51 protein-coding genes, 1 pseudogene and 1 riboswitch (1 of these 53 running past the window's edge) are annotated in these 56,408 nt (G+C 63.5%); of the genes and pseudogenes, 30 read left to right on the top strand and 22 right to left on the bottom strand.

All coding sequences use genetic code 11. The features are described from left to right. Both D3I60_RS03725 and D3I60_RS03720 read left to right on the top strand, forming a co-directional pair. Positions 1-1,357: the 3' portion of an aldehyde dehydrogenase family protein gene (locus D3I60_RS03725; RefSeq protein ID WP_262774804.1), read on the top strand. Its footprint begins 86 nt before the window's first position; only the last 1,357 of its 1,443 coding nucleotides appear in the window; its start codon lies off the left edge, out of view; the stop codon is at positions 1,355-1,357. Between the two features lie 25 nt (positions 1,358-1,382). Beyond that, complete coding sequence (locus D3I60_RS03720) at positions 1,383-2,276, top strand: DMT family transporter (protein ID WP_262774803.1); 894 nt, start codon at positions 1,383-1,385, stop codon at positions 2,274-2,276. A 12-nt stretch (positions 2,277-2,288) separates the two neighbouring features. On the opposite strand, the gene D3I60_RS03715 is transcribed toward D3I60_RS03720, so the two are convergent. Further along, positions 2,289-3,266 carry a universal stress protein gene (locus D3I60_RS03715; protein ID WP_262774802.1) on the bottom strand — a complete coding sequence of 326 codons (978 nt, stop codon included), beginning with the start codon at positions 3,264-3,266 and terminating at the stop codon, positions 2,289-2,291. A gap of 188 nt (positions 3,267-3,454) precedes the next feature. Here D3I60_RS03715 and D3I60_RS03710 point away from each other — a divergent pair, with 188 nt between their 5' ends. From D3I60_RS03710 to purM, 3 genes are read left to right on the top strand one after another with little or no spacing between them, the layout of a single operon-like run. Beyond that, positions 3,455-3,973, top strand: a complete 519-nt coding sequence (locus D3I60_RS03710) for a hypothetical protein (RefSeq protein WP_262774801.1) — start codon at positions 3,455-3,457, stop codon at positions 3,971-3,973. A gap of 44 nt (positions 3,974-4,017) precedes the next feature. Next, complete coding sequence (gene purF, locus D3I60_RS03705; RefSeq protein WP_262774800.1) at positions 4,018-5,499, top strand: amidophosphoribosyltransferase; 1,482 nt, start codon at positions 4,018-4,020, stop codon at positions 5,497-5,499. A gap of 1 nt (position 5,500) precedes the next feature. Further along, on the top strand, positions 5,501-6,598 hold the full coding sequence (gene purM / locus D3I60_RS03700; RefSeq protein ID WP_262774799.1) for a phosphoribosylformylglycinamidine cyclo-ligase: 1,098 nt from the start codon (positions 5,501-5,503) through the stop codon (positions 6,596-6,598). 405 nt (positions 6,599-7,003) lie between these two features. On the opposite strand, the gene D3I60_RS03695 is transcribed toward purM, so the two are convergent. After that, the gene (locus D3I60_RS03695) at positions 7,004-7,213 is read right to left on the bottom strand and encodes a DUF3073 domain-containing protein (RefSeq protein ID WP_139470410.1); all 210 of its coding nucleotides are present in this window, start codon (positions 7,211-7,213) and stop codon (positions 7,004-7,006) included. 127 nt (positions 7,214-7,340) lie between these two features. Here D3I60_RS03695 and D3I60_RS03690 point away from each other — a divergent pair, with 127 nt between their 5' ends. The 3 genes from D3I60_RS03690 (at position 7,341) to D3I60_RS03680 (ending at position 9,751) form a co-directional block, all read left to right on the top strand. Further along, positions 7,341-8,156, top strand: a complete 816-nt coding sequence (locus D3I60_RS03690; protein WP_262774798.1) for a hypothetical protein — start codon at positions 7,341-7,343, stop codon at positions 8,154-8,156. A 129-nt stretch (positions 8,157-8,285) separates the two neighbouring features. Next, positions 8,286-8,870 carry a hypothetical protein gene (locus D3I60_RS03685; RefSeq protein ID WP_262774797.1) on the top strand — a complete coding sequence of 195 codons (585 nt, stop codon included), beginning with the start codon at positions 8,286-8,288 and terminating at the stop codon, positions 8,868-8,870. Then, on the top strand, positions 8,867-9,751 hold the full coding sequence (locus tag D3I60_RS03680) for a hypothetical protein (RefSeq protein WP_262774796.1): 885 nt from the start codon (positions 8,867-8,869) through the stop codon (positions 9,749-9,751). The genes D3I60_RS03685 and D3I60_RS03680 overlap by 4 nt, the downstream gene beginning before the upstream one ends. On the opposite strand, the gene D3I60_RS03675 is transcribed toward D3I60_RS03680, so the two are convergent. Next, positions 9,748-10,653, bottom strand: a complete 906-nt coding sequence (locus tag D3I60_RS03675) for a LysR family transcriptional regulator (RefSeq protein ID WP_262774795.1) — start codon at positions 10,651-10,653, stop codon at positions 9,748-9,750. The genes D3I60_RS03680 and D3I60_RS03675 overlap by 4 nt on opposite strands. 72 nt (positions 10,654-10,725) lie before the next feature. On the opposite strand from D3I60_RS03675, the gene D3I60_RS03670 reads away from it, so the two are divergent. From D3I60_RS03670 to D3I60_RS03660, 3 genes are read left to right on the top strand one after another with little or no spacing between them, the layout of a single operon-like run. Beyond that, a complete protein-coding gene (locus D3I60_RS03670) occupies positions 10,726-11,688 on the top strand; it encodes an EamA family transporter (protein WP_262774794.1) in 963 nt (320 codons plus the stop codon). Positions 11,689-11,712: 24 nt separating this feature from the next. Beyond that, a complete protein-coding gene (locus D3I60_RS03665) occupies positions 11,713-11,934 on the top strand; it encodes a hypothetical protein (protein ID WP_262774793.1) in 222 nt (73 codons plus the stop codon). Positions 11,935-11,943: 9 nt separating this feature from the next. Next, on the top strand, positions 11,944-13,026 hold the full coding sequence (locus D3I60_RS03660) for a hypothetical protein (protein WP_262774792.1): 1,083 nt from the start codon (positions 11,944-11,946) through the stop codon (positions 13,024-13,026). Between the two features lie 24 nt (positions 13,027-13,050). Here the strand turns inward: D3I60_RS03660 and D3I60_RS03655 are convergent, their stop codons facing one another. Beyond that, positions 13,051-13,932 carry a LysR family transcriptional regulator gene (locus D3I60_RS03655; RefSeq protein ID WP_101596509.1) on the bottom strand — a complete coding sequence of 294 codons (882 nt, stop codon included), beginning with the start codon at positions 13,930-13,932 and terminating at the stop codon, positions 13,051-13,053. A 93-nt stretch (positions 13,933-14,025) separates the two neighbouring features. On the opposite strand from D3I60_RS03655, the gene D3I60_RS03650 reads away from it, so the two are divergent. Next, positions 14,026-14,961, top strand: coding sequence for a DMT family transporter (locus D3I60_RS03650; protein WP_262774791.1), 936 nt, complete (start codon positions 14,026-14,028; stop codon positions 14,959-14,961). A gap of 1 nt (position 14,962) precedes the next feature. On the opposite strand, the gene D3I60_RS03645 is transcribed toward D3I60_RS03650, so the two are convergent. The 4 genes from D3I60_RS03645 to D3I60_RS03630 all read right to left on the bottom strand — a co-directional run bounded on the left by D3I60_RS03645 (position 14,963) and on the right by D3I60_RS03630 (position 19,027). After that, entirely contained in the window at positions 14,963-16,444 is a 1,482-nt protein-coding gene (locus D3I60_RS03645; protein WP_262774790.1) for a phytoene desaturase family protein, read from the bottom strand. Positions 16,445-16,508: 64 nt separating this feature from the next. Then, on the bottom strand, positions 16,509-17,198 hold the full coding sequence (locus D3I60_RS03640; protein ID WP_262774789.1) for a TenA family protein: 690 nt from the start codon (positions 17,196-17,198) through the stop codon (positions 16,509-16,511). Beyond that, positions 17,193-17,299, bottom strand: a riboswitch (TPP riboswitch). It overlaps the preceding gene by 6 nt. A gap of 28 nt (positions 17,300-17,327) precedes the next feature. Beyond that, positions 17,328-18,008 (bottom strand): uridine kinase, encoded by a 681-nt coding sequence (locus tag D3I60_RS03635; RefSeq protein WP_262774788.1) that lies wholly within the window; start codon positions 18,006-18,008, stop codon positions 17,328-17,330. Then, entirely contained in the window at positions 18,002-19,027 is a 1,026-nt protein-coding gene (locus tag D3I60_RS03630) for an ATP-grasp domain-containing protein (RefSeq protein WP_262774787.1), read from the bottom strand. Before D3I60_RS03630 ends, D3I60_RS03635 begins: the two co-directional genes overlap by 7 nt. Before the next feature lie 128 nt (positions 19,028-19,155). Here D3I60_RS03630 and D3I60_RS03625 point away from each other — a divergent pair, with 128 nt between their 5' ends. From D3I60_RS03625 to D3I60_RS03610, 4 genes are all read left to right on the top strand, one after another. Continuing rightward, entirely contained in the window at positions 19,156-19,518 is a 363-nt protein-coding gene (locus D3I60_RS03625) for a VOC family protein (RefSeq protein ID WP_139907015.1), read from the top strand. A 47-nt stretch (positions 19,519-19,565) separates the two neighbouring features. Beyond that, positions 19,566-20,153 (top strand): HutD family protein, encoded by a 588-nt coding sequence (locus D3I60_RS03620; protein WP_262774786.1) that lies wholly within the window; start codon positions 19,566-19,568, stop codon positions 20,151-20,153. Between the two features lie 171 nt (positions 20,154-20,324). After that, on the top strand, positions 20,325-21,680 hold the full coding sequence (locus D3I60_RS03615) for a hypothetical protein (RefSeq protein ID WP_262774785.1): 1,356 nt from the start codon (positions 20,325-20,327) through the stop codon (positions 21,678-21,680). A 235-nt stretch (positions 21,681-21,915) separates the two neighbouring features. Continuing rightward, positions 21,916-23,394 (top strand): catalase, encoded by a 1,479-nt coding sequence (locus D3I60_RS03610; RefSeq protein WP_262774784.1) that lies wholly within the window; start codon positions 21,916-21,918, stop codon positions 23,392-23,394. A gap of 115 nt (positions 23,395-23,509) precedes the next feature. On the opposite strand, the gene D3I60_RS03605 is transcribed toward D3I60_RS03610, so the two are convergent. Further along, complete coding sequence (locus D3I60_RS03605; RefSeq protein ID WP_262774783.1) at positions 23,510-25,177, bottom strand: amino acid permease; 1,668 nt, start codon at positions 25,175-25,177, stop codon at positions 23,510-23,512. Positions 25,178-25,529: 352 nt separating this feature from the next. Between D3I60_RS03605 and D3I60_RS03600 the strand changes: the two genes are divergently transcribed. Genes D3I60_RS03600 through D3I60_RS03580 form a run of 5 tightly spaced genes read left to right on the top strand, consistent with a single transcriptional unit; the run spans position 25,530 to position 30,654 of the window. After that, positions 25,530-26,894 (top strand): glutamine synthetase family protein, encoded by a 1,365-nt coding sequence (locus D3I60_RS03600; protein ID WP_262774782.1) that lies wholly within the window; start codon positions 25,530-25,532, stop codon positions 26,892-26,894. Beyond that, entirely contained in the window at positions 26,875-27,648 is a 774-nt protein-coding gene (locus tag D3I60_RS03595; RefSeq protein WP_262774781.1) for a gamma-glutamyl-gamma-aminobutyrate hydrolase family protein, read from the top strand. Before D3I60_RS03600 ends, D3I60_RS03595 begins: the two co-directional genes overlap by 20 nt. Then, entirely contained in the window at positions 27,645-28,997 is a 1,353-nt protein-coding gene (locus D3I60_RS03590; RefSeq protein ID WP_262774780.1) for an aldehyde dehydrogenase family protein, read from the top strand. The genes D3I60_RS03595 and D3I60_RS03590 overlap by 4 nt, the downstream gene beginning before the upstream one ends. A 55-nt stretch (positions 28,998-29,052) precedes the next feature. After that, on the top strand, positions 29,053-29,865 hold the full coding sequence (locus tag D3I60_RS03585; RefSeq protein WP_262774779.1) for a 3-oxoacyl-ACP reductase: 813 nt from the start codon (positions 29,053-29,055) through the stop codon (positions 29,863-29,865). A gap of 12 nt (positions 29,866-29,877) precedes the next feature. Next, positions 29,878-30,654 (top strand): FadR/GntR family transcriptional regulator, encoded by a 777-nt coding sequence (locus D3I60_RS03580; protein ID WP_262774778.1) that lies wholly within the window; start codon positions 29,878-29,880, stop codon positions 30,652-30,654. Positions 30,655-30,723: 69 nt separating this feature from the next. On the opposite strand, the gene D3I60_RS03575 is transcribed toward D3I60_RS03580, so the two are convergent. Then, on the bottom strand, positions 30,724-32,658 hold the full coding sequence (locus D3I60_RS03575; protein ID WP_262774777.1) for an aconitate hydratase: 1,935 nt from the start codon (positions 32,656-32,658) through the stop codon (positions 30,724-30,726). A gap of 231 nt (positions 32,659-32,889) precedes the next feature. Between D3I60_RS03575 and D3I60_RS03570 the strand changes: the two genes are divergently transcribed. From D3I60_RS03570 to D3I60_RS03560, 3 genes are all read left to right on the top strand, one after another. Further along, positions 32,890-33,735, top strand: a complete 846-nt coding sequence (locus D3I60_RS03570) for a DNA-formamidopyrimidine glycosylase family protein (RefSeq protein ID WP_262774776.1) — start codon at positions 32,890-32,892, stop codon at positions 33,733-33,735. A 256-nt stretch (positions 33,736-33,991) separates the two neighbouring features. Continuing rightward, positions 33,992-34,654, top strand: coding sequence for an SDR family NAD(P)-dependent oxidoreductase (locus D3I60_RS03565; RefSeq protein ID WP_262774775.1), 663 nt, complete (start codon positions 33,992-33,994; stop codon positions 34,652-34,654). Further along, positions 34,566-35,531, top strand: a complete 966-nt coding sequence (locus D3I60_RS03560) for an aldo/keto reductase (RefSeq protein WP_262774774.1) — start codon at positions 34,566-34,568, stop codon at positions 35,529-35,531. Before D3I60_RS03565 ends, D3I60_RS03560 begins: the two co-directional genes overlap by 89 nt. A gap of 84 nt (positions 35,532-35,615) precedes the next feature. Here D3I60_RS03560 and D3I60_RS19315 read toward each other — a convergent pair. The 9 genes and pseudogenes from D3I60_RS19315 to D3I60_RS03520 form a co-directional block, all read right to left on the bottom strand. Continuing rightward, positions 35,616-35,996 (bottom strand): annotated as a pseudogene (locus tag D3I60_RS19315) (transposase); the annotation flags it as partial. 644 nt (positions 35,997-36,640) lie between these two features. Then, the gene (locus D3I60_RS03555) at positions 36,641-37,633 is read right to left on the bottom strand and encodes an AraC family transcriptional regulator (RefSeq protein WP_262774773.1); all 993 of its coding nucleotides are present in this window, start codon (positions 37,631-37,633) and stop codon (positions 36,641-36,643) included. A gap of 1 nt (position 37,634) precedes the next feature. After that, positions 37,635-38,141, bottom strand: coding sequence for a flavin reductase (locus tag D3I60_RS03550; protein ID WP_262774772.1), 507 nt, complete (start codon positions 38,139-38,141; stop codon positions 37,635-37,637). After that, on the bottom strand, positions 38,138-38,455 hold the full coding sequence (locus tag D3I60_RS03545) for an EthD family reductase (RefSeq protein ID WP_262774771.1): 318 nt from the start codon (positions 38,453-38,455) through the stop codon (positions 38,138-38,140). Before D3I60_RS03545 ends, D3I60_RS03550 begins: the two co-directional genes overlap by 4 nt. A gap of 34 nt (positions 38,456-38,489) precedes the next feature. Next, positions 38,490-39,716 carry a styrene monooxygenase/indole monooxygenase family protein gene (locus D3I60_RS03540; RefSeq protein ID WP_262774770.1) on the bottom strand — a complete coding sequence of 409 codons (1,227 nt, stop codon included), beginning with the start codon at positions 39,714-39,716 and terminating at the stop codon, positions 38,490-38,492. A gap of 181 nt (positions 39,717-39,897) precedes the next feature. Beyond that, entirely contained in the window at positions 39,898-40,614 is a 717-nt protein-coding gene (locus D3I60_RS03535) for an IclR family transcriptional regulator (RefSeq protein WP_262774769.1), read from the bottom strand. Between the two features lie 87 nt (positions 40,615-40,701). Next, positions 40,702-42,339 carry a GMC family oxidoreductase gene (locus D3I60_RS03530; RefSeq protein WP_262774768.1) on the bottom strand — a complete coding sequence of 546 codons (1,638 nt, stop codon included), beginning with the start codon at positions 42,337-42,339 and terminating at the stop codon, positions 40,702-40,704. A 121-nt stretch (positions 42,340-42,460) separates the two neighbouring features. Beyond that, complete coding sequence (locus D3I60_RS03525; protein ID WP_262774767.1) at positions 42,461-43,564, bottom strand: mandelate racemase/muconate lactonizing enzyme family protein; 1,104 nt, start codon at positions 43,562-43,564, stop codon at positions 42,461-42,463. Further along, positions 43,561-44,484 carry a LysR substrate-binding domain-containing protein gene (locus D3I60_RS03520; protein WP_262774766.1) on the bottom strand — a complete coding sequence of 308 codons (924 nt, stop codon included), beginning with the start codon at positions 44,482-44,484 and terminating at the stop codon, positions 43,561-43,563. The genes D3I60_RS03525 and D3I60_RS03520 overlap by 4 nt, the downstream gene beginning before the upstream one ends. A gap of 219 nt (positions 44,485-44,703) precedes the next feature. On the opposite strand from D3I60_RS03520, the gene D3I60_RS03515 reads away from it, so the two are divergent. Beyond that, on the top strand, positions 44,704-46,257 hold the full coding sequence (locus tag D3I60_RS03515) for an SLC13 family permease (protein ID WP_262774765.1): 1,554 nt from the start codon (positions 44,704-44,706) through the stop codon (positions 46,255-46,257). 84 nt (positions 46,258-46,341) lie between these two features. Next, positions 46,342-46,641: a muconolactone Delta-isomerase family protein gene (locus tag D3I60_RS03510; RefSeq protein WP_262774764.1), complete on the top strand. Its 300-nt coding sequence runs from the start codon at positions 46,342-46,344 to the stop codon at positions 46,639-46,641. Between the two features lie 20 nt (positions 46,642-46,661). On the opposite strand, the gene D3I60_RS03505 is transcribed toward D3I60_RS03510, so the two are convergent. Continuing rightward, positions 46,662-48,335 carry an amidohydrolase gene (locus D3I60_RS03505; RefSeq protein WP_262774763.1) on the bottom strand — a complete coding sequence of 558 codons (1,674 nt, stop codon included), beginning with the start codon at positions 48,333-48,335 and terminating at the stop codon, positions 46,662-46,664. Beyond that, on the bottom strand, positions 48,335-50,272 hold the full coding sequence (locus tag D3I60_RS03500; RefSeq protein WP_262774762.1) for a primary-amine oxidase: 1,938 nt from the start codon (positions 50,270-50,272) through the stop codon (positions 48,335-48,337). The genes D3I60_RS03505 and D3I60_RS03500 overlap by 1 nt, the downstream gene beginning before the upstream one ends. A gap of 98 nt (positions 50,273-50,370) precedes the next feature. Here D3I60_RS03500 and D3I60_RS03495 point away from each other — a divergent pair, with 98 nt between their 5' ends. The 4 genes from D3I60_RS03495 (at position 50,371) to D3I60_RS03480 (ending at position 55,311) form a co-directional block, all read left to right on the top strand. Then, positions 50,371-50,967 (top strand): TetR/AcrR family transcriptional regulator, encoded by a 597-nt coding sequence (locus D3I60_RS03495; protein ID WP_262774761.1) that lies wholly within the window; start codon positions 50,371-50,373, stop codon positions 50,965-50,967. A gap of 169 nt (positions 50,968-51,136) precedes the next feature. Beyond that, positions 51,137-52,099 carry a helix-turn-helix domain-containing protein gene (locus D3I60_RS03490; protein ID WP_262774760.1) on the top strand — a complete coding sequence of 321 codons (963 nt, stop codon included), beginning with the start codon at positions 51,137-51,139 and terminating at the stop codon, positions 52,097-52,099. A 292-nt stretch (positions 52,100-52,391) separates the two neighbouring features. Next, positions 52,392-53,783, top strand: coding sequence for an APC family permease (locus D3I60_RS03485; RefSeq protein ID WP_262774810.1), 1,392 nt, complete (start codon positions 52,392-52,394; stop codon positions 53,781-53,783). 124 nt (positions 53,784-53,907) lie between these two features. Then, on the top strand, positions 53,908-55,311 hold the full coding sequence (locus tag D3I60_RS03480; RefSeq protein WP_262774809.1) for an aldehyde dehydrogenase family protein: 1,404 nt from the start codon (positions 53,908-53,910) through the stop codon (positions 55,309-55,311). A gap of 51 nt (positions 55,312-55,362) precedes the next feature. Here the strand turns inward: D3I60_RS03480 and D3I60_RS03475 are convergent, their stop codons facing one another. Further along, complete coding sequence (locus tag D3I60_RS03475; protein WP_262774759.1) at positions 55,363-56,259, bottom strand: LysR family transcriptional regulator; 897 nt, start codon at positions 56,257-56,259, stop codon at positions 55,363-55,365. Between the last annotated feature and the right edge of the window lie 149 nt (positions 56,260-56,408).

Below are 56,408 nucleotides of genomic sequence, written 5' to 3'. Positions count from 1 at the left end.
CACCGGCGGCCAGCTCGGCGATATCGCCCGCGCCGGGGCCGATGAAGTCGACCGGGCAGTGAATGCTGCGGCGAAGGCACAGCAGGAATGGAAGCGCTCGAGCCCCGAGCAGCGCTCCCGCCTGCTCATCGCCACCGCGGCCGTCATCACCGCCAACCGCGACGATCTGGCCCGCATCGAATCCGAGGACACGGGCAAACCGCTCACCCAGGCCTATGCCGACGTCGACGTATGCGCCCGTTACTTCGAGTTCTACGGGCACACCATCGAGTCCTACTACGGTCACGCGATCCCGCTGGCTGAGGACATGCACGTCTACACGCGCCGGGAGCCCTTCGGCGTCACCGGGCACATCGTGGCCTGGAACTATCCGCTCCAGCTCATCGGCCGCGCCGCCGCCACCTCGCTGGCCACCGGCAACTGCGCCGTCGCCAAACCCGCGGACGAGACCCCGCGGTCGACCGTACGGCTGGCCGAACTCATCCACTCCGTCGGCTTCCCGGCCGGAGCCTTCAACGTCGTCACCGGTCTCGGCGCTGAGGCGGGAGCGGCGCTGAGCGCCCACCCCGGAGTCGCACATCTGGGCTTCGTCGGATCGACGCAGACCGGTTCGGCCATCGCCCACGCCGCCGCAGATCGGGTCGTGCCCACGGTCCTCGAACTCGGTGGGAAGTCCGCGAACATCGTCTTCCCCGACGCCGATATCGATGCGGCGATCCCGTCGCTGGTGCGATCCATCATCCAGAACGCCGGGCAGACCTGCTCGGCCGGGTCCCGGCTCATCGTCCACCGTGACATCCACGCCGAGGTGGTCGAGAAGATGGCCGCCGCCATGGCGGAGGTGACCATCGGCTACGGCCTCGACGACCCGATGCTCGGGCCGTTGATCTCGGCCAAGCAGCATGAGCGGGTGGACGGGTTCCTCTCTGAGGTCGATTCCGGGCAGATCGTCACCGGAGGCACACCGCCCGACGGGCTGGCCGACGACCTTGCGGCCGGGGCGTTCATCACCCCGACCATCGTCGATTCCGTCGACCCGGTGTCCCGGATCGCTCAGGAGGAGGTCTTCGGTCCCGTCGTCGTGACCCTGCCGTTCGCCGACGACGATGAGGCCGTGGCGCTGGCCAACGGCACCGACTACGGTCTGGTCTCGGCCCTGTGGACGCAGAACATCTCCCGCGCCCACCGACTGGCTGCCGAGGTCGACGCCGGTCAGATCTTCGTCAACACCTACGGTGCCGGCGGGGGAGTCGAACTGCCCTTCGGCGGGTTCAAGAAGTCCGGCTACGGACGCGAGAAATCCATCGAAGCCCTCGACGAATACACGCATACGAAGACCGTCGCCATCAAACTGTGACTGTGCCGAAGAGGGCGGTGAGCCGATGACCTTCTCGGTCCTCGGGCTCGTCCTCATCGCCTCCGTCGCCCACGCCGTATGGAACCTCGCCGCGAAGTCCGTCACCGGCAAGGGCTTTGCCTTCGTGCTCGCCTACCACGGGCTCTCGGCGATCCTGCTCGCTCCGCTGGCAATCGTCATCATCGCCACCGGAACGCAGTCGCTGAACTGGGGTCTGGTCGGTGCGGCGGCGCTGAGCGCTATCTTCCACATCGCCTACTCCGTGGCCCTGCAGTCCGGCTACGACCACGCCCCGCTCGGCGTCGTCTACCCGACGGCGCGCGGCACCGGGCCCGTGGTCACGATCATCATCGCGGTGGCCTTCCTCGGTGAGCGTCCCACCCTCGCCGAGGCGGCCGGAGCATTCACCGTCATCGCCGGGATCGCTGTCGTCACGATCCGTCCCCGCGGCGGGGACGGCCCCACCAGCAGCCACGGATTGCGCCGCGGGCTCGCCTGGGGCGGGCTGATCGGAGCATTCATCGCCTCCTACACGCTGTGGGACGACTTCGCCGTCAACCATGTCAGCGACTCCCCGCTGCTCTACTTCGCCGTCTCCGAAGCCTGCGTCGGGCTGATCATGACCGCGGGAGTCTTCGCGCTTCCCGGCGGGCGGGAGAAGCGCGCCGACTTCGGAGAGATCCTGACGAGCCACAAGCGCGCGCTGGTGACCGTGGCGATCCTCTCACCCCTGGCGTATGTGCTCGTCCTCTATGCGATGCAGCAGGCACCGGTGGCGCTCGTGGCCCCCGTACGGGAGACCTCGATCATCGTCGGAACCCTGCTGGCCTGGTGGTTCTTCGGGGAGAGGAACGTGGTGCTCAAACTCGCAGGCGCCCTCATCGTGGTCTTGGGTATCGGGCTCATCGCCCTCGGGTGAGAGGGCCGCGGTTCAGCGGCGGCGCCCGGGCTGACGGCGGTTGACCCGCACCACCCGCACCGGGCACACGGCGTGCGAGAGCACGCCCTGTGACGTCGACCCGAGGACGGTGGCGACGAACCCACCGCGGCCGCGGGAGCCGATGACCATGAGATCGGCGGTGTACGTGGCGGATACGAGCACCTCGGTGGCGGGAGCATCGAAGACCGAGTACCGCACCTCGAGATCTGGGAAGTCGCCCTTGAGGGAGTCGGCAGCGGCGGTGAAGGACTTCGCCGCTTCGTCGTACATCCGGATGAGGTGCTCCTCGCTGGGCATCCACTCGGGCGAGAGGATATGTGTGGCGGTGACCCCGACGAGGCGCAGCGGAACACCGTAGATCGCGGCCTGTGAGGCTGCGGCACGCAAGACCGGGGTGTCGGTCTCGAAGGGATCGACGGCGGCGACGACCTCCCCTGAGAAGTCGGGTCGGGTTCGTCGGTCCGCCTCGGCGGAGGGATCATCCGTCGTGCGGACGGGATCGTCGACGGGCAGGGGAGTCGTCGGCATGACCCGGGTCGGCCACGTGCTCGGGACGACGACGGTGGGGCACTGCGAGTGCGCGGGCATCGCCAGGGCCACGGACCCGAGGAGACGACCGGCGAACCCGCCGCGACCGCGGGCGCCGACGACGGCGAGGGCGGCGCTCTTCGAATGCTCGACCATGACCCCGGAGGCGTCACCGGGCGCGATCGTCGTCGACACGGGAACGCCGGCCTTGGTGACGGTGGCGGCGGCCGCCTCGGCGATGTCTTCGACGGTCTTCTTCACGGCGCTGTCGAAGTCGGCGGGGTAGACGATGTCGGCCTGGCTCATGTTGACGCCGGGGACGGTGTAGGCGGAGACGATGCGGATCTCGGAGGAGGTCTTCTGGGCATGCGTGATCGCCCACTGCAGGGCGCATTCGGCGTTGTCGGAACCGTCGATGCCGACGATGATCGTATGGGACATATCGGAACCTCTGTCTTCAGTGACCGTCAATCTGGTTGAGTCCAGCTTAGTTGTGCCCAGTTTATGGGAACTGGCATGGGACTGCCTGGGAGGAACCTCAGGCAGACTCGACTAGACTGTTCGGGACCTGTTGTTCCGGGACGATCCCGGCGTTTCATCGGCCTCAAGGCCACGTGTCCAAGGAGATCATGAAGGACCAGATCGACGTCTCCGTCCGTCGCAGCCCCAAGTACTCGGTGTTCATGGGCATCGGCGCGGTGCTCGGCATCGTCGCTGCGGGAATCCTCGCGGTCTTCGTCGACCCGGCCGATATGCCGATGGGCTACACGGTGGCCAAGGGACTGGGCCTGCTGCTGCTCGTCCTCGGGATCGGAGGACTGTTCCTCGGCGGACTCGTCGCGCTCATCCTGGACTGGAGGGGACGGAAGAAGTCGAAGGAGTTCCGGGTCGGTGCGCAGATCGACATGGTCGACGACCCGAAGGAGATCGCGCGCCGTCGCATCGCCGAAGCCCGCGGAGAGGACCCGGATGTCGGCGCTGTCGCGGGCGGGACCGCCTCGGCGAGCGAGGATGCCGCACCTGCGGCAGAGGACTCCGCACCTTCGGCAGCGGACTCCGCACTTTCGGCAGAGGAGGTTGAGCCCACTGCCGACGATGCGGACGAGGCGGGAACGGGTCGGGATACGGCCCCCGGTTCCACAGTCTGATCACCGGGACAGAGCGCCGTCGCGGGTATGAGACAATTTCACTCGTGGCAAGAGGAGACGGGCAGCTGACGCACGAAATCGACCCCCAGGACCGCGGACCGCAGGACGAATGCGGTGTGTTCGGAGTCTGGGCCCCCGGCGAGGAAACGGCCAAACTCACATACTTCGGGCTCTACGCACTGCAGCACCGCGGACAGGAGTCCGCGGGAATCGCTGCCAGCAACGGCAAGCAGATCCTCATCTACCGCGACATGGGCCTGGTCTCCCAGGTCTTCCATGAGCGCGATCTCGAGCTTCTGCAGGGCCATATCGCCGTCGGGCACACGCGGTATTCGACGACCGGATCACCGTCGTTCGAGAACGCTCAACCCACCCTGGGGCCGACTCCGTTCGGCACCGTGGCACTGGCGCACAACGGCAATCTGACGAACTTCGACGCACTCGAGGCCATGGCCGATTCCCGCCGCGACCACGCGACGAAGGTCGTCGAGGAGGCCACGAAGAAGACGTCCCGCACCCGGCCATTCCGTGATTCGTCGAACGACACCTCCCTGGTCACCGAGCTGTTCGCGACCGAAGACGGAGAGAACCTCACAGAGGCGGCCCTGACCCTGTTGCCCCACGTCGAGGGTGCGTTCTCGCTGGTCTACATGGACGAGCACACCCTCTACGCCGCCCGGGACCGGCACGGGGTGAGGCCCCTGTCGCTGGGACGACTGGAGAACGGCTGGGTCGTCGCCTCGGAAACCGCGGCGCTCGACATCGTCGGTGCGAAGTTCGTCCGTGACGTCGAACCCGGAGAGCTCATCGCCATCGACGAGGACGGTCTGCGGTCGCACCGCTTCGCCGAACCGGACCAGGCCCGCTGCGTCTTCGAATACGTCTACCTCGCGCGTCCCGACAGCATGCTCGCCGGCAAGAACGTCCACGCCGCGCGCACCCAGATGGGCCGGCAGCTGGCCGAGGAATACCCGGTCGACGCCGACCTCGTCATCGCCACTCCCGAATCCGGAACCCCGGCGGCCGTCGGCTATGCCGAAGCCTCGGGCATCCCGTTCGGCCAGGGGCTGATGAAGAACGCCTATGTCGGACGCACGTTCATCCAGCCGTCACAGACCCTGCGGCAGCTGGGCATCCGCCTCAAGCTCAATCCGATCCGCGAGAACATCGAAGGCCGGCGCCTCGTCGTCGTCGACGATTCGATCGTGCGCGGCAACACCCAGCGGGCGCTGGTGCGCATGCTGCGGGAGGCCGGAGCGGCAGAGGTCCATGTGCGCATCTCCTCCCCGCCGGTGAAGTGGCCGTGCTTCTACGGCATCGACTTCGCCACCCGGGCCGAGCTCATCGCCAACGGGCTGACAACGAACGAGATCTGCGAGAACCTCGGTGCCGACTCTCTGGGCTATATCTCTCTGGACGGCATGATCGCCGCCACCCAGCAGGAGCGCAGCCAGCTGTGCACCGCCTGCTTCTCGGGCGAATACCCGATTCCCGTCAACAACACCCCCGCCGACAAAGGATGCTGAGTTGAGTTCCGACGCGAACCCGAAGTCCACCACCTATGCCGCCGCAGGCGTCGACGTCGAGGCCGGAGACCGCGCCGTCGAACTCATGAAGGCCGCGGTCTCGGCCACCCACAACTCCTCGGTCGTCGGTGGGATGGGCGGATTCGCCGGACTCTTCGACGTCTCCGTGCTCAAGGACTTCGACCGTCCGCTGCTCGCCTCGTCGACCGACGGTGTGGGCACGAAGGTCGCCATCGCTCAAGCCATGGACAAGCACGACACCATCGGGTACGACCTCGTCGGCATGGTCGTCGACGACATCATCGTCTGCGGTGCCCGGCCCCTGTTCATGACCGACTACATCGCCTGCGGCAAGGTCGTGGCCGAACGCATCGCCGATATCGTGCGCGGAATCGCCGACGCCTGCGCCTCGGCCGGTGTCGCACTGGTCGGCGGGGAGACCGCCGAACACCCGGGTCTGCTCGGGGCCGATGAGTACGATGTCGCCGGTGCCGCCACCGGTGTCGTCGAGGCCTCGAAGCTGCTCGGACCGGAGAAGGTCAAGGCCGGAGACGTGCTCATCGGTCTGCCGTCCTCGGGCATCCACTCCAACGGATACTCGCTGGTCCGCCACATCATCGCCGAGGCGGGATGGGGCCTGGATACGCATGTGTCGGAATTCGGGCGCACCCTCGGTGAGGAGCTGCTCGTTCCCACTCATGTCTACACCGGCGAGCTCTCCGCTCTCTTCGACGCACTGCCCGACGCGGTGCATTCGGTCTCGCACGTCACCGGCGGGGGACTGTCGGCCAATGTGGCCAGGGTTCTTCCGCAGGGGCTGGTCGCGAAGATGTCGCGTGCCTCGTGGGAGATCCCGGCGGTGTTCTCCGTGCTCGGCGATCTCGGCGGAGTGCCGCAGGACGACCGGGAACGCACCTGGAACCTCGGTGTCGGCATGGTCCTCGTCGTCGACGCAGCCTCCGTTGACGGTGTGCTCAAGGCGAGCCCCGGAGCCTGGGTGCTCGGCGAAGTCGCCGCCGATGACGGATCTCTGGCGACCGATCCCTACTATGTGCAGGGCGCCAAGGGCGTCGACGGCGGCGCCGCGATCCTGCAGTAATGGGTCGCGTGCCTCGCGCAGCCGGCTGGCCTGGTCGCGGTGCATCCCTCACCGTTAGTCTCACACCCTCGGCGCAGAGGCTTCGCACACAGTTAGTCCCACACCCCCGTGTTCCTGCACGGGGGTGTGCTGCTTGCGGTGCGTGATGGCCGCGGGAGTGGAGGAACTACACTCAACGGTGCGTGATGCTCCTCAGTCACAGCCGCCTCGGCGAGGAGATGGAACTCGAGTTCACAGTCATTCGGCGCGGTGACGCATGGCGAGCGCCGCCTCGGCGGGGGAATGCCTACGAGCGGAGGGACCGGCGGGCCCACGACCGTCTGCGCGCACGACAGAGGGCGGGGACCGAAGTCCCCGCCCTCTGTGCGTGTCAGATCAGCCGTGTGCGGCTGGACTCATCCGAGCTCAGTTCTCGTACTCGTCGTCATCGTCGACATTGTACTTGTCGGCGTAATCCGAGTAGTCGGGTTCATCGTCGTACGGATCGGACGGACCGGACTTGCTCGCGTCGGCGCCCAGCTCCTGCTGGAGTCTATTAAGGTCGGTATCCGGGCTGTAGTACTTCAGCTTCCGAGCTACCTTGATCTGCTTTGCCTTTGCGCGGCCGCGACCCACTGGCGTGACCCCCTCCGTCGTCAATGGGGCGAATGGCCCCGGACTAGATCTCTGCTATGCGCTTAAATCCTACCTGTTCATACTGGGAAGTTCCATTTTGTGCGTGGACCTTGGATAGGCTGAACCCATGGCCTACCGTCGCGATTATGTCGTCACCCTGCGGATCTTCGAACCCCTCGTGGTGCATTCCGAATTGCAAGACAGGCAGGTGGAGGACAACCGGTCACGCATCGAGGAGCAGATCTCCCACGACGCTGACAAGCGCTTGATCTCCCTGCCGCCTTCGCCCGTGGCTGATTCCTTCCGGCGCACTCCGATCTACCTTCCGGCGTCTCAGACCGTGGACGGGGTGGACCGTTTCTGTCCTGCTCAGGAGGATATTCGCGGATGGGAGGCGCTCGATTCGCTGGCCGAGCACACCTCGAAGGCGACCTTGGACATCGTCGCTCCGAAGTCCGCTCGCCGACGTGCCGCCAGCCGTCGTGCGGAGTGGCTGCAGGACGCCAAGGACACGCGGATCTTCACCCGTGTCTCTGCCTGGGACGTGCCGCCGTCGTGGTGGCTTTTCTTCTCCCTGACCGAGGATCAGATCATCACCGAGGAAACCGGCGAGGGCCTCCGGGTGCTCATCCGTACGGATATCCTGGCCGCCTCGGCGCGCATGGAATGGGCCTCGGAGACGATCGCGGATACCTCGAAGGTCGTCGATATGGTCGAGCAGACCTCGGTTCTGGCCGAGTGGATCGACACCTTCGATATGAACTCGGTCCTCGAACTCGACCTCGGCGGGATGTCCGATGTGCTGTGGCCGAGCGAAGCCGCCGAACTCGTCGACTCGTGGGTCACGGCACTGAGCAACAACGATTCCGAGTCCGCGGTCGCCGCCTTCCAGAAGTATGCGGCCGGCTGGGAGCAGCTCAACCTCTACGCCCGCAGCTCCTGACCCCAATTACTACCTGACGGGGGCTGAGCAACCTGGCGCCAGGTTGCTCAGCCCCCGTCAGGTAGTAAGAAGGGCGGATAGGATTGTCTGCGAACGAGCCGCACCCGAGAGGACGAGTCCCGCAAGCGTATGGAAGAGAAGAAGCGCCGTCTCCTGACGAGTCAGGACCCCGCTGCTCAGGGGCCTGATCCCGCCCCATCGTCCGCTTCCGGTAAGTCCGATGGCCCCGGCACCGGGCCGTCCGCCCGGTCGAAATCCGCGACCCGGGTGAAACCGCTGTCGAAAGTCTCCATCGGCTGGCGCATCGTCGTTCCCGCCATCGCCTTCGTCATCCTCACCTGCGGACAGTTCCTCAACACGAACGACTTCTTCCCGCTCGGATCGCTCACCCAGTACGCCACCGCCAAAGACCTCAACGGAACCGTGAACTCCACGTGCATCGAGGCCGAGTTCCCCGGCGAGGACGAACCGCGCCGCCTCGGGTTCAACGCCGCGACCGTCGGCATCGAACGCGGTGACGTTGAATCCCAGCTCGACCGAGTCATCGCCCACCCCGAACTCCTGCAGTCGATGGCCGACTCGTACGTCCGGCTGCAGCCGGACGAGCCGAAGCCCGAAACGATGATCCTCTGCCGCACCACCACACAGCTGAAGAACGGCCTGGCCGTCGGCGAATCCGAACAGACGACGCTGGCGACGTGGGAGGTCCGATGAGCAGCATCCCGACCCTGAGGTCCACCCCCACCGAGGCGGCCCCCACGAATCCGTTCCTCCGCTGGTTCATGCCCGAGGTCCCTTTAGCTCGGGTGGCCGTGTTCCGCGTGTTCGTCTACCTCTTCATCATCATCGATGTGCTCACGATCTCCGGCGACGTCATCGCCCACGGCTGGACGCCCGAGTTCTATCAGCCGTTGTGGTTGGCGAGGTTCCTCCACATCCCGGCCGTCAGCGTCCTCGGCGCACAGATCCTGCTCACCCTCATCATCGTCTTCTCTCTGCTCGCCGCCGCCGGAATCCTCCAGCGCCTCAGCGGCTGGGCCGTGGCGCTCAGCTTCGGCGCGTGGATGTTCTACACGCAGGGCTACGGCTACGTCGCCCATGATCACATGGCGCTCGTCATCGCCGCCTTCGTCCTGCCGACGATCGGAACGGCGCGCTTCGGGGACGTCAGCACCGCCTCGGCGCGGGCCGGCTGGGCGCTGCGGATGGTGCAGATCTCCGTCGTCCTCACCTACTTCTACTCGGTGGTGATGAAGTGGATCGCCTCGGGCAATATCACCCACTGGGCGAACGGTGCGGTCATCATCTGGGCGCTCATGCGCCGGGGTGCCGAATGGTCGAAGCCGTTCCTCGAGATGCCCGGCCTCCTCATCGCCGCGCAATGGGCGACACTCGTCTTCGAGTTCCTCTCACCCGTCGTCCTGTTCCTCAAGGGCAAGTGGCTGTACGGGGCCGTGGCCTTCTTCTTCCTCTTCCACCTCATGACGTATCTCGCGCTGGGCATCCACTTCCTGCCGACCGTCATCTGCTGGGCGGCGTTCCTGCCCCTGGAGAAGCTCGTGCCCAAGCGCTTCACCAGCACGGGCACCGCCTAATCCGCGGCGTCGTCGACCCGGCTGAGCGCGCTGATCACAGCACGTACCGCGACACGTTCGGCCGTGTCCGGACGCATCACCGCTACGATCCAGCGTGTCGTCGTCACCCCCGTCAGCGGCACCAGTGACAGTCCCGCATCGCGTGGCGTCGTGAACCGGGGAAGGAGCGCGACCTGGTCCGAGGAGGCGACGATCGCTTCGATGAGCCGGTTGTCCCGGATGCGTTGGACGACGTCGAGGTCGCGACCGGTGAGATGCTCGATCGAGGTGAGGATCGTGTCGAACGGGTATCCGCGGGGCACTCCCACCCAGCGACAATCGACGACATCGTTCGGGGACAGCTCGGCGCGTTCGGCAAGCCGATGGCCGATTGCGAGGGCCACGTCGATGGGTTCGCGGGCGAGCGGGATGACGGTGAGTCCGTCGGTGCCCAGGGGGCGTTCGGCGACGAGGCTGTGTGCGACGACGATATCGACATCTCGGGTCAGTCCCGCGAATTCGTGCTCGGCGAGGTCGACATCGTCCATGCGCAGATCGATGTGCGGGTGGTCCTCCCGCAGCCTGCCCAGCGCATCGGGGAGGAGGTGGGTGAGCGCGCTCGGCAGCCCGGCCAGCGTGATCTCTCCGACAGCTTCGCCGAGGTGGCCCTCCCATTGGGCCTGCACCCGGGCGAGCGTGCGGGCCACGTCCCGACCACCGTGGGCGAGCAGTCGTCCCGCGGCTGTGAGCGTGAGTCCGCGACCGGCGGGTTCGACCAGAGCTTGGCCGATCTCTCTCCCGGCCTGCCTCAGCTGCTGAGAGACGGCCGACGGGGAGCGATAGGTGATATCGGCGACGGCGGTGACGCTGCCGTATTCGTCGAACAGGCGCAGCAGCTCAAGATGCTTCGGATCGATGACCATGAAGCCATGCTACAGAGTTGATGAAGTACTCTGCGATTGTGCTTCATTGTTGACGAAGTTGAGAATGGGGCCATGTCATTCAAGCACTGTCTGCTCGCCGCCTCGGTTGCGGTCATGTGGGGACTGAATTTCCTCGCCATCGATTTCTCCCTGGCGCAGTTCCCGCCCTTCTTCCTCGTCGCTCTGCGCTTCTCCCTGCTCGCGGTCCCCGCGCTGTTCTTCGTCCCGAAGCCCGACGTCAAAGCGCGGTGGATCATCGGCTACGGACTCGGCTTCGGACTCCTGCAGTTCCTCTTCCTCTATTGGGCGATGGCCGCCGGCATGCCCGCGGGACTCGCGTCCCTCGTCCTCCAAGCTTCGGGCCCCTTCACGGTGCTGTTGGGCATGACATTTCTGCGCGAGAATGTCCGCGGCTCGCAGATGCTCTTCCTCCTCATCGCGATGGCCGGCCTCGCGGTCGTCGGCTGGCAGCGCTTCGACTCGCACGCGAGCTTCCTGCCCTTCCTCCTCACCCTCGCCGGCGCCTTCGGGTGGGCGATCGGCAACATCTGCAACCGGCAGGCTCACACCACCGAACCGATCAAGCTGACGATGTGGATGTCCGCTGTCCCGCCCGTGCCGATGCTCGTCCTCTCCCTCCTCGTCGAAGGACCTGAGAGGATCGGCGCATCATTTTCGGGACTGACCACACCGACAGGGCTGCTCGCGATCGCGGGACTGCTCTACACCGTGGTCATCGCGACGATCCTCGGTTCTGGCATCTGGTCGTGGCTGATGTCGCGCAACCCCGCCGGAGTCGTCGCCCCCTTCTCGATGCTCGTGCCCGTCGTCGGAATGAGCGCGGCTTTCGTCTTCCTCGGCGAGCGGGTCACCGTCGGCGAGCTGTGCGGGGCCGTCCTCGTCATCATCGGGGTCCTCGGCGCGGGTCTGAAGGCCGCGAAAGGGGCGCGGATTCTCGCCGCTGCCGAGGCGGTCGTGCCCGTGAGCGCGCAAACGGAAGATTCCGACGCCAGCGATTCCATCAGGGCCAGTTGACAGGTGTTCGCGTAGCCTGAGGTCATGACCGCCGATGATGCGCCTCCGACCCTTCATCACGACCGCCTGTCCGCCGAGGATCTGCTCGTGTCCCCGCGAGGACGCTCGCTCGTGTTCGGGCTCGCACTGAATGGGCGCGACGACGAATTCGACGAGGAGGGCGAACCGCTCACGGATCGGGCACGCGCGCTTTCCGAGGCTCGTCACGATGTCTTCATCGCCGGCTTCCTTGCCGACAAGGAGTAGGGCGCTGCGGTGGCGATGTACCTCGGCGAGGGAGACTCCGAACCGCAACCCGGAGACATCACTGCCCAGAACGTAGCGGCAACCCTGCGACGCGTCACACCGGTGAGGCCGACTCAAATTGACCTCGAGAACGAGCTGGCCGAAGTCATCTCCGGAGCCATGTACTGGCAGCCTCCTCACGGTGCCGATCAGATCGCTGCTGACCCAGAGGTGCGGGAAGCTCTGCGCCCCTTCGCGGAGATGGTCATATCCACTGTCCCGCTCGATGGCTGGACCGCGCCTCTGGACCCGGGCAATCAATGGGCTCTGGCTTGGGATGACGCAGATCATCGCAGTGGGCTGCCCGCAGTATTCGACCGGCCTCTAGGTCCAGTTGATTCGACAGCGGCGCCTGCGATCACGCTGACCGATCTCTATCCACCTCTCGAGGGAGACGGAGCGAGCCTCTCGTGGGAATTGGACGAGTGGCTCGCAGATGTCCTCACCGCGGAAACCCGTTGCCGTCACGATTTCGCCAAGAACCCGTATATGGAGCTCAGCGGCGAATGGTGGTCGACTCCGCCAGACGGTCTGTGGTCGTCGACGGGAGCATGGCCCAACGGAACCCCGATCGGAGTCGAACTCGTCGAGGACGATTTCGGTCTCGAGCGTGCCCGAGCCTGCCGTCTGCGACTGCGCCCGGACGCTCGCATCGCCGAGATTCGCGCACCTGAGGATTGGGCCGATCTGTGCCGCCGCTACTCGCTCGACGTCACCGCCCAGCGCCGCTATGTCTGGTCCGAGACCACCGGACGCAAGGGCCGGTGGGTCATTCCTGACTGGTCACGGGTTGCCGAGGAATTCGACGGTGTCCATGTCGGTCTCGCGGGCTATCTGCGCACGGCAGGTGCGGTCATCGACGTGACGGAGGGCCGCCTCGTCGAGGAATCGGAGACCATCCCCACGGCAGGGAACACGGATGATCGGACGGCGAGTGTCATGGCGGGTTGGCACCCGGATACGACGTTCTGGCTGAATGACGTCGTCGAGGCCGTCAACGAGGTGGCCGAATGGCACTACGACAGCGACGTCGATCGGTGGGTGCGAGGCTGACCTCTGCGCGACCCGAGAGCTCGGTCAGCCAGCGAGCAGCGCGTCTCGGACCGTTTCGACGGCACGAGCCGGGACGCGGTCGTCAGTGAGCAGCAGAATAGTGCGCTCGGTTGTCGGAGCGAGCCTGCGGAAGACGACCTCGTCGGTATCGGCCGGAGCAGTCGAATACGGCAGACACGCGAGAGCGAGGCCGCCGGCCACGAGGCTGAGCTGAGTGAGGGGATCGGCGACGAAATGCCGGACTTCGAGTTCGATTCCGCGGGTGCGCCCCGCCTGGACGAGGGCCTCGTGGTCGCGTGAATCGCGCGCGCACGTCGACCAGACTTCGGCAGCAAGATCCGCGATGTGGACCTCCGTCACCGAGACGGCCCAGTGATCGCTCGGCGCGGCCACATAGGCGGTCTGCCTTGTCAGCTCGGTCGAGACCACTCCTGCAGGCAGAGTCAGCGGGGCGTTCGTCCACGATTCGGCGATGACGATGTCGAGGTGCCCGTCGGCCAGGCGCTGCAGGTGGTCATCGGTCTCGCCGTCCTCGATCGACACGGCGATGTCCGGATGAGCGTTGCCCAACTGTCCGAGACGAGGGGTGAGCAGGTCGCGGATGCTCGAGGCGATCGCACCGATCTTGACAGTCCCCGTGACCTCGTCGTGTTGGAGATCGTTCTCGGCGCGCTGCATGAGCTCGGTGACCTGCCGGGCGTAGTCAGCAAGAGTGCGGCCGGCATCGGTGAGGCGAAGGCCGCGCCCATCGGCCACGACCACGCGGGTTCCGGCTTCCCGTTCGATGCGGCGCAGCTGCTGGGAGACGGCGGGTCCAGTGAGATGGAGCAGTACGGCAGCCTGATTGACCGATCCGGTTCTCGCCACGGCGTCGAGGATCCGCAGCCGTGACCATTCGAGTCTCATCGTCTCACCCCTACTTTCGGTAAGCAGTCCTTATCAATACTAGATCGAAATCTGAACTGGTGCTGAATAGTCAGGTGGCCATAGCGTCGAACTATGAGTCAGACACCAACCCCCGCAGCCATCTCCTCGGTGCTCGCCGGAGCGCTGTGCCTGTCTGCGTCCGCGATCATCGTCAAGCTTGCCGATGTCGACGCGGCGACCACTGCGGTGCTTCGCTGCGCCATCGCCATTGTGCCCCTCATTCCACTTGCGCTCGCCGAAAGGCAGCGACATGAGAGCCTGAGCACGAGTGGTGTGCTGTGGTCGCTTGCGGCGGGCATCGCGCTCGGCATCGACTACAGCGCGTGGACCGCATCGATCTACCTCGCCGGAGCGGGAGTCTCGACGGTGCTCATCAACGTCCAGGTCATCGTCCTGCCGCTGCTCGCTCTCATCATCGATCGTGAGCGCATGGAGCGGAGATTTCTGATTGCACTGCCGATCATGATCATCGGCATCATCCTCGTCAGCGGTGTGCGCCTCAGCGAAATCGGAATCGGACCGAGCACATCGGCGGCAGGGCAGGGCCGCCTCGGCGGGGTTCTTCTCGGGCTGCTCGCCGGAATCGGATACGGAACGTACCTCTTCCTCAGCCGCAAAGCCACACGGACGCAGTCGGATCTCGCGTTCCAGCCGCTGACGTGGGCGACGGCGGCGGCCGCGGCCACCTCGACGATCATCGCCCTCTTCTCACAGGGACTTTCGGTCTCGGATATCGGCGGGCGTTCGTGGGTTCTGCTTATCGTGCTCGCGCTCGTCGGACAAGTCGCGGCGTGGCTGCTCATCCATCACGGAAGCGGTCGGCTGCCTGCCGAAGTCACGGCGAGCCTGTTGCTTGTCCAGCCGGTGCTCGCGCTCGCTCTCTCGGCGGTGGTGCTCGGGGAACGGTTCGGTTTCGGACAGATCTTCGGAGCAGCCGCCGTCGTCGGTGGGGTCGCGGTCTCGAGCGGGCTCGTGCGCAGGCATGGTGCTCGACCGGAGAGGCCGTAGGTCAGTCGCCCGGAGCCAGACTGGGTGCCTTGTCGATGCCGAAGCGGGTCTTGAGAGCCCGGCGGGCGGCGAACCAGCCGTTCATGCCGTGCACGCCCGGGGCCGGTGGCGTTGCTGCCGAACATAGGAACGCGCCGGGAACGCCGAGGCTGTAGTTGTCCCAGCTGGTGCGCGGGCGGGCCATCATCCGGTAGAAGGTGACGATGCCGGTGGCGATGTCCCCTCCGATGTAGTTCTGGTTGTGGCCGGCCATCTCGGAGGCGGGGATCGCATTGTGGGCGACGATGTGGTCGCGGAAGCCGGGAGCGAAGCGTTCGAGCTGCCGGGCGATGTACTCGGTCGGGTCGAGCGGGCAGTCGAAGGGCACGTGCGCATACGTCCACAGCGGCCGCAGCCCGTTCACCTCTCGGGTGGGATCGAAGACGGTCGGATCCGAAACGAGGCACACGGGGTCTGCGGGCATGCGCCCATTCATCACCTGCGCCTCGGCGGCGGCCATCTGCGCCCGGGATCCGCCGATGTGGATGGTGCCGGCGCGTCCGACTGCGGGATCGGACCAGGGCACCGGGCCGTCGAGGACGAAGTCGACCTTGGCGGCGGCGTTGCCGTGCTTGAACCTCCGCAGACTCTTGTCGACGTGCGCGGGCAGCAGGCCGGAGAAGATCTGCGCCGCATTCAGCGCCGAGGTGTCGAGCAGATAGGCGCGGGCCTTGGGCATATCCGAGACATGGTTGACACGGGCGTTCGTGGTGACCTTCCCGCTGTGCGCTTCGAGATCGGCGACGAGGTGGTCGATGATCGCCTGCGACCCGCCGATCGGGGAGGGCCACCCGCCGGCGTGGGCGACCGTGGAGAGCATCGTGGCAGTGGCCGCGGTGCCCATCGCCGGCAGCCCGCCGATCGCGTGCGCTGCGACACCGGTGAACAGGGCCTGGGAGGATTCGTGGGAGAGCGGAATGTTCCACGCAGAGCTGGCTTGGGAAAGGAGCCGCAGGCCGAACTTCACGACGTTCGCGATGCCGGGAACATCGCGCAGGGTCTCGGGAACGGAGCGTTTGTCACCGAGGGAGAGCCAGATCGCGTCATCGACCCGGTCGAGGAGCGGGGCGAAGAATCGCCGCCATTCCGGTCCGGCCGCGCCGAGGTGGTCGACGGTCTTCTCGAGATCATGGAAGGCCAGCGCGGCGGGCTTGCCGTCGAGGGGCTGGGCGTAGGAGATCTCGGGGGTGGTGAACTCGAGGCCGCGGGCGCGCAGATCGAAGTCGACGAAGAATGGGCTGGCGATCGCCAACGGGTGCACGGCCGAGCAGATGTCGTGGGTGATGCCCGGCGCCAGACCGAGGTCGAGGGTGCGGGCACCGCCGCCGATCGTCGGCTGAGCTTCGAACACTTCGACAGAGAGTCCGGCACGGGCCATGGTGACGGCGGCGGCCATGCCGTTCGGGCCGGATCCGACGACGACTGCATCAACACCTGTGCTCATGAGGCCAGTCTAGGTCAGTGGGCTGTGCGGCTGCGGAGTGCGGCTCTGGGCGGCTGAGGGCGGCTCAGTTGTCGTACACGTCGTCGAAGAAGGCGCATTCTAGATTGACGGCACGCTTCCAGATGCGGGCGAGAGCCTCGGCATCTGAGCCTTGATCGCTGTCTCTTGGGAACACCCGCTCGAGCTCGTCGACGAGAAACTGCACCCAGCAGCGAAAGGCTTCTCCGCGGTGGAGGTCGATCCATCCTCGATGAACCGCTCGCTCCGGTGCTTCCTCGCGGGATTCGGCCCAATCGAGGTAGAGCCATTCGGCCACAACGAGGACGACGAGCAGCTGTGGGTACGATGCTGAGTCGACTGTTGAGTTCATGAGATCGCGGAAGCCCGCCGTCGGTGCTGCAAGTTCAGGTCGGAGGTAATCGGCGGGATCGACGCCCAGCTCGGCGAAAGAGTCGACGAAATACGTGTCCTCGTCGGCGACGAGCATGCCCAGCTGTCGGGCGAATCGCAGCTTTGGGTCGAGCTCATCGGCATGGGCCACGCAGGCTCCGAGCATGGACAGGAACGACTCGAAGAACTGATAGTCCTGGATGAGATAGTCGCGCATCACCGTGTCATCGACGGTGCCGGCGAAAAGCTCTCGGACGAACCGGTGATCGACGGCCCTCACCCATTGCCGCTCCGTCGAACGGAGCAGTTCGGCCACCGCTCCGTCGCTGTCAAAGACGATCGAGGAATTGTCGATGGTGCTCAAGTGTCTTCCACTCCCTCCGCCGGTGCTCACCGGATCAGGTTCAAAGGGTCTGCATACGCACTCTCAGCGCCGCCTCTTTCGGCGCTCCCCTGTAGCGCTTCGACACTATCACCTAGGTAAGGAGAGCTGTCAGTAAGACCGAACCAGAGTCGGCCGTTCCAGTTCGCGATTGTCGAGCACCCATGTGGCGTGTTCCCACGGGGCAGCCTCGGCGAAGTAGAGGCGCTGACCACCGACGTAGCGGCGATTCGACTCATCCTCGGGATCGGCATCGAAGGCTCCGGCAAACCGCTCGTTCCCTCGTGGGACCGAGATCTCGAACGGCACATCGACCCACACGCTCGCATCCCAGAGATCCACAAGCTCGGGACGGTGGAGGAAGATCCCGTCGATGAGGAGGACGCAGTCACTAGGCAGGCTCCGAGGCACGGGCGCAATCGGTCGATCCGCGTCGACGTCCCACGCGGCTGGAACGACCGAGTCGCCTCGGCGGAAGGGACCGACGACCGACTCGAGGAATGAGTTGTAGTCGTAGGAGTTCCGGTAGAACGTCTCCGGCCCTGTTCCGTCGGCATGACGAACGGCCCGCGGATGATGGAAGCCGTCGATGCCGACCGACGCGACGGGACGAGCAGGAGCCGTACCAGAATTCCCCGCGTCCTCCTCGGCGAGGTCGATGAGTTCCCGGGCGATCGTCGTCTTCCCGGCTCCGTCTACTCCGTCCAACGCCACCAAGGCACGACCTCCCGGTCGGACGGTGCTCAGCTCTGCCAGCAGTTCGATCAGAACTCGGACTCGGGACTTCACCACGCTGTCGATCCGGCGGGGGATACGGACTGCGGGGCTGCCTCGGCGAAGGTGTCGGCGATGAAATCGGCGATACGGTCCGCGGCAGGCTGACGACCTGCAGACTGTTCGGCGGACTCGACGGACGGGTTGTAGTTCGTGTTCGTGTTGATGTCGTAGACGACCTGACAGCCGTCGGCGGTCTCGATGAACTCGACGCCGGCGATCTCGATGCCGAGGTCGGCCAACAGCGTCTCGAGCCGAGCGATGAGCGGTGTTCCGGCCGTGATCTCCTCACGGCGGGCAAACTGGGGGACCGCCTCGACGTCGGGATCAGCCGCGGCACCCGGAATCGTGCAGGCATCGGCCGGGCACAGCTCGAACGACCCACCTGAGACGTCGACGCGCACCGCATAGTGGAAACGTCCGCCGATGAACTCGGCACGGGTGATGAACGGCTGGGCAGGCTGCACATACTCCTGAATGAGAGTGATGCCGTCGATCGACTCATTCGCGCCACCGGGCGCGAACTCATCGGCGACCGCCTCGAGCTCGGCGTGGGAATCGAAGCGACGCACACCGAGGCCCTTACCGCCCTGATTGTGCTTCGTGATGAACGGGGGAGTGAAGCCGGTCGCGGCGTTGACGAGCGCCCGCGGTCCGAACGCGGCCGCGGTGCGCGGAACGTCGAAGCCTCGGCCGGCCAGCTCGCGATGCTGACGGACCTTGCTCACCTCGAGCTCGTAGACGTCGCGACCGTTGATCACTCGGCGGCCAGCGGCGGCGAGCCAGTCGAGGACCGCACGCCCGTACTCCTTCACATGCGGATCGGTGCGGGTGTGCGCCGACGCCGACAGCCGCGACCAGAACAGTCCGGCAGGAGGTTCCGCGGCAAGATCGATCGTGGTCTCGGGCAGCAGCCATTCGACATGGGCGACGCCGAGGCGGTCGAGCGCCTCCGTGAACGGGGCGATCCATTCCGGATTGTCGTGGATTATGTGCACCGCGGCAGCGTCGCCGACGGGCAGGGCATGAGAACTCATCGCGAACCTTCATTGTGTGGAGCCGATGCGGCCGAGAGTACGCGGAAGCATCAGCGGATCTGCTCAACAATTCTACGCCCTGGTGTCCAAGCCTTCGCTGTGTCAGTGCGGCGGCGTAGACTCGGGGCATGGCTATCGCAAAGCAGCCCGTTGTCGTGCTCGACGCCCCTGACGCCGGTGAACTCGCAGAGTTCTACGGCAAACTCCTGGACTGGTCGGTCACCGTCGAAGAAGACGGCACCTGGGCAGAAGTCGTCTCCAACTCCTGGCCGCCGATCTGCATCCAGCAGGTCGAGGACTACCATGCACCCAGTTGGCCCGGTCAGGCCCACCCGCAGCAGATGCACCTCGACGTCATGGTCGATGACCTCGATGTCGCAGAGAAGGCCGTGCTCGAGATCGGTGCAGGCAAAGCCCCCGAACAGCCGGGAGAGACGTTCCGAGTGTTCCTCGACCCGGCCGGTCACCCGTTCTGCCTATGCAAGGGATGACCACACCACCACCGAGGCGACCCCACCCGTCCGTGGTGTGCTGAGTCATGCGCGCGCTCGCCTCGTTTGCTGACCGTGATCCTGTCCCGTGGGCCAATGGTGCCGGTCAGACCACTGAGCTCGTCTCCCTGGCTGACTCCGCGCAGCTGACCCCGGGGCTGCGTCCTTGGCGGTTGAGCATCGCTCGACTCGAACGTGTGGGCCCGTTCTCAGCCCTGTCCGGAATGGCGCGCACCTTCCTCCCCACTGCCGAGGTGGCCCTGGAGATCGACGGGATCGTGCACCCGGTGCCGGCGTTGCACCCGGAACATTTCCACGGAAGTCAGAACGTGAGTCTCGTCGAATTGGCAGCGCCCTGTTTCGCCGTCAACCTCATGGTCGCCGACGACGGTATGGACGACTCCGCTCACGACACCGGCACGTGTGCGAGCGGCGCGACCGAATGTGCCTGCGGCGAGCTGCAGATGAGCATCGGTGAGCAGTTCCCGGCCAGCGGATTCGAGTTTGTGCTCACTCTCGAAGCGGGGTTGGATCTCCCGCGTTTTCAGCTGCTCGAACTCGAGCAGGGTGAGGTTGCTCCAGAGGAGGTCTCGGTGGCGTATCTCCACTCCGAAAGTGCCGACGCGCACATCTGAGAAATCAGTGAGAACTGACTGTCCCGGGCGTCACATTCCTGCGTATCGTCCCAGGTGACAGTGCCGTTTCCGGGCATTTCCATCAGGCCTTTCTCAGCTTCGGACGGGAAGTGTCAGGATGCCCGAACGTGCATGTTCGAGAATGGTTCTCCACCGGATTTTGGAGGAATTTTGACGGTCGGCGACAGCGGTAAGAACAGACAGCACCAGCACAACGACGGAACTCGTCTGCCGGAGCATTCCCAGACCCTGCCGCTGATCACCGAAGAGATCGTCAGCTCCCACCCGGCCCCGGCAGCCGAACCCACCGAACACGTCGTCACCAAGGTGATGCCGCCCAACCCAATCCGCCACGACAGCCAGTCCACACAACCGCAGACGAAGACTCTGTCGGACTCACCCGCTGGCTCACAGACGTCCGCCTCGGCCACGGCTGCCTCCCCGGCCGCCGTTGCCGAAGCGGCAGAGACAGTCGAGGACAAGAAAGAGGAGAAATCCTCAGAGGGCCGGATCTCGGCTACTCAGCTGCTGGCGGGTGCCGGCGCCGCTGCGACCTCCTCCGTCATCGGTGGTCAGCTCGGTGTCGCGGGCACGGTCGTCGGTGCCGGAGTCGCCAGCATCGTCACCGCCCTGGCCGTCACTCTCTACGGTCGCAGCCTCGACAAAGGCAAGGAGAAGATCCAGGAAGTCGGGTCCAAACTCGCTCCGGCAGTCAAGGCGAAGATCGCGAAGCAACCCAACGGGAAGGCTGACTCTGTCGATCGCTCACTCGCCGAGGATTCGGCCTTTGCTCCGCCGGAACCCGCCGGCGTTAGTACTACCGCGGCAGCCGCCTCAGCGTCGGACGACAGAACAGCCGAGGACGGCGACGGCAGTGAAACCGAGAGCGAGCCCCGCTCCTGGTGGCAGAAGCTGCGTCGCAAACGGGTGCTCTACCCGTTGACGATCGGCGTCGCAGCCTTCGGAATCGGACTCGGCGCGGTCGTCATGGCCGAGAACTTCACCGAAGCCGATATCTCACCAGGCACCTCGCAGATCTCACGATCGGTGACCGGGCAGTCAACGAACGACGAACCCGTCACCGACGACGGGACCTCGGACTCCGGAACCAGCGGAGACGAATCGTCGAGCGGATCCGGGTCGGGTGTCGACGGCGGTCAGAGCTCATCGAACAGCGGATCGAACACGCAGAACGGTCAGTCCGCCTCGGCGGGGGAGACCGGCACCGAAGGTGCGGCCGAGGGCCAGGACTCTCAGGGTACGGACACGACGACGGGCACGAGCGATACCAACGGCGGTTCGACGAGCACCGACGGCACCGAAACGAGCAGCGGTTCCACCTCGACCGATGGCACCGGCAGCACCGGGGACACCAGCGGCGGCACAAACAGCAGCACAGGATCCGGATCCGGCTCGGACGGTTCGGGCAGCGGTTCCGGCCGCGGCTCGTCGGGTTCGGGCGGATCCGGAACCGGCGGTTCGACCGGCGGTTCCGGTGGTGGAGCGGCGGCCTCGGCAGAGGGCTGAGCCGGACAACGTCGAGGACGGGAATTTAGACAGCCCACCCTTGGTTGTGTGAAGCAGAGAACATCGCTAGGTTGAAACCAACTCCGACAGTGTTCTGCCGAAGTCGGGATAACGAGACTGGGCGAACGGCGCTCAGCCGATCGATCAGCTGCACCGGCGCGAACCGCATCTCACCGGTGGCCGTGATCGCGGGCTGAGCGACGACGCCTGAAATCACACGGTTGAAGGAGATGTTATGACGCAACATACAGATCATGAATATGCCGGTCACGACAGTACGAAGGCATCGACGACCGAGTCCGGTGCGCCGCGGGAATCCGATGCTCACTCGCTGAGCGTCGGCGCGAACGGGCCGCTGATGCTCCACGATGTAGCTCTGGTTGAGAAGCTTGCTCGCTTCGACCGTGAACGTGTTCCCGAGCGCAGTCCCCACGCCAAGGGATCCGGCGCATTCGGTGAGCTCGAAGTCACCGAAGACGTCTCCAAGTACACGAAGGCCGACTTCCTGCAGCCGGGCAAGAAGACCCCGATGCTCGCCCGCTTCTCCACCGTCGCCGGCGAGCTCGGCTCGCCCGACTCCTGGCGCGACGTGCGCGGATTCGCGCTGAAGTTCTACACCGAAGAGGGCAACTTCGACATGGTGGGCAACAACACCCCCGTGTTCTTCGTCCGCGATCCCATGAAGTTCCCCGACTTCATCCACTCGCAGAAGCGCACCCCCGATTCGGGTCTGCGCAGCAACAACATGCAGTGGGACTTCTGGTCGCTCTCGCCCGAGTCGGCTCACCAGGTCTCCTACCTCATGGGACCCCGCGGCCTGCCCAAGAGCTGGCGCCACATGAACGGCTACTCCTCGCACACCTACATGTGGGTCAACGCCGAGGGCGAGAAGTTCTGGGTCCAGTACCACTTCCACACCGACCAGGGCGTGGAGAACATGAGCAACGAGGAGGCCGGTCGGATGGCTGGCGAGGACGCGGACATGCACCGCCGCGACCTGTTCGATGCCATCGAGCGCGGGGACTATCCGTCCTGGACCTTCAGCGTGCAGATCATGCCGTACGAAGAAGCCAAGGACTACCGCTTCAACCCCTTCGACCTGACCAAGACCTGGTCGAAGAAGGACTACCCGCTCATCAAGGTCGGCAAGTTCACCCTCAACGAGAACCCCTCGAACCACTTCGCACAGATCGAGCAGGCTGCATTCAGCCCCTCGAACACCGTGCCGGGAACCGGGCTCTCGCCGGACAAGATGCTGCTGGGCCGCGTGTTCTCCTACCCGGATGCGCAGCGCAACCGCATCGGCACGAACTTCAACCAACTGCCGGTCAACGCCCCTGTCAAGAAGACGAATTCGTATGACAAGGAAGGCCAGATGCAATACCACCACTCGGGTAATGCACCGGTCTACGCCCCGAACTCGTACGGACGTTCCTTCCAGGACGAGCAGGGCACGGTCGACAACGGCTGGGAGGCCGATGGCGAGCTGGTCCGCAGCGCCTACAGTCTGCACGCCGAGGACGACGACTTCGGCCAGGCACACACCCTGGTCCGCGAGGTCTACACCGAGGAAGAGCGCCAGGGTCTCATCGAGACTGTGGTCGGCGCACTCCCCGACGGAGTCGAGGAACCGGTGCTGTCGAACGCGATCCAGTACTGGAAGAACATCGACGCCGAGGTCGGCGCAGCCATCGAGGCCAAGGTCAAGGGGTGAAGCAGCCTGAGATCTTGAGCGCCTGACCGCTCGGAGTCGGGCACGAGACGGCGGCCCGGAACCTCCCCACCGCGGGAGCGTCCGGGCCGCCTTCTCTTTTTCTCTTTTCCAATTACTACCCGACGGCGGCCCAGCAACCTCGCGCGAGGTTGCTGGGCCGCCGTCGGGTAGTTCTTAAGGGCCAGTCGTCGATTTCCTCGAGCAGCTTCTTCTCGTCGATGGCCAACTGTTCCTTGTCGAGGTGCTGCATAAAATGCTTCTTGCCGCGGGCGTACCAGAGGACGACAGCAATGAGAGCTACTGCGAGCACCGCAATCGGGGAATAATTGAACGTTGAGATGGTGATCGGCAAGCTCGGCGGGAGGACGAAGAGGATGCAGATGAAGATCACCCACACGACTGCGATCCAACCGATGACGCCGCTCCACTTGCCGAGGTTCCATGGGCCGTCTTGGAATTCTTTGCCTTTGAGCCTGCGCAGCAGCACCGGGGCGACATAGGCGATATAGAGTCCGATCACCGCCACACTCGTCACTGCAAGGTACGCAGTCTCATTGAACAGCGCGGGCAGTGTGAGTGCGGTGGAGAGCGCGATGCACAGCCAGATCGAGTTCGTCGGAGTGCCGGTGCGCGGGTTTACCTTCTTCCACCACCGCGACCCCGGAATCGCATCATCGCGAGAGAACGCATAGCTCATTCGCGAGTTCGCAGTCACCGAGGCCATGCCGCAGAAGAACTGGGCGCCGCAGACGATGAAGAGCAAGAACTTCGCCATTGTCGGATTGTTGAGTGCATCAAGGAACACCTGAGCCGGCGGCAGCCCCGTTTCGGTGGCATTGAGCGCGGTCAGACCTGCTTCGGAACCGTCTTGAATGGACGCGGTGATCGAGTACAGCAGGATCCACCCGCCGATGATCGAGATGAGCACGCTCATCACGATGCCCTTCGGGGCTGCGATCGAAGCATTCTTCGTCTCCTCTGCTACGTGCGCCGATGCATCGTAGCCGGTGTAAGTGTACTGGGCCATGAGCAGACCCATGAGGAAGACGAATGGCATGAATGTGAATCCGGTTTCGTTGTGCCAAGCCGTCATCGTCCAGCTGAATGACTGGTGTTTGGTCGGCATGATCCACAGGGCGCCGACGATGATGAGTACCCCGACGATGTGCCACCAGGCGGAGACTCCCGAGAGCAGGTTGACGAGGTTGACGCCGAAGGTGTTGAGCAGGCCGTGAATGACGATGATAACGAGGAAGAGCCCGAACGTGTTGAGGGCAGTGGGCGCGACACCGAAGGTCAGCGCCGCAAACGCCATCATCGTCGTCGCCGCGCCGTAGTCGATTGCCGCGGTGACCGCCACCTCACCGAGGAAGTTGAACCACCCGACGTACCAGGCCCAATGCCGTTTGTTGCGTTTGGCCAGGCGTCCCGCCCAGAAGTAGAGGCCGCCCGCGGTCGGGTACTTCGAACACACCTCGGCCATGGCCAGAGCGACGCAGAGGACGAAGATGCCGACCAGGGGCCAGCCGATAGTGATTGCTGACGGGCCGCCCGAGCCTAAGGCGATGCTGTAGGAGGTGATGCAGCCGGCGAGGATCGAGATGATTGAGAAGGAGACCGCGAAGTTGCCGAATCCCGACATTCCGCGTTTGAGCTCTTGTTTGTAGCCTAGCTCAGCCAGTCCGGCCTCATCCTCGCTGAGGTCCGCGATTGCCGGAGACGAGTCCGTTTCGGGTATCGACTTCTTCTCCGGCTCTGCTGGAGGTGTGGCGTCATTGCTCATGGAGAACACCGTTCTGCTCGAAACGAATCTATCTGTGCGCCATCCGGCGCCATGCGGCTCGGTCTGATCGACGATGATCGGAAGGCGGACGCTACGTGTCTGGATTGAAATCCGAACGCGTGACTGGAGTCATAGTTGAGTTCTGTCGTTGAGCATGGCACTCGGCTAATGGTTTGTCAATGGTTGTTTTAGCATGCTTTGTGGCGATACTTGCCGATTTCTTCTCGGACCCATTGCATTTAAAAGGAATAGTGCCATACCTTAAGGGGGAATGCTGATACCTCATCACACTCACCCCCTGAGAGTTTCCGCGAGCGGTCGCAATGACGCGCCACAATCCAGAAGAGGAACTATGAGCACTGCCCCATCGCCGTTGACCCTTGACCAGCTGCAGAAAGACATCGAGTCCGGAGAAGTCGACACTGTCCTCGTCGCGGCGACAGATATGCAGGGCCGACTTCAGGGCAAACGGATTACAGGACGTTTCTTCATCGACGAAGTGATGGATAACGGCACCGAGGGGTGCAGCTACCTGCTCGCCGCCGACGTCGAGATGAACACGGTCGACGGCTTCGCACTGACCTCCTGGGAACACGGCTATGGAGACCTATTGTTCGTGCCCGATTTCTCGACACTGCGGCGTATCCCATGGCACCCGGGATCCGTGATGGTCCAATGCGATTTGGCGCGTACCAACGGAACTCCCTTGGCGGTCTCCCCACGGCAGGTGCTCAAGGCTCAGTTAGAACGCCTCGAGAAGCTTGGATACGCCCCGATCGGGGCCACCGAGCTCGAGTTTGCCCTGTACAACACGAGCTACAGGAACGCTATGGCCGGTGATTACCGCAACCTCGAAGCGGCCAGCATCTACAACATCGACTACTCTCTCTTCGGCACAGGACAGGTCGAAGACTATCTCCGCCGACTGCGCAACGAAATGGACGGCGCCGGGCTCTATACGGAGAGCGCCAAAGGTGAGTGCAACCTCGGACAGCTCGAAGTCGGATTCCGATACACGAACATCCTCGCCACCTGCGACAACCACGTCGTGTACAAACTCGGCGCGAAGCAAATCGCTGACCAGCAGGGACGATCGGTGACCTTCATGGCCAAACCCAATGGCCGCGAAGGCAGCTCGTGCCACATCCACATGAGCCTCAACGACTCGTCCGGAAAGCCAGTGTTCGGAGTCGGGCACGGCAATGAAATGTCGGAGACGATGAAGCAATTTGTGGCAGGAGTCGTTGCCACCCAATATGACTTCACCTATCTCTACGCGCCGAACGTCAACTCGTACAAACGCTTCGCCGACGGTTCCTTCGCCCCCACCACTGTGGGTTGGGGCTGGGACAACCGAACCTGTGCCGTTCGCATCGTCGGCCACGGACCCGGTCTGCGATTCGAGCAGCGGGTTCCCGGTGCCGATGCCAACCCGTACCTCGCCTGCGCGGCACTCGTCGCCGCTGGAATCCACGGACTGGATCACAAATTGGAACTGCCCGAAGCCTTGGCAGGCAATGCCTATACCCAAGACGTTCGGAGTATTCCGCGACGCTTGCACGATGCGGTCTCCGCCTTCGACACGTCGTCAGTCGCACGCGAAGCGTTCGGCGATGAAGTCGTCGACCACTATGCTCACGCCGGCCGCGTTGAAATGGCTGCTTTCGATGCTGCTGTCACCGATTGGGAGGTCCGACGTGGCTTCGAACGGCTCTGATCAGTCAGAGGCCAAGCGTCCGCTCATCGGCCTGCCGACCTACTACGGGAGAGGGCAGTATGGTGTCTGGGACCGTGATGCAGCCTTTCTGCCCAGCGTCTACGTCACCGCAGTCACCCGTGCCGGTGGTCGTGTCGTTCTCCTCCCCCCGGAGGAATCGTGGTCGGCTGCCGAAGTGGCCGAGCTCGACGGAGTCGTCCTCACCGGCGGAGACGACGTCGATCCCCGGCTCTATGACGCCGAACCGCATGAACGGACGCAAACGCCCAATCTGCGCCGTGACCGATTCGAAGTGAGCCTGTATCAACAGGCGGTCGAAGTCGATATTCCAGTTCTCGCGATCTGCCGGGGAGCTCAGATCGTCAACACCGTCCACGGTGGAACCCTCCACCAGCATATGCCGGACCTTCCCGGTCTCGATCCTCATGAAGCGGTGGTCAAAGACGAATTCGCCGAGGTAGCAGTGAACACTCTGCCCGACACGAGGACCGCGGCGATCCTCGGAACCGAAACCACGGTTCGGTGTCATCATCATCAATCGATCGACCGCCTCGGTGAGGGGCTGGTTCTCTCTGCCAGAGCGCAGGACGGCACCGTCGAAGCCTTCGAAGGTGACGTGGCGAGGATGGTGGCGGTGCAGTGGCATCCGGAAGAGACTCTCGACGAATTGAATCTGTTCACCGACCTCGTCGAAAGAGCTCGCGCTCGTGTGCGCGGCCGAAAATCTGAGACGAAAGAGGAGGCTCGACTATGACCGATGTGCTCAATCCTGCGACCGAAGAGCGGATCACCGCAGTGGCTGGACATACCGTCGAATCGACGCGCGATGCGATCGGCCGCGCAGGTGACGCTTTCCAACGGTGGCGGACAACCGCACCGGCCGAACGAGCGGAGCTGCTGCGGGCCTTCGCCCGGGCGGTCGACGCGGACATCGAAAACCTCGCCCGACTCGAAGTCGCAGAAGCCGGCCACACGATCGGCAATGCACGCGGGGAAGCGGCGAACGTGCGCGATGTCCTCAATTATTTCGCAGGGGGAGTGGAGCGTCATCTCGGCGAGCAGATTCCGGTTGCCGGGGGAATCGACATCACGTTCAACGAACCACTCGGAGTTGTGGGCATCATCGTGCCCTGGAACTTCCCGATGCCGATCGCCGGGTGGGGGTTCGTTCCTGCTCTGGCCGCAGGGAACGTGGTCGTTATCAAGCCCGCGGAACTGACACCGCTGACGGCGATCCGCCTCGGCGAACTCGCTGTCGAAGCCGGCATCCCCGAGGATGTCCTCCAGGTCCTGCCTGGTCGCGGCTCCGTCGTCGGGCAGACCTTCACCGATGATCCGCGGGTGGCGAAGATCGTGTTCACTGGATCGACCGAAGTGGGGGAGCTGATCCTCGCAGATTCAGCGAAGACGATGAAGCGCACCACCCTCGAACTCGGCGGCAAGTCGGCGAACATCGTCTTCGCCGACGCGGATCTCGAGGCGGCCGCAGCCACTGCTCCGTACGGCGTATTCGACAATGCCGGTCAAGACTGCTGCGCACGCTCGCGCATCCTCGTCGAGGAGTCAGTGTTCGACCGGTTCCTCGAACTCCTCGAACCCGCGGTCAAGGGCGTCAATGTCACCGACCCTGCGCGGGAGGATGCGGAGATGGGGCCACTCATTTCCGCCGGTCACCTGCAGACGGTGGCGGGGTTCCTCGAAGGAGTCGACGTCGCGTTCACCGGGCAGGCGCCTAGCGGAACCGGGTACTGGCTCGCGCCGAGCGTGGTGCTGCCGAAGACGCCTTACGACCGCATCGTCACTGAGGAGATCTTCGGCCCCGTCGTCACCGTCCAGCGCTTTCGTGACGAAGCCGAGGCGATCGCCATGGCCAACGACTCCCACTATGGCCTTTCCGGCTCGATCTGGTCCCGCGACATCGGACGCGGGCTGCGGGCCGCACGCGGAGTCGAGACCGGAGCGCTGTCGGTCAACTCGCATTCCGCGGTGCGCTACTCGACACCATTCGGCGGGTTCAAGCGTTCCGGCATCGGCCGGGAACTCGGCCCGCACGCCATGGATTCGTTCACGGAAACGAAAAACGTCTTCATCGCCACTGACTGACCCGGAGCCGCATTGATTGCGAAGTACACCTCCTCCACGAACAAAGGACACTTTCATGAACGCATCACCGACGGTCTCTGCCGCCAACCCCGCCGAGATCATCTGCCGCCGCCTGCCCGGCCGCACCGCCGTCGTCACCGGCGGTGCCAGCGGCATCGGCCTGGCGACGTCGAAGCGGCTGGCTTCCGAAGGAGCGAAAGTCGTCATCGCCGACACGAACATCGAAGCCGGAACTGCGGCGGCTGACGCGGTCGGTGGGCTCTTCGTCGCCACCGATGTCACGGATCCGGCCGACGTAGAGAACCTCTTCGACACTGCCGCGGCCACCTACGGCAGCGTCGACGTCGCGTTCAATAACGCCGGCGTCTCTCCGACGGCCGACGCTTCGATCACGGAGACGAGTCTCGAGGTGTGGCGCAAGGTCCAGGACATCAATCTCACCTCGGTCTATCTGTGCTCGCAAGCGGCACTCAAACGCATGCGCAAGCAGGGACGCGGCTCGATCATCAACACTGCGTCGTTCGTCGCGCTCATGGGCTCGGCTACCTCGCAGATCTCCTATACCGCGTCAAAGGGCGGTGTGCTTGCCATGACCCGTGAGCTCGGAGTCGAGTTTGCAAAGGAAGGTATCCGTGTCAACGCACTGTGCCCGGGGCCGGTGAACACGGAGCTGTTGCGAGAGCTCTTCGCCAAGGACCCGGAGATGGCGGCGAGACGACTCGTGCATGTGCCGATGGGGCGGTTCGGCGAGGCCGAGGAGATGGCGGCTGCGGTCGCATTCCTCGCTAGTGACGATTCCTCTTTCGTCACTGCGCAGTCGTTCACCGTCGATGGGGGACTGACGAACGCGTATACGACCCCACTGTGAGATCGTGAAGGTATGAGTGCTGAAAGAGCGAGCGCACCGCAGGAGCAGATGACAGCCCTGCGGGCCATCGCCCCTGCTCGGTCCGGCAACGTCTTCGAGGAGACGATCGAGTGCCTGCTGCAGATCATTCGGCTCGGGATCATTCCCCCCGGTGAGCGCTTCCCTGCGGAGCGGGAGTTGGCGGAGCAGCTAGGCGTCTCGCGGGCCACCTTGCGTGAAGCGATTTCGGAACTGCAGGCGGCCGGGTGGGTGAATGTGCGCCGCGGCCGTGGTGGTGGAACATTCGTGATGAAGTCCCGAGCGGAGCTTGTGTCCAGCGGTGCGGGGACGAAGCGGTTCGATGACGGACCCGGCAGTGGATTCTCGCCCGAAGAAGTCGACGACACTCTCACCTGGCGCAAGGTCATCGAGATCGGCATCGCCGAGGTGGCAGCTGCGCAGGATCTCACCGCGGCTCAGCGCGGTCAGTTGGCTGCTGCCCTCGTAGCGAGTCGGGATTCCGATATGGCTTCGTACCGTCGCCTCGATTCCCAGCTGCACCTGACCTGGGCGCAGATGACCGGCTCGCCGAGTCTGGTCCGTTCCATGGTCGAGAGCCGGACGCGGGCGAACAAGCTGCTCGAACGCATTCCAATGATCGAACCCAACCTCGTTCATTCTCACGAGCAACATCTGCACATTCATGAGGCGATCCTTGCTGGCGATTCTGTAGCCGCACGTGTCGCCATGGCCGAACACCTCGACGGTACGGCAGCGCTTCTCAGGGGCTTCCTCGCCAATCCCCACTAATTACTACCCGACGGCGGCCCAGCAACCTCGCGCGAGGTATCTGGGCCCCCGTCGGGTAGTTCTTAAGGGTCAGGTGAGGTGGGCGGCGCGTTGGGCGATGCGACCGCCGGCGAGGACCATCTCGACCTGACGCGTCGACAGGCCATGGCGGAATTCAAACTTTCGGCCGGCCGCCTCGGCGGTGATCGTCGTCCCGTCGCCGAGCTCATCGCGCAGACCACGGAACTCAAGCACATCACCCTGGGACAGCGATTCGTAGTCGGCCTCGTTCGTGAACTCGAGAGCGAGGACGCCGAAGTTCGCGAGGTTCTGCCAATGGATCCGTGCCAACGATTTCGCCACCACGACCCGCAGGCCGAGATATCGCGGAGCGATGACCGCATGCTCGCGAGAGGACCCCTGACCGTAGTTGTCCCCACCGACGATCGCGTGCCCTCCGTCGTGGTCGGCGGCACGGGTGGCATAGGTGTCATCGACCTGGATATAGACGAACTCGGAGATCTTCGGGATGTTCGACCGGTACGGCAGAACGCGGGATCCGGCGGGCATGATCTCGTCGGTGGAGACGTTGTCGCCGACCTTGAGCAGGATCTCCAGATCGATGTCATCGGGCAGCGGTTCGAAGTCCGGCAGGGTCGAGATGTTCGTTCCTTTGACGAGCTCGACCGACCGGGCTTCCTCCGGTTCCAGCGGTGGGACGAGCATCTTGCGGTTCGCGGAGTACTTCTCGGGCAGCCGCACCTCGGGATAGTCCATGTCGAGATCGCGAGGATCGGTGATCTTCCCAGTCAGTGCGGCAGCGGCCGCGGTCTCCGGCGAGCACAGCCACACGGCGTCCTCGTCGGTGCCGGACCGGCCGGGGAAGTTCCTCGGCATGGTGCGCAGACTGTTGCGCCCGACCGCCGGAGCCTGGCCCATGCCGATGCAGCCCATGCAGCCGGACTGGTGAATCCTGGCCCCGGATCCCACCAGAGAGGTCAGCCATCCGCCGGCGATGAGGTCGGCAAGGACCTCCCGTGAGGTGGGGTTGATGTCGAGTGAGATCTGCTGGTGGATCTGGCGGTCGGCAAGTGTTTCGGCGACGACGGCGAAATCCCTCAGTCCCGGGTTCGCCGAGGAACCGACGACGACCTGGAAGACGTCGTTACCGGCGACCTCGCGCACCGGAGTGACATTGCCCGGAGACGAAGGTGCGGCGATGAGCGGCTCGAGCTGGGAGAGGTCGATGGTGTCGGTGAGGTCGTACTCGGCTCCTGCGTCGGCTTCGATGCGGGTGAAGTCCTCACTGCGGTCGACGGCTTCGAGGTAGTCGCGGACGGCATCGTCGGCAGGGAAGACCGTGGCGGTGGCGCCGAGCTCGGCACCCATATTCGCAATCACGTGACGGTCCATGGCCGTGAGGTTCTTCAGGCCCTCTCCGTGATATTCGATGATCTTTCCGACTCCGCCTTTGACGCCGTGGCGACGCAGCATCTCGAGGATGACGTCCTTGGCCGAGACCCAGTCGGGCAGGGCGCCCGTGAGCTCGACGCCCATGATCTGCGGCGCGCTGATGAAGAGGGGTTCACCTGCCATGGCCATGGCGATCTCGAGCCCACCGACGCCGATCGCGAGCATTCCCAAGGCACCGGCAGCGCAGGTGTGCGAGTCGGAACCGATGAGAGTGGCTCCGGGCTTTCCGAACCGGGATTGGTGGACGGGGTGGGAGACGCCGTTGCCGGCAGGGGAGAACCACAGACCGAACCGTGCCGCGGCAGAGCGGAGGAATTCGTGGTCCTCCGGGTTCTTCTCATCGGTCTGCAGCAGGTTGTGATCGACGTACTGCACGGACAGATCCGTGCGGATACGGTCGAGGCCGAGTGCCTCGAGCTCGAGCATGACCAGGGTGCCCGTCGCATCCTGGGTGAGAGTCTGGTCGATCCGGATCCCGAGCTCGTTTCCGGGAGCGAGCTCCCCGGACTCCAGATGCGATCGGATGAGCTTCTGAGCAACGTTCTCAGGCATTGTCCGCCTCCTTCGGCAGTCAGCGATCCACCGAAGCCATTCGGCTTGCGGTGGTCAATCCACGCTAGTCCTCGACCGACGGGTTCTCAAGGTCGGTCAACTCCTGCGACCGGGTTCGCGAGTCTCAGAACTACCTGACGGCGGCTCAGCAACCTCGCGCGAGGTTGCTGAGCCGCCGTCAGGTAGCAATTGGGGGTGTTGGGATTGGGAGGTGAGGAGGATACTGGGACTATGCCGGAGCTGCCCGAGGTCGATGCGCTGGTCGACTTCCTGCGTCCGCGGCTGGTCGGGGACTTCGTCACCCGCGCGGACATCGCCGACCTGAGCCTGCTCAAGACCGTCGACCCGAGCATCGATGCGCTCACCGGACTTGCAATCACCGAGGTGGCCCGCCGCGGGCGAGCCCTCGTCATCGGCTTCGACGGACTTAACCTGGTCTGCCGATTCGCCCGAATGGGCTGGCTGAACTGGCATGACACCGCACCGAGTGGTCCGATCCGGATGGGCAAAGGGCCGTTGGGAATGCGCGTAACCCTGGTCTCGGGATCCGCTTTCGACCTCATCGAACCCGGATCGAAGAAGAACGCCGCCGTCTCCCTCGTCCGCGACTCCTCCGAGGTGCCCGCCCTCGCGTCGCTCGGCACCGACGCACTGAGTCTCACCGTCGACGAACTCGCCGCGGCACTGTCCGAGTCGACCTCCCGGATCAAAACGGTCCTCGAAGATCAGAGAATCATTTCAGGCCTCGGCAACGCCTATACCGATGAGATCCTCCACGCCGCCCGACTCTCCCCGTTCGCAATCGCGAAGACCGTCGACCCGCAGACGCTGCACACCGCCATCCACGAGGTGCTCGATGCCGCCCGCACCGCCCTCATCGGCCTGCCGCCGGGCAAGATCAAAACCGCGAAGAAACGCGGATTCTCCGTTCACGGCCGCACAGGTGAGACCTGTCATGTCTGCGGGGAGACCATTGCCGAGGTGTCCTTTGCCGACAAATCCCTCCAGTACTGCCCCGGCTGTCAGACCGGCGGAAGGAAGCTCTCCGACCGTCGCATGGACCGCCTCCTCAAGTAAGGCGCCTGCTCAAGTGACGCCTGACCGCCGGCACGGACGCTGACACCGCGCTCACCGCACTCTCACGCTGGGCGGAGGCGAAATTGGCGGTCGGCGATGCCATGGGCATGCAGGGCCACCTCGGCGATGGCGGTGAGGAACTCATCCCGGGAAAATCGTCGCCGTCACCGGAGAGGCACGTGGAATCGGCAAGGCGATCGGCGCACATTTCACCGCGGCCGGCGCCCGAGCCACCATCGGCGACCGTGACCTCGACGTGGCAGAGGACACCGCCGCGGAACCGGGAGTGCGCGCCTTCGGCCTCGACGTCACCGACCCCTTCGCCGATTTCCTCGTATCCGTCCGCCGCGATCTCGGCCCGTCGATGTGCTCGTCAGCAATGCCGGCATCATGTGGGTCGGTTCCTTCGATGAGGAATCGGATGCGGCGGTTCGCGCTCAGCGCGAGGTCAACCTCCTCGGCGGCATCGATCCTGCCCGCTCCGGGAGAGGCGACATACGCGGCGACCAAACACGGAGTGCTCGGCTACCTCAAGGCCGTGCGCACGAAGATGCGCGGTACCGGGGTGCACTTCACCTCCGTCATGCCCGCCGTCGTCGACACCGTCCTGGCTGCGGGGACCGGCACCGGTGCGGGTCCGCTGCTGCGTCCCGACGATGTCGCGCAGGTGCGGGCCGATGCCCGCGCCGGTTACGAGGACGCGGCGTTCACGACCTCCCGCACGAGCGCGGTCAGGCGTGGGCCGCCTCGGCGGAATAGTCCTCCAGATCTATCCGTTGTGCGGAAGTGCGGCCCGTTCGCGGCCGATCATTCGACGAATGGAGGAAAGCTTGACCACGCGGAAGCAGATTCCCGGCACCGACCTGTCCATCTTCCCGATCAATCTCGGCACGAACACCTTCGGGTGGACGGCCGATGAGGCGCAGTCCCATGCCGTCCTCGACGCCGTCGTGGCCGGCGGCGGCAATTTCCTCGACACCGCCGAGTCCTACCCCGCATGGGTGCCCGGCAACACCGGCCGCGAATCCGAGACCATCATCGGCACCTGGCTGGCCTCGCGGGGCAACCGCGATGACGTCGTCATCGCCACGAAGGTCGGCGATCATCCCGAGCACAAGACGCAGGACCCCGAATACATCCGCACCGCCATCGACGCCTCCCTGGAGCGTCTGCAGACCGATCACGTCGACCTCTACTACGCCCATCGTGACGATGAGGTGACCCCCATCGCCGAGGTGGCCCGCGTCTTCGATGAGATCGTCCGTTCCGGTAAGGCCAAGCACATCGCGGTGTCGAACTATTCGCCGGCGCGTCTGGCCGGGTGGTTCGCAGCGGCTGAAGACGAAGGGCTGGTCAAGCCGGTCGCGATCCAGCCGCAGTACAGCCTCGTCTATCGGCGGGAGTTCGAGACCGATCTGCGTCCGGTCGCCGAGCGGCGCGATCTCGCGGTGTTCTCCTACTTCAGCCTTGCCGCCGGCTTCCTCACCGGCAAATACCGCACCGAAGCCGACCTCGAAGGGGCCGACCGGGGTGGCATGGTGCAGGGATATTTCAACGCCGAGGGGCTCAAGGTCGTCGACGATCTCGTCGCGATCGCTGATTCGCACGATGTCGCTCCGACGACTGTGGCGCTGTCCTGGCTGCTGGCGAAGGGCGTGACGGCACCGATCGCCTCGGCCCGCACACCTGAGCAGCTCGAGGCGGTCATGGCCGCGCCCGGGCTCGAGCTCAGCGTCGACGAAGTCGACCGTCTCGACCGGGTCTCCGCGCCGTTCGCGCAGGAGGACCCGTCCTGACTTTCACTCCCAATTACTACCTGACAGCGGCCCAGCAACCTCGCGCGAGGTTGCTGGGCCGCCGTCAGGATCCTTCTATGTCTGTCAAGCGGCTTGACCGATCGGGTTCGTGGCCTCGAGAATCAGATACCCCGAACGGGCCAAGCTACGCTTCATACACCGGATCGTCTCCTTCTTCGTCTTCCCCTCACTTAGCCGTTTAGCCATGTACACCTGGGACCTCTTCTGGTGAGAAAGCCGCGTGATGGCCACCATGTACCACGCAGAATTCAACCGACGATCACCACTGCGATTCAGCCGGAACCTCACCACATTCCCCGACGACGCCGGTATCGGGCAGACCCCCGGCAACTTCGCAAACGCAGCCTCGGAACGCACCCGCCCATGATGCGACCACGCCAGGTGAAACACAGCCGCGGTGATCGGACCAATCCCCGGCTCAGCCAGCAACACCGCCCCCGGACTGTTGAATCGCCCCGGGGATAATAGAGGCAGGGAGATTGGAAGAAGGTGCCCGTGGCATGCCGGTCGCGCGCACTCATGCTAGCGGCCTCGGCGACAAGGTCGGCAAGGATCGCTACGTACGTGCCTATGCCCTCGATGACCCACAGGGTGTCGAGGTCCCCGCCGGTACGGCGGCCGGCCCACGTCAGGGCTCGTTTGACGCCAGCTTTCGTGGTCGGGAATGCAGCAGTATCGACGGGCCACCAGACTTGCTGAGCACTGTGTCGGAACGGATGAGGTCCGACCTTCAAAGCGGTCGGCTCCGGTCCGGGAGATAGTCACGTCGAAACACTACTGTGATGAGTCACGTTCGGTCAGGAACGGACAACCTTCTGATCAAGTTACCGATGTGGGCCGAGCCGGTGCCGACCGCCCACCAATCATCAGACAGATCCCGACGAGGACATCGTTCGAGTCAGTAGTAATTAGAGTCATGATGATCGATGGGACGGTCAGTTCCTACTCTGCCAGCCAGTCCCAGACCAGCCACTATCAATACTCACAGTAGTAATTGGGAGGGGCATTGTGGAATTCGAACGAGTCGGGCGCGACCATGAAGAAGGCGCGCACGCAGCTGGTCGATAGCCCGGTCCGGATCTGACTGGTCAGAGCAGCGAAGCTCGTCTGACTGTCTCTGACGGTTTCTCGCCGTGACGACGCGCATATTCAGACGCGAAACGGCCGGGGTGGCCGAAACCGAAGCGCCGGGCCACCTCGGAGACGAGGCAATCGTTCGTCTCCGGCTGTCGCAGCTTTTCGGCGACTCTGTCGAGGCGGACTGATTTGAGATACTGCATGGGGGAGAGGCCGAACTCCCGGCGAAAAGACATCTGGAGTGATCGACCGCTGACCCCTGCGTACTGGGCGAGAGCGTCAAGGGTCAGCGACTCCTCGGGGATTGCGTGGATGAGCTCGATGCTTCGTCGCAGCGCCGATGCGGGCGCCGGCTTCTTCTCCATCAGCAGGCTATGGAGTGAATGCTCGCTGGCCCAGAGAAGGCTGACGAGCATCTCTTCGACCATGTGGTCGATGAGCAACGGGCCGGCCGAGACTGATTGAGACAGATTCGCCAGAAGACGGACGGATCTCATCCAGGCAGCACCGGTTTCGGTGTCGACGCACAGAGGCAAGGTGAAGTCGATCGGAGAGTGCAGCTGCGTACCCAGATAGCATTCGGTGATGCGCTCGAACTCGCAACGGTCGATCTTGACAGTGAACATCGTGCAGGGTGAGTCCCAGCCGCTGAACGCCGTGTCGACGTCTGGTCGGTAGACGGCGCCTCGCTGCCGGTTAGCCACGACAGCACGCGAACCCGCAGTAGTCCTGAACGTACCGTTCAACGGGATATTGACCTGGTAGGCATTCTGATAAGGTCCGGTTTCGACCGTTACAGGTGCGGTGTATTTCAATGTCCCGATAGACACGGGGCCGACTTGTGTCGCAGTCGCCCTCATCTCGAAGCGAGATCCGACTCCGCGAACGAGCAGCCGATGTGGATAGTAGAGCTCGGTGCCGACTTCGCGGGCTTCTTCGGGTGACTGTCCGCGTAATCGTCTCGGCGCCAGGTCGGGACCTGGGCCGACTGTGCGGGTGTTCATCTCAGATTGCGGTGAGTTCGCTGACCCGATGGAAGTTGCGACCGTAGTAGACGAGGCCCTCGGCCTCGTCACGGACACGGATCGAGTCGACTTGGACGAAGACCACGGAATGGGTCCCCTGAGTCATGGTGGATTGGATATGGCCGACGAGCGCGACTCGAGCTTCTCGGAGCGTCGGCGCTGTGGAACCGTCGTCCCAGATGTCCCAAGCAAACCGATCTTCCATCGGGATCTTCGTCGCACCGGAGAAGTGACGAGCCAGTTCGCATTGCTCGCCGGCGAGGACATTGATGGCTACGACTCCATTGTTCGTGAACACGTCGTGGGCGGCGCTTGCCTGGTTGACGCAGACCAACACGGTCGGTGGTGAGTCCGTGACCGAGCAGACGGCGCTTACTGTAATGCCGAGCTTTCCGTGCGGTCCCTCTGTGGTCACGATATTCACGGCAGAGGCCAGATGTGCCATTGCCTGACGGAACTGAATTTGGACGTCGGTGAGTTCATTCATGAGTATTCTCCTCCTGAAATCGCGAAATCGATGATGACGACTCCGCCGGTGGCGTAGTTCCCTACATCCGCGGCAACGTCCTGACCCGCTTCTGATGCCATGGCGTCGGCAAATGTCTTCGCATCGGGGAAGACTGCTTCGAACAACGCGAAGTAGGGTGCCTTCCCTTCACTGTCGGTACTGGCGTCGACCGAATAGGTCCAGCTCGTCATCCCGGGCAGGTGTTTTGCGAGCGGCAGGTGCGAATGTGTGTAGTAGTCGATGAATGCTGTCCGGTCAATAGGCTCGGGGTAGAGCACCAGCAGCTTATGCATTGTCGATCCTTAGGTATATGGATGAGATTGAGGCTCAGGCAGATGCTCGGTTGACGGCCGCTTCGACTCGCTCTTCGCTGGCGAGTAGGTCGATTTGACGGATTGGATGATTGAAGTTCTCCGTGAATTCGTCGACCAGTGCCTGGTTGTCGACCATGGCGCTGAAGAGCGCGGGGATCTGTGGCGGAGTTGGAATGTGGATCATTGTGTTGATCCAGTCATTGGCTGCTTCGAGGCGTTCAGACCTCCGCGAGGCCACCTTCTTCATGAAGCGCTCGTCAAATACATCGTCCTCGAGGATCGCGTCGCCGACCACTCGGGCGGAGTAGGCTGTGGAGTTCGCGCCTTGAGCTTGAACTGGGTCCATCGTCAGGTGCACGTCTCCAAGCGCCAACAGGAACTTGCCATTGGGCAGGCGGCTGTAGTCCTCGCGCATCACTGGCGTAAAGGCACCTTGGAGGATGTCCTTATCGGACTGGAGGCGGAAATTCTCGAGGCTGACTCGTTCGAAGACTGTCGGATGGTGCTCTTTCAGAATGTCCAGCGTCAGCTGCTTGTAGGCCGCCGGATCATCAGCGTAACGCTGGTCTGTCAGGACCTCCTGTGGGCCGCCGGGCACGCTTTCGAAGAGGAGGGCCATCACGTCGCCGGTGAACGACCACATGGGAATTGCAAGGAGCTCACCCACACCGGGGACCACACTGACCCCGACACCGTTGGGGTCGCATCGTTCGACGCCCTTCCAGAATCCGACCGCCAGCTTCCGCTGAGGGCGATCATAAGGAGACTTGTCGGGTCGCTTGGGGAACATCGCCCCGATCTCGCCTTTGCCGGTCGACACCACGACGAGGTCGTGGATCTCGCTGAGGTCTTGGATGTCGGCGACCTCGAGATCGCGGTACTCGATGACTCCTCCGCGGTCGGTGAAGTCCTCCATCAGGCGAGGGAGATAGATCCTGTAGTCCAGCGTCCGGGACGGGGCGGCGAACTGGCCCTGATAGGTCCTCTGCTCTCCCCAGCCGTTGTAATGATAGTGGTGCGTGTAGTAGTACTCGTCCTCGGTCCAGTGGTTGATGCCGAGATCCTCTTCCAGTTCGAGAGTGACATGCATATGAGCCACGCTGTTCATCACTCGGCCGTCGGCCACCTCGTCCGGTGTGCGGTTGGTGTAGATGGTTGTGGCAATCCCGTGCTGTCGTAGCTGGAGTCCCAGGTGGAGTCCGGCGACTCCGGCGCCGATGATGCCGATGCTCTTCATCATTCGTTCCTCTCGGTGGACGTCGATGTCCGACGGCCGTCAGATATTTGATCGCATATAGAGCACGTCGTGTTGATCTGCTCTCTATGTGAGCAATGAATTTACCGAATGTGGTGCATGGCACACAACGATGTCGGGAGATCGGGCTCGTTTTTTCGCAAATCGGATACCGGGCTGACTTGTTTCAGAGCTGCCAGGCGTCCGAGGGCGAGGTCAGGCGTTCGCTGTAGGTGCGCAGTTCGTTGGCCATGAGCGGCACATCGCCATTGCCCAGGGGGAAGAGGAGGGAAATGCTTGCCCCCTGGCCGCCGGGCATTCTCACGGCCGAGGCTACTGCCTCTAGGCCGATGAATGGTGTTCCCTTGGTGTGGACGTAGCCGGTTTGGCGGGCCAGAGCAACCTCGTCGGCATCATCGGAATTCGGGGGTTGCAGGGAGAGAAGCGCCAGACCGGGCGCGCTGGTGCCGACGGGAAATCGGCTACCGACGCGAATCGCGACTGAGGCGGGGCTCTGTGTAGGGCGTGCAGAGGAAAGAACGACGGCGTCATCACGTTGTTGTGCGCAGAAGACAGCTGTAGCTGAGGTGACGTTGGACAGCTCCTGCAGGACGTCGGCAATCGCGATTTCGAGGTCGCCGATTCCGGACTTCGCAAGAGCCGTCATGCCCAGTCCGATCCGGAACCGTCCGTCGGGGCTGCGGGCGACGAGTGAATAGTCCTCAAAAGTGCGGAGGATTCGGTAGACGATGGATCGGTGGAGCTCCAGCTCCTCGGCGAGTTCTCTGCTCGTGCGCTGCCGGCCGTCTGCGAGGAGCTGGAGAGTATCGAGAGCTCTCTCCAAGGTCTGTGATCGGACTCCGCGGCTGAGGTTCGAATCGGGAGTCGATTTCTTGCTGCTCACGCGTCTGCCCTCCTCATCGGTATCGAACGTCAATCCTATCCGAGCGGAACCGAGAGGAGGGCGAGGACTCTGAACCTCAGCGAGACATCACTGCCCGGGAGCGGTGATCCCCTCTGGCGGCGAGCCCACCAGAGCGGCCGCGGCGCGTTCGGCGATCATGATCGTCGGAGCATTCGTATTTCCGGTCGGCACGAGCGGCATTATCGACGCATCGGCCAACCGCAGCCGGCTCACGCCCCGGACCTCGAACGTGGCCGGGTCGACGACCGCCTCGGCGTCCGTTCCCATCCGGCAGGTCCCAGCTTGGTGATGATAGGTCACGACCGACCCGCGGACGTAGTCTTCGAGGTCCTCGTCGGCCACATCCGGGCCGGGGTAGATCTCGGTGGGTTGCCACGACGACAGCGCCTCGGCTCGCCCGATCTCACGGCATTGCCTCACCGAGGCGATGAGGGCGTCGACATCGGCCTGTGCCGAGAGCACCTGCGGATCGACGATGAGCGGATCCTGCGGATTCGGCCCACTGAGCCGCACCTCGCCTCGACTTTCCGGACGAACCAAACCGCCCTGCAGAGTGAAGGCTCCGCCGGGACCTGGTCCGGTCTGCGCGGCAGGGGCGGCGTCCTGGGCATACATCGGCACGGAGAAGAACAACGGTTGGGTGTCGGGGACCGGCAGATCCGGTCGGGATTTCGCAAAGAAGTGAACTTCTGCCGGAGCCACCTCTCCCATCGGCACCTCCCGATCGCCGGTGGAGAAGATGACCGGCGAGAGCCAATGATCCTGGAGATTCTTGCCGACGCCCGGCAGATCGACCACGGAGTCGATTCCGACCTCGGCAAGCTCCTCGGCGGGACCGATGCCCGATCGCAGAAGCAGCTCGGGAGAGGCCAGCGCACCTGCGGAGAGGACGACTTCGTCGGCGGACAGGGTACCGACGCGGCCGCGGAAATCAATCTCGAGTCCGGTGACTGAGGTCCCGTCGAGGAGAAGCCGACGGGCGTGCGCGGAGGTGAGAATCGTGAGGTTCTTCTCGCCGAGGCGGGGCTTGAGGTAGGCGCGCCATGTGTTCAGTCGTTTGCCGTCGCGAACGTTGAGCTGGATCTTTCCGATGCCTTCGACGGTGCCGGAGTTGTAGTCGTCATTGACGAGCACGCCGGTCTGTGTGGCGGCCGTGAACATGTCCTCCTGCAGCGGGTTGCGCGCGTAGTCGACGCGCACATCCATCGGACCGTCGGTGCCGCGGTTGTCCGTGATCTCGCCGTCGAAGTTCTCGATTGCGGCGAAGACCGGCCAGACCTCGTCCCAGGACCATCCCGGACACCCGGCTTCGACCCACTGTTCGTAGTCCCAGGCGTCGCCGCGGACCCAGATGACGGCGTTGAGGGCATTCGACCCGCCGAGGACCTTACCGCGGGGGAGGTGGATGCGGCGGTTCATCGCCGCCGGCTGCGGGGGAGTGTAGTAGTCCCAGTCCTGCTGAGAATGCCAGATCAGTCCGAGGTTGTTGAGATGGTCGATGTTCGGATTGGTCTCGTCTCCGCCGGCTTCGACGAGGCAGACCTTCTTTCCAGCGTCGAGAAGGCGGCGAGTGAGGACGCAACCAGCCGAACCTGCACCGACGACGATGTAGTCGAATCGCTCATTCGGGAGCTCAGCGGGAAACGAGTTCGGGTGGTCTGAGGTGTTCGAGGCTGCGGTGCCTGATTCATGCTCGATTGTCATGGACTCAGGCTAGTGACGCCGGTCCGCGTGGAACAGATCCACGTAGAATGGATGCGCGCAGTGCCAATTCTGTAGAACCGTTTCGCGCTCATCGTCAATAATGGTTGCAAATCGCGTCCGTTTAGTTGTCAGACCGGTACTTTGCTAGTTTCTCTTCATCGATGTGTGCACCAACGCCGGGCTCGGGCCGCGCTGAGATTCTTCCGTCAACGATCTTCAGCGGTTCAGCGAGAAGGTCGTCTTCCATGTCTAGGAAGTTTGACAGTTCGGCCGCTCGCCGAGCGGTTGCTTCATGAGCGGCACCGAACGTAACGGTCGCAAGTGAACCAACTTGGGTGTCGATTTGATTGCCCATGGTGACGTCAACACCCAGCCCCGTGCATAGTCCTAGTATCTCGGTTGCTTCGGTGAATCCTGATCGAGCTGTCTTAATGCAGATTGCATTGCATCCCCCCGACAGTAGCTCCCGGGAAGCATCTCCCGCGGTAGGTACCGACTCGTCTCCGACTATAGGGATTGCCGCCTTCTCGACCAGTCGGCGTCTACTCATCATCTCCTTGGCATCGCAGGGCTCCTCCAGGAGTGTAAGACCAGTGCCTTCAGTACGACGCAATACTTCAAGCGCTTCGTTGGCAGTCCAGCCACGATTGGCGTCTAGATAGATTTCAACATGATCGTCCAATCCATCGCGTAGAACGTGAACTGCATCGATATCTAGGTCGATCGGACGACGGCCGACTTTCAGTTTGAACGTCGTGATTCCGTATTCTTCGCCGAACCTTTGCGCCTCATCAAGTAGTTCTTCGGCCGGCTTGAAACCTAGCATGTGCGAGACTCTTAGGGACGAGGTCCAGCCGCCCAAAAGTGAGTGCACCGGCATGTCCATATATTTTCCTGCCGCGTCCCAAAGCGCGATGTCGACGGCGCCTTTTGCGACCTGATTGTGAATGGTTCGCCGCATGATTGCGTGGATTGCACCACGGTCGAAAACAGTGAGGCCCACTATCTGCGGTGCGAAAATCTCCTCCACGACATTTTTGATGGAGATCTGAGTCTCCCCATAGGTATAGGGGCGCGGGGGAGCATCCGCTGTGCCGACGATTCCGTCCTCAGTCCAAATGCGAATGAGGATGTGCTCGGCTGATTCCACACTACCTGAAGCAAATTTCAGCGGGTGCGTATAAGGGATCGCATACGGGATCGCCTCAACCGCAATTATTTTCACTTGCTCTCCTTGAGATTTAGTGCGGCCCGACGGACCAGATCGGCAAACGATGACAAAAGGGGTTTTGGTGCGGAGAGAAGGGCCTGCGTGGGATTGCGCCATGAAGTTCCGAGACCGATCGCAACGTGCTCCGACAACTGACGAATAGCGATGGCCCCATGCAACGGCAACGCATCAGATCCTGGAACCAGCGCGATGCCGAGTCCCGCACTCACCAGTGCGATGAGAGTTGATGTTTCAGTGGCTTCTTGAACGATCCGTGGGCGGAAGCTCGACTGTCGGCACATTTCCCAAACGACGGAGGCTACCGCTGATTTTCGCGGGTAGCTGACCAGGTCGCATTCCGATAACTGCCCTATCGACAACGGCTGATCATGCTCGGTGGAGATGACCAGCGGGTGCTCCCGTGGAAGAACTGCGACCAATGGGGTTCGCTCAAACTCATCTATTGTGAGCTCCGGGGACTGCACAGGAGGTCTGAGTATCGCGACATCTAGTCTGTTCTCAAGTAACCCGCTCTCCATTTGCGGAGTCAACATTTCGCCTGAGATCTGCATACGGACATTGGGCATATCTGCCTGCGCCAAGCGCACGATCTCTGGCATCAATCGGTAGGTCGCAGTGCCGGAGAAGCCGACGCGAAGTACCCCTGCGGCGCCGCGTCCAACTTCAGCGACATCGAATTCAGCGGCGTCGACATCCGAAAGTATCTGTCTAGCACGCTCCATGAGCAGCGCGCCAGCGCCAGTGAGCTCGACCTTGCGGGTAGTTCGTTCGAAGAGCGTCGTTTCCAACTCCATTTCCAGCTGCTTGATCTGGCTGGATAGAGGCGGCTGGGCTATGTGCAGGCGTTCGGCGGCGCGACCGAAGTGTCGTTCTTCGGCGACCGCGAGAAAGTAGCGCAGGTGTCTTAGCTCCATTTCTCTCCTTCTTTGACCGCCAATGAGGTGATGTTGTCATTCAGCCTAGATCCTGGAATCGACCAAAGTGAAAGACCTGTCGAGACCGTATTCATACTCCAAACATATAGAACTGGTCGAAAAATGTACTTCTGCATCTGGATTAACGCCCCTACAGTGATTGAGGTTACGGAAACCTGATGGCCGGTTTTCGATGGAAGCACGATCCGAGGAGGGACGATGGCTGAAGCAAAGTCGCAGCAGGCCCACGACGCCACCGAGAGCAAGCCCGACGGCGAACAGCGGGACTCCATGGATGCGGGAGGGAAACGCAACTGGTTAATGCTGACGCTGGGCCCAGCGGCCGGTCTTGTGCTTGCAATGATTCTTCCCGACTCACTTGTTTTCGAGGGGCGAGCCGTCGCAGGTTGTGCACTGTGGATGGCGATCTGGTGGATGACCGAAGCCGCACCGATCCCGGTCACTTCTCTCTTGCCGCTGGCTCTATTCCCACTGTTCGGTATGGGAACGATGAAGGAAGTTGCAGCTCCGTATGCTGACTCCGTCATCTTCCTTGTGATGGGCGGGGTCGTCCTCGGACTAGCGACAGAGAAGTCCAATCTTCATATGCGGATTGCGCTACTGACCATCAGGCTGATCGGTACCAAGCCTTCTCAGATTGTGCTCGGTCTTATGGTTGCTTCTGCGTTTATCTCGGCCTGGGTGTCTAACACGGCGACTGCCGTAATTATGGTTCCCATCGCAGTCTCGATTCTCAATTTGGTCCGTTCCATCGATGAAAAGGCCGCGGGGCGAAAGTTCGCTGCTTCAATGCTGTTAGGTGTTGCCTACGGCGTGACGATCGGCTCGACCGCAACTCTCATTGGTCAGCCACCTATGGCACTGATGAAGGGATACCTCAAGGAATCACATGACTTCGACATGAAGTTTGGAACCTGGATGCTCATCGGAGTTCCATGGGCCGTAGTGATGCTGGTTATTGCATGGCTCGTGTTGACTAAGTTGGTTTATCGTCCTGAGGTCAATCAACTGCCCGGGGGCGATGAACTAATTCGGGCAGAACTGTCGAAGCTGGGAGCAATGACCACATCGGAGCGGCGAGTAGCTTCGATCTTCAGCCTGGCGATATTCTTCTGGGTCGGAGTTCCTTTCATCGCTCAGATTCCATGGGTCTCAGAGCACCTGGCCTTTCTGAGTATGATCGACGATGCGCAAGTCGCCGTGGCCGCAGCAATTGCTTGCTTCCTCGTTCCAGCTAGGCGCAGAGCTGACGATGCTGCCGGAGCACCACTGCTGCGCTGGTCGGCTGCTAAGGAGGTCCCGTGGGGCCTGTTGCTGCTATTCGGTGGTGGGCTGTCGCTGTCATCTACGTTCACAGCTACCGGGTTCTCGAAATGGATCGGTGAGCAGGTTTCCGGCCTTACAGGGATGCCTTCGTGGGTAATCATCGTAGCTGTAATTGTTGTTGGCCTGGTGCTGACGGAGATGACTTCGAACACCGCCACAGCAGCAGCCTTCCTGCCGATTTTCGGGGCCGTTGCTGTGGGGGTCGGAATCGATCCGCTGTTCATGACGATCGCGGTCACTCTGGCTGTCTGCTCTGCCTACATGCTGCCGGTCGCCACACCATCGAATGCGGTGGCCTTCAGCTCAGGTGAAATCACAATCAAGCAGATGACTCGAGCGGGGGTGTGGCTGAATCTGATTTCTCTGGTCCTCATCATGATCGTCATGTATACCTTGGTTCCTGTGGTCTTTGGGGTCACCCTTTAATCAAAGGTGTCGTGTAGACCATTGGTCGCGCCTATATTTAGTCACAACAGCCACACGACCATCTACCCACCCCTTGGAGGCTCAATGCTATTTCTGGCACGTATGGATGTCGTCTTTCCAGACTCGATGTCGAATGAGACCAAATCCGAGTTTCAGGTTAAGGAGAAGGCGTATTCCGCCGATCTGCAACGGCGCGGAATTATGAAAGGCATATGGCGCGTCGTCGGAGAGTATTCGAATTACTCCATGTACGAGGTCAACGATCTTGACTTACTGCACTCAGTATTCCAAGGGTTTCCAATGTTCGCGTACATGACTATTAAGGTGACTCCGCTGGCCCAGCACCCTAATGCGACCACTGACGACTTTTTCCGGCAACCCTGAATCTCGTCCGACCTCTAGTTTCAGAGTCTCTCCCGGCTCCAGCCGTCCGCCTCGTAGACAAGTCTGCCCTCGAAGTAAGTTCGGCAGACTGTCGTTTCGTGGATTGTTGCAGGATCGACTGTGAAGAGGTTGCGGTCGAGGACGATGAAATCTGCGGACATCCCGGATCGCAGCATTCCGGTCTCGTCTCCCAAGCTCATGGCCTCTGCCGGGTTTCGAGTAAATGCGGCAATGGCCTGATCGATCGTGAGCGCCTCATCCGAGTTGAGCTGGCCAGTCACAGTCGGGTCCGGGTTTGCACGAGTGACCAAGGTGGCCAGGCCGGTCCAAGGGTCTGGCGTCGGTGCTGCGCAAGGCCAGTCTGATCCACCAGAGACAGTCGCTCCTGACTCCACCAGCCGCCGAAGCGGCCATGAACGGTCAAACGTCTCCGCTGGTACCTGCTTCTTCATAGACTCCTGCATCACTGACGGGAACCATAGGTACGGTGATGCGTCAGGGACAACGCCGAGTTCGGTGAATCGATTCAAGTCATCGTCATGGACGAACTCGACGTGAGCGATGTGGAATCTTGCCTTCCATCCCCGCCGCTTGCGTACCTCTTCAACTGCGTCGAGGATCATCCGCACTGCGCCATCGCCGGTGGCATGGAGTTTCGCATTGAGTCCGCGATCAACGAGTGCGAGAAGTGAGGAAGTGAGCTCGTCGGCGTCCCAGAGCGGTTTGCCTGTGAAATTCGGATCGTCGCCGGGGTGATTGCACCTGTATTGGTGGATCAGGGCCGCTGTCCGAGTCATCGGCACACCGTCGAGGATATACTTCGCAAAGGTCGGATGCACGTGGTTGGAGTGGTTCTGTTCTCTGACATCGTAGAGTTTTTCGCCGTTAATCCCCTCCTCGAGGAAAGGCCGCGAGGGCATCGATGCGACCACATGCGCGGTGAGTTCCCCTGCCTCGTCGATGTCGTGGAGGGTGCGCAGGGCGTAGTCCATCGTCGCTGATTCCTGTACCGCAGTGATCCCATAGGAATTCAGTGTCTTCACCGCAGTGGTGAAGGCCTGCGCGTGAAAATCCGCGACGTCGACAACGGTGTCCATGACGGCTGCTTCCGCCGGACCGCACGCGAGCTCGGTGAGCACGCCGTTGAGCCTGCCGTCACGATCCCTGACATAGGATCCGCCCTCGGGGGCATGGGATGTCTCATCGATGCTGAGGATCTCGAGAGCCGCAGAGTTCACCCAACGGTTGTGCATCGTGTCGTCACGGAGCAGGACTGGGTGGCCGTCTGCCGCTTCGTCCAGCGTCGCGAGATCAATGTGGGTGAGATCGTCCATGACTGTCGAGCCGACGATTCCGCCTACGACCCACTTGCCGGGAGCCAGATTCTTACTCCAGTTCCGGACCTTCACCGCAATTTCAGCCACATCGTCGCGGGGTAGGACCGGCAGTTCGAAGGCCAACTGTCGTCCGCCGAGCCCGAGGTGGGCATGGACGTCGACGAGTCCCGGCATCGCGAAGCTGCCGGCAAGATCGATCATCTCGGGTTCACCCCGCAATGAGGCCTGAACCTCGTCGAGGGAACCGAGTGCGCCGATCCTCCCATTGCTGACAGCGAACGCGTCGACGAACGGGCGCTCGGAGTCGCCGGTGAAGATTCGACCGTTGTTGACGATGTACTCCTGCATCGTGCTCATCACTCCTCGCAGCAGGGGGAGCCGGACTCCGGGGCGGGGACGTCGAGGACGGGGGAGCGGTCGAAGAATCCCTCGGGCCGCAGCTTGAAGCCGACGGTGTCGACGGGCATGATCGGCCAGTCCTCTACCCGCGGGAAGTGGGTGAGGCCGAAGCTGTGCCAGACTACGATGTCCTCCCCGTCGACGCTACGATCGGCCGCCGTCCACGCTGGCAGCCCCGCGTGACCGGGATGCTGGTTCGGGAAATCCCCGGTCGGGTACCGCTCGTCCTCCCGATACTGCGAGACCCACAGGGACTTCGACGCGAACGTGGCACGGCGATGAATCGACGAGTCCTCGGCTGCGAGCAGCGTCGGCAGGCCCATCGGGTGCAGTTTGTACCCGACCGGTTCGCCGAGGCGGTTGGTCGACTCCGGGTTCGTCACCACCCACGTCCGCGCCTTCGACTGATCCGCATCCCGCTGCGCAGCCAGTTCGGTGGCCAGAACGGTCCGGGACCGGCTGAAGGCATTGCCGCGCGGGTTGTCCTGCGAGACCGGCAGGCGAACCACGTCCTCCTCCTCGACTCGGCACTTGCCGCCGTCGAGGGCGAAGTCGAGTCGGGCTCCGAAGAGATGCTGGTGGAATGGGGCACCGAGTCCCGGCGCGATCTCCGAGGCGAAATCCGTCGACCCGCTCGGCAGCGCCGAGGTGAAGACGACACCGGTGGCCTTGGCCTCGAACTCGATCGTGCCGTCGAGGTAGAGGTACCAATAGAACCCGTAGTCATAATTGCCGACCGTGGTGAAGAACGAGACGACGAAGCGACGATTGCGCCGAGTGTAGGCGACACCCGACCACAGGTCCGAATGTTTGGCCAGGATCGACGCGTCCTCCTCGTGCATGCAGATGCCGTTCTTGATCTGCCGAGGTTCGCCGAGGTTGTTCGCCACCCACGGCGACAGATAGGTGATATCGCCGAGGCAGTCACACCCGAGCTCGAGCGAATTCGCCCATTGCCCGACGAGGTATTCGCCGGTGTCGAAATAGTTCTGCCACGACCGCACCGGTGAGGGGTCACCATAGGGAACGACCATCTCGGCGATGGCCGCCCGATCGAGGATCGTGCGACGGCGCTCACCGTCGTCGAAGGCGATGTTGTGCAGGACGAGGCCCTCACGCATATCGAAGCCGACATCGAACGACCACTTCTCCCACTCGATGTGGTTGCCCTCGGTGACCGTGAAGCTCGGCCCCTCCGGCTGCGTGATCGAGATCGGCTTCTGCGTGGTTCGCACGGGTCCGGTCAGGTCCGGATCCGTGTAGTTCCCGTGCTCGGCCGGCACCGGAACGTTCTCGAGGTCGAGGACCTGGTCAACGGTTCTGTTCGTGACGTCGACATAGGCGACGAGTCCGTCGATCGGGTGCGCCCACGCCGAGTCCGACTCATGTTGCTGGTGGAACGCCAGTCCGCGCAGGATCCTCCGTCCCTTCTCCTCCGGGTATTCGAAGACCCCGGCCGACAACGGCGCCACCCGGACCTCTGCGACGGACAGCCCGCGCTTCTCCAGGCTCGCCAGCCACGTCGGATCGGCGGCGAGGACCTCTTCGACGACCTCGAACTCCTCTTCCATGACGGGGAACTCGCCCTCTTGGGTGGAGTCCACCTCGGTGACCGAATCGACCGACTCGCGGGTGGCCGAAACGACGATATCGCGGGCAGTGCCGGCGGATTTGTCGAGGATGAAGGCACGGAAACGACGATCCGCCTCGGCGGCGGTCCGCTTCGTGCCGCGCACGGGATCGAGCAGGCCGACGTAGGCCATGCGCGCGGTATCGGGGAAATGCCCGGCCACGCGCAGCACCGCGGTGACGGTCGAGATCTCGGCCTCGGTCGGCAGGGTGAAGGGGGTGGCGGTGGTCGCCTCGGCGACGGGAACGGAGGAATGGCAGGACATTGTGCACCTTTGCAATCTGGGTGTGTGCTGAGTCACGCTAAACGCTACACTTGTAGGAAATAAAGTCAAGACCCGATCTGCACCGCTGTGGAGGAGCCATGCCCAAGATCGTCGACTACGACCAGCGACGACTGGACCTCGTGCAGGCGACGCTGCGCCTGATCGTCCGGCAGGGCCTCGGCGGGGCAACGATGCGCGATATCGCGACCGAGGCCGGGTTCGCCAACGGGGTCGTCAAAACGTATTTCGGTTCGAAGGCGGACTTGCTGGCGGCCACCTACCTGTACGTCTTCGAGGCCACGAACGCTCGGGTCGCGACATCGACGACGGGCCTGCGTGGGCTCGACGCTCTGCGCGCTTTCGCGCACGAGGTGCTCCCGGTGACCCCCGCGCTGCATGACGAAGCCCGCGTCGTCCTGTCCTATCTCGCCGAAGTGGCCCAGAACCCCGAACACGCCCGCGCGACCGCAGAGACCATGGAGCTCTGGCGAGCATGGATAGTCTCCTGGCTCGGCGAGGCCGACGCCGACGGTCGTCTGCGTGCCGAGGTCGATATCGAATCCGAGGCCGAAGTGCTCCTGACATATCTGCTCGGAGCGCAGACCACGGCGATCATCGGCGGGCGCGGATTCGATTTCGCCGGCTTTCGGGCCCAGCTCGACTACGTCATCGCCCGACTCGTCCGGTCGAACTGATCCGGTGGAGCCGGGGCGAACCGTGGGCAGAGGGAGCCTTGCCGGAGCTGGGTGACCAAATGGTCGGTAATCTTGCTCGGGGTCGTGACTGGCGCGACGGTTGGGGATAGAGTGACCGGACAACGGGCCTTCGGCGAAGCGGTCGGGGCCGAGTGATCTAAGGACGACGATGTTGCTTGAAGACACCGCGAACGACTTCGACGGCTGGCAGGGCCTGGTCTCGGACTCGTTCGTCCCACTCGATACGGAACCCCAGCGCCGAGGCGGATTCCAAGGTCGCATCAGCGCGCGCGACTACGACTCCGTGGTGATGTCGCAGATCAAAGCCAATCCCCATGCCGTCCTGCGCACTCCCGAGCTGATCGCCCGAGCCCGGTCGGAGGCGCACGGCTGCGCGGCCGGAACGAACTACTTCAAGGTCTCGCTGCAGCTCGACGGGCACGGACTGCTCATCCAGGATGGACGTGAGATGGCTTTGGCGCCCGGATCGCTGGCCATCTACGATACGTCCCGACCGTATACGCTCAGCTTCGATTCGGACTTCTCGTCCTACGTCATGATGTTCCCGCAGTCACGGGTCAACCTGCCTGCCGGAACCGTCGGCCAACTCACCGCCACCCCGATCGGAGCCGACCACCAGCTCGGCGCGGTCGTCGCTCAGGTCATCTCCCAGGCCGGGGCCATGCTGCCGAACCTCAATCGGGCGACCGGTGTGCGGCTGGCCGGCAACGTCGTCGATCTGCTCACCACCGTGATGGCAGACGAGCTCTCTGCCGCGGGCGGCGAGATCGACGAACGGCAGCGACTGTGGGCTGAGATCACCGACTTCATCGATGTCCACCTCTCCGACCCGCAGCTCACCCCATCGACCATCGCCGCCGCCCACTTCATCTCGGTGCGCACCCTGCACCAGATCTTCGAAGGCACCGGGGAGACCGTTGCCGGAGAGATCCGGCGACGCCGCATCGAGAAGTGTCGACTCGACCTCGCCGACCCCGGACAGCGACAGATCCCGGTAGCCGCCATCGGCGCCCGCTGGGGACTGAGCGATCCGGCGCACTTCTCCCGGCTGTTCCGCAGCGCGGTCGGCCAGCCGCCCGCCGGGTACCGCCGCAGCACCCACGCCGACTGAACCGGTCTTCGCACCGGTTAAACCGAAGCGCGCCTGCCTGCGGATGCGCGAATCGTCAAGAACTCTGCCTGCAAAGCCAAGACGCGGTGAGCAGGCGGCGCCCACACTGGCAGTAATCACATTTGACTGTTAGGTGGACCACATGAGCACTCTCAGCTCGGACCCGGCCAAAGGCGGCCCGGGTTCCCCGAGCGGCAATGCCGCCGATCGGTCCTCCACGGACGGCGGGCACGCACCGGCGGCCACGGCTGCACTCGATGCCCGCCGCATCGGAATCCCCGCGCTCGTCTTCATGATCATCGCCGCCTCGGCGCCGTTGACCGTCGTCGCCGGCGGAGTTCCCAGCAACTTCGCCGTCACCGGCCTGGTCGGGATTCCCCTGTCGTTCGTCGTCCTTGGGATCGTTCTCATCCTCTTCGCCATCGGCTATGCGGCGATGAGCCGCCACGTCCACAACGCGGGAGCCTTCTTCGCCTACATCTCGAAGGGGATGGGCAAGCCCGCCGGGGTGGGGGCGGCGATGACCGCGCTCGTCGCCTACAACGCCATGCAGATCGGCATCGCCGGAATGTTCGGCTTCGTCTTCTCCTCCTTCCTCGACACCCTCTTCGGCATCTCCTGGCCCTGGTGGATCTGTGCGCTGATCGCGTGGGTCATCGTCGGCATCATGGGAGTGCTGCGCGTCGACTTCTCCGCGAAGGTACTCGGCATCATCGTCGGCGCGGAGTTCCTCGTCGTCTTCGTCTTCGACATCATCGGACTCGCGCACAGCCCCGAAGGCATCACCGGCGACGGGCTCGCGTTCGACCAGCTCTTCGCCCCCGGAGTCGGCGCGGCCCTGGCATTCTCGATCGCGGCTTTCATGGGTTTCGAATCCGGGGCCATCTACAACGAGGAGGTCAAAGACCCTCGTCGCACGGCAGGTCGGGCCACCGTCATCGCCGTGAGCATCATCGCGGTGTTCTACGCGTTCTCAGCCTGGGCGATGGTGGTCGGCGAAGGGGCCTCGAAGGTCATCGGCCGGTCCCAGGAATTCGGGCCCGACCTCATGTTCGTCTTCCTCGGCGAGCACGCCCCGGTGTGGTTCGTCGACCTCGGCAACCTGCTGTTCCTCACTTCGCTGCTGGCCGCGCTCGTGGCTTTCCACAACATCGTCGCCCGCTACGTCTTCGCCCTCGGTCGTGATCGGGTTCTGCCGTCGTCGCTGGCCAGAACCTCGAAGCGTACGGGTGCCCCGATTGCTGGGTCGCTGACTCAATCAGGGCTGGCGCTTGTCATCATCCTCGTCTTCGCCGTGGTCGGCTCCGGCAACGATGACCCGCTGTTCCCCGTCGTCACGCTCTTCACCTGGCTGACGAACATGGGGGCCTTCGGGCTCGTCCTGCTCATGGCGCTGACTGCGCTCGCCGTTGTCGGATTCCTGCGCACGAAGTCGGGGGAGTATTCGCTGTGGACCCGAGTCATCGCCCCCGGACTCTCCGCCGTCGGACTCCTCACCCTCTTCGTCATGATCGTCATCAACTTCAATGTCCTCATCGGCACAGAGGGCACCACGGTCCTGTCCTGGCTGCTGCCGACAATCGTTCTCGTCCCCGGGCTCATCGGCACGATCTGGGCCATCGTCCTCCGCTCGTCCTCGCCGAACCTCTATGCAGGAATCGGTTCAGGTGGTTCCCTGGGATGACGAAAGCGTTCCGACCGCCTGAAATAGCCGTACACACCGCCAGAAGATGACCACACCAACCGCAGTCGACCACCCGGTCACCGATCAAAGGAGCACCATGACCGCCGAGGCAACCGCCCCCGAAATGACCACCACCGCTGGAATTCTCGCCGCCATCGTCGACCCCTCCGGACGTGAGATCCACGACCCCGCCACCGGTGAAGTCGTCGGCCGAACTCACGAAGGGACACCGGCAGAGATCGACGCTGCGGTGACAGCCGCGCGCCGGGCTCAGCCTGCATGGGCAGCGCGCAGCTCTCAGGAGCGCAGCGAACTGCTGGGCAAAGCCGCCGACGCCATCGAAGCCTCCGCCGAGGCGCTGGCCGAGCTGCTCTCACGCGAACAGGGCAAACCCCTCAACGGCCCCAACGCCCGCTTCGAAGTCGGTGCCTGCGCGGCCTGGCTGCGTGCGAACGCGTCCTTCGAACTCGAACCCGAGTCCCTCGTCGACGACGGCGAAACCCATGCTGAACTCCATTACAAGCCCGTCGGCGTCGTCGGTGCGGTCGGTCCCTGGAACTGGCCGATGATGATCTCCGTCTGGCAGTTCGCCCCCTCGCTGAAGATGGGCAACACCGTCGTCCTCAAACCCTCGGAGTACACACCGCTGTCCGTGCAGGCGCTCGTGGCTGTGGTCAACCAGGTGCTGCCGGCCGATGTGCTCTCCGTCGTACCCGGTGATGGTTCTGTGGGCGCGGCACTGACCAGCCACGCAGATGTCGACAAGATCATGTTCACCGGATCGACGACGACCGGGCAGGCGATCATGCGCACGGCCGCGGACAACCTCGCCCGCATCACCCTTGAGCTCGGCGGCAACGATGCAGGCATCGTCCTCGAAGACGCCGATCCGGCCCAAATCGCGGGAGATCTGTTCTGGGGCGCGTTCATCAATACCGGGCAGACCTGCGCTGCGATGAAGCGGCTCTACGTCCCCGAATCGCTCTACGACCAGGTGTGCCAGGCCCTCGTCGAGGTGGCCGGACAGTCCCCGATGGGTGTGGGGCTGGAAGAGGAGAACGTGCTGGGGCCGTTGCAGAACAAGCAGCAGTATGACATCGTCGCGCGTCTCGTCGACGCAGCTAAGGACGGGGGAGCGCGGGTGCTCATGGGCGGTGACCCCGTCGCCGATCAGCCCGGCTACTTCTACCCGACGACCCTCGTCGCTGACATCGACAACAACAACCCGCTCGTGGCCGAGGAGCAGTTCGGGCCCGTGCTGCCGATCATCAAGTACACCGACCTCGACCAGGCCATCGAATGGGCCAACGAGCTCGAAGTCGGCCTCGGATCTTCGGTGTGGGGCACCGACCTCGACGCCTGCCGACAGGTCGCGGCCCGTCTCGAGGCGGGAACCACGTGGATCAACAAACACGGCGCCGTCGACCCCCGCGTGCCATTCGGTGGGGTGAAGAAGTCCGGTTTCGGTCTCGAATTCGGTCTCGAGGGCCTCAAGCACGTGAGCGTCCCCCAAGTCATCTCCTGGTAATTACTACCTGAAGGCGGCCCAGCAACCTGGCGCCAGGTTGCTGGGCCCCCGTCAGGTAGTAATAGGGGAGGGGAAGAGGGTGCGGACGATGTCGAGTACCTGGGCCAGTGCTTCGGACGGGTTGTTCCGGCGCCAGCCGAGGGCGAGCGTAAACGAATCCCCGCCCTCGGCGAGGCGGACATAGCGCACTCCGTCGATGCGGATGTGATCCGAGGACTCGACGACGACAGCCATGCCGACCTGCGCGCCGACGAGCGCCAGAAGACTGTAGGGATCGGGTGCCTCCTGGACGACCTGCGGCAGGAAACCGGCGTCATCGGCCAGCCGCATCATCACCTCTCTGACCTGCGACCCGTGCGATGGGGCATAGGAGATGAACGGCTGACCGGCGAGTTCGCCCATGTTCACCGACTCACGCTCGGCCAGCTCATGCCCCGAGGGCATGGCGATCATGACGCTCTCCTGCCGGATGACGTGGACCTCGACACCGGCCGGCACCGGCGGGCTGATGATCGCGAGATCCGTCTCCCCGTCGCGCAGCGCGATCGCAGCCTCCCCGCAGTACATCTGCGGCTGCAGGTCGAGGTTGATGCCCGGGTGCCGCTCACCGACCTCGCGGGCCAGCCTGGAGAGGATAGAGTAGCCGCTCGTGCCGCCGAATCCGATGCGTACCCGCCCCGCCAGACCCTGTTGAGCGGCCTGAGCAATGCGCCGGGCACCGTCCATCTGAGTCCCGATCGCGGCAGCGGGTTCGAGCAGCGCCTCACCCGCCGGCGTCAGTCGGACCCGCCGTGTCGTCCGCTCGAACAGATCGACGTCGAGGTCGCGTTCGAGCGCGCGGATCATCTGGCTGAGCGCGGGCTGCGCGATGTGCAGACGTTCCGCGGCCCGCCCGAAATGCAGCTCCTCGGCGACGGCGAGGAACGCTGTGACCTGCCTGAACTCCATGTCATGTCCCCATTGCCAGGATTGATAAAAATTTTCACTTAATCACCTTGATATTACCTCTTGGACTCTGAGTAATTCCGATGGCACTGTTGAAGACGAACTCATTGCCCAAGGAGACGCCCATGACTGCCGAAACCACAGCCACCCCC

Origin of the sequence: Brevibacterium permense, from assembly GCF_025506275.1 — a bacterium.
Lineage (GTDB): Bacteria > Actinomycetota > Actinomycetes > Actinomycetales > Brevibacteriaceae > Brevibacterium > Brevibacterium permense_A.
The sequence above is the reverse complement of the archived record's forward strand: the minus strand, read 5'-3'. Positions and strand labels throughout refer to the sequence as shown.

What these genes read in the sequence shown, in the direction of transcription:
- D3I60_RS03585 (WP_262774779.1), top strand. Translation starts at nt 29,053, where the DNA reads ATGAACGCATCACCGACGGTCTCTGCCGCCAACCCCGCCGAGATCATC.
- D3I60_RS03520 (WP_262774766.1), bottom strand. Translation starts at nt 44,484, where the DNA reads ATGGAGCTAAGACACCTGCGCTACTTTCTCGCGGTCGCCGAAGAACGA.
- D3I60_RS03475 (WP_262774759.1), bottom strand. Translation starts at nt 56,259, where the DNA reads ATGGAGTTCAGGCAGGTCACAGCGTTCCTCGCCGTCGCCGAGGAGCTG.
- D3I60_RS03545 (WP_262774771.1), bottom strand. Translation starts at nt 38,455, where the DNA reads ATGCATAAGCTGCTGGTGCTCTACCCCGAGCCTATTGACCGGACAGCA.
- D3I60_RS03620 (WP_262774786.1), top strand. Translation starts at nt 19,566, where the DNA reads ATGCGCGCGCTCGCCTCGTTTGCTGACCGTGATCCTGTCCCGTGGGCC.
- D3I60_RS03490 (WP_262774760.1), top strand. Translation starts at nt 51,137, where the DNA reads ATGTTGCTTGAAGACACCGCGAACGACTTCGACGGCTGGCAGGGCCTG.
- D3I60_RS03680 (WP_262774796.1), top strand. Translation starts at nt 8,867, where the DNA reads ATGAGCAGCATCCCGACCCTGAGGTCCACCCCCACCGAGGCGGCCCCC.
- D3I60_RS03555 (WP_262774773.1), bottom strand. Translation starts at nt 37,633, where the DNA reads ATGAACACCCGCACAGTCGGCCCAGGTCCCGACCTGGCGCCGAGACGA.
- D3I60_RS03530 (WP_262774768.1), bottom strand. Translation starts at nt 42,339, where the DNA reads ATGACAATCGAGCATGAATCAGGCACCGCAGCCTCGAACACCTCAGAC.
- D3I60_RS03500 (WP_262774762.1), bottom strand. Translation starts at nt 50,272, where the DNA reads ATGTCCTGCCATTCCTCCGTTCCCGTCGCCGAGGCGACCACCGCCACC.
- D3I60_RS03505 (WP_262774763.1), bottom strand. Translation starts at nt 48,335, where the DNA reads ATGAGCACGATGCAGGAGTACATCGTCAACAACGGTCGAATCTTCACC.
- D3I60_RS03655 (WP_101596509.1), bottom strand. Translation starts at nt 13,932, where the DNA reads ATGAGACTCGAATGGTCACGGCTGCGGATCCTCGACGCCGTGGCGAGA.
- D3I60_RS03510 (WP_262774764.1), top strand. Translation starts at nt 46,342, where the DNA reads ATGCTATTTCTGGCACGTATGGATGTCGTCTTTCCAGACTCGATGTCG.
- D3I60_RS03685 (WP_262774797.1), top strand. Translation starts at nt 8,286, where the DNA reads ATGGAAGAGAAGAAGCGCCGTCTCCTGACGAGTCAGGACCCCGCTGCT.
- D3I60_RS03540 (WP_262774770.1), bottom strand. Translation starts at nt 39,716, where the DNA reads ATGATGAAGAGCATCGGCATCATCGGCGCCGGAGTCGCCGGACTCCAC.
- D3I60_RS03625 (WP_139907015.1), top strand. Translation starts at nt 19,156, where the DNA reads ATGGCTATCGCAAAGCAGCCCGTTGTCGTGCTCGACGCCCCTGACGCC.
- D3I60_RS03575 (WP_262774777.1), bottom strand. Translation starts at nt 32,658, where the DNA reads ATGCCTGAGAACGTTGCTCAGAAGCTCATCCGATCGCATCTGGAGTCC.
- D3I60_RS03645 (WP_262774790.1), bottom strand. Translation starts at nt 16,444, where the DNA reads ATGAGCACAGGTGTTGATGCAGTCGTCGTCGGATCCGGCCCGAACGGC.
- D3I60_RS03690 (WP_262774798.1), top strand. Translation starts at nt 7,341, where the DNA reads ATGGCCTACCGTCGCGATTATGTCGTCACCCTGCGGATCTTCGAACCC.
- D3I60_RS03630 (WP_262774787.1), bottom strand. Translation starts at nt 19,027, where the DNA reads ATGAGTTCTCATGCCCTGCCCGTCGGCGACGCTGCCGCGGTGCACATA.
- D3I60_RS03605 (WP_262774783.1), bottom strand. Translation starts at nt 25,177, where the DNA reads ATGAGCAATGACGCCACACCTCCAGCAGAGCCGGAGAAGAAGTCGATA.
- D3I60_RS03580 (WP_262774778.1), top strand. Translation starts at nt 29,878, where the DNA reads ATGAGTGCTGAAAGAGCGAGCGCACCGCAGGAGCAGATGACAGCCCTG.
- D3I60_RS03670 (WP_262774794.1), top strand. Translation starts at nt 10,726, where the DNA reads ATGTCATTCAAGCACTGTCTGCTCGCCGCCTCGGTTGCGGTCATGTGG.
- D3I60_RS03570 (WP_262774776.1), top strand. Translation starts at nt 32,890, where the DNA reads ATGCCGGAGCTGCCCGAGGTCGATGCGCTGGTCGACTTCCTGCGTCCG.
- D3I60_RS03480 (WP_262774809.1), top strand. Translation starts at nt 53,908, where the DNA reads ATGACCACCACCGCTGGAATTCTCGCCGCCATCGTCGACCCCTCCGGA.
- D3I60_RS03715 (WP_262774802.1), bottom strand. Translation starts at nt 3,266, where the DNA reads ATGTCCCATACGATCATCGTCGGCATCGACGGTTCCGACAACGCCGAA.
- D3I60_RS03675 (WP_262774795.1), bottom strand. Translation starts at nt 10,653, where the DNA reads ATGGTCATCGATCCGAAGCATCTTGAGCTGCTGCGCCTGTTCGACGAA.
- D3I60_RS03610 (WP_262774784.1), top strand. Translation starts at nt 21,916, where the DNA reads ATGACGCAACATACAGATCATGAATATGCCGGTCACGACAGTACGAAG.
- D3I60_RS03590 (WP_262774780.1), top strand. Translation starts at nt 27,645, where the DNA reads ATGACCGATGTGCTCAATCCTGCGACCGAAGAGCGGATCACCGCAGTG.
- D3I60_RS03550 (WP_262774772.1), bottom strand. Translation starts at nt 38,141, where the DNA reads ATGAATGAACTCACCGACGTCCAAATTCAGTTCCGTCAGGCAATGGCA.
- D3I60_RS03720 (WP_262774803.1), top strand. Translation starts at nt 1,383, where the DNA reads ATGACCTTCTCGGTCCTCGGGCTCGTCCTCATCGCCTCCGTCGCCCAC.
- D3I60_RS03485 (WP_262774810.1), top strand. Translation starts at nt 52,392, where the DNA reads ATGATCATCGCCGCCTCGGCGCCGTTGACCGTCGTCGCCGGCGGAGTT.
- D3I60_RS03515 (WP_262774765.1), top strand. Translation starts at nt 44,704, where the DNA reads ATGGCTGAAGCAAAGTCGCAGCAGGCCCACGACGCCACCGAGAGCAAG.
- D3I60_RS03710 (WP_262774801.1), top strand. Translation starts at nt 3,455, where the DNA reads ATGAAGGACCAGATCGACGTCTCCGTCCGTCGCAGCCCCAAGTACTCG.
- D3I60_RS03495 (WP_262774761.1), top strand. Translation starts at nt 50,371, where the DNA reads ATGCCCAAGATCGTCGACTACGACCAGCGACGACTGGACCTCGTGCAG.
- D3I60_RS03665 (WP_262774793.1), top strand. Translation starts at nt 11,713, where the DNA reads ATGACCGCCGATGATGCGCCTCCGACCCTTCATCACGACCGCCTGTCC.
- D3I60_RS03650 (WP_262774791.1), top strand. Translation starts at nt 14,026, where the DNA reads ATGAGTCAGACACCAACCCCCGCAGCCATCTCCTCGGTGCTCGCCGGA.
- D3I60_RS03600 (WP_262774782.1), top strand. Translation starts at nt 25,530, where the DNA reads ATGAGCACTGCCCCATCGCCGTTGACCCTTGACCAGCTGCAGAAAGAC.